A 53,949-nucleotide genomic window follows, 5' to 3' on the forward strand; every position below is an offset into this window, starting at 1 on the left:
GGTCAGCGCCAACGGAAGTCTCCCTCCCCCTTGTGGGGAGGGGTTAGGGGTGGGGGTCCATCGTAGAGCGAAAGCCTCGGCCTCCACTGCGAAAGCCTCGGGCTAGGGGTACATCACCCGGGCAAACGCGTCTCTGACATGAAATGCCCATCACCCAGCTTGCGCAACCGGCACCGAGCGGGTTTGCTGGCGCCGGCAGAATCAGCAGGTGCGCCATGGATACGCTCACGATCACGGCAAAGGGCATTTCGGTAACGGTCGATCTCACCGTCGGCCATCTCGCCGACATGACGGTCGATATCGACGGGCGCCGGCTAAAACCGCTGCATCGCGCGCCGTGGATCGACGAGCCGCGCGAGACGCTGCCACAAGACCTGCCCGAGGGCACCGTTCGCCTGTCCGGCGATTTTTTATGCGCGCCGTTTTCGCGCAGCGATGTCGAGGAAGCGCCCTTGCATGGCTGGCCGGCCAACAGCCGCTGGGATGTCGCCGCCTCCGCGGCGACTGCCGATGGCTGGCGGGCCGTTTTCAGGCTGCAGCACAAGGTCATGGGCGCCACGGTCGACAAGATCATCACCTTGCGCGACGACCATCCGTTTCTCTACCAGGAACATGTCTTTTCCGGTGGATCGGGCGGCATTTCCGTCGCCCATCATCCGATGACGGTGATGACGGACGGCGGCAGGCTGGCTTTTTCGCCGAAGCGGTTTGCGGCAACGCCCGACGACCCGCTCGAGCCCGATCCGGCCCGCGGCCGCTTTCTTTTCGCCTATCCCGCGCGGTCCGCCGACCTGACGCGCTTTCCCGCCGCCGATGGCGGCACGCTCGACTTGACCGACTATCGCATGGACCAGAGCCGAGAGGATTTCGTCACGCTGGTCGAGGCCGATCATGGCGGGCCGGGCTGGACCGCACTGGCGCGAAAGGCGGAAGCCGATCTCGTTGTTGTGCTGAAAAACCCGGCCGAGCTGCCGGTCACCATGCTGTGGATCAGCAATGGCGGGCGCGACTACGCGCCGTGGAGCGGCCGCCATCGCGGCGTACTCGGCATCGAGGACGGCCGCACCGCGCTTGGCCACGCCGCGTCGCTGGGTGACAACTGGCTGAAGCGGGAAGGGGTGGCGACCGCCTTTGACCTTGGCGGCAATGTCTCGTTCCGCCACGTCATCGGCGCACTGCCCTTAATGGACGGCGAGCCGCCGCGCGACATCACCACCACGCAGGGGCGCATGCGCCTCATGGCGGCCGACGGTTCGACGCGGGCTGTCGCCTTCGACGGCGCTTTCCTGCGGATTGGCCGATCCGTGCCCGCCTGATTGGGCTGTGTCGTGGGCGGCGCTTCCGGTTGGAGGTAGCCCTCCTATTGCGAGCGTTGGCGCTGCCCCCTCACCCGGATTGCCAACCTAATTGCAAAGGGTAATTCGGGGCAATCCGACCTCTCCCCGAGGGGAGAGGAGATCGCCAGCGCCGCCGCTTCTCTCTTCTCCCCAACGGGGAGAAGGTGGCCGCGAAGCGGCCGGATGAGGGGGCAGCGGCGCCGACCTCGACAATTGGTCGATCTTCAATAATCCCGCGTTTGAAAATCCCGCCAACTATAGCCAAGATGCGATCCAAAACACCCAGCCAGAAAGGCTCCGATGTCCGAGATTGCCCACCTCGCCGCCACCATCTTCAAGCGCGCCGGCAGGGCGCGGCGCTTTGTCGTTGCCATCGCCGGCCCTCCGGGGGCCGGCAAGTCGACGCTGTCGGCCCGACTGCATGAGCTGCTGCCGGAAGGCACGGCCGAAATCGTGCCGATGGACGGCTTCCATTACGACGATATCGTGCTCGAGCAGCGCGGCCTGCGCGCGCGAAAGGGCGCTCCGGAAACCTTTGACTTTGCCGGCTTCGAAACCTTGCTGAAGCGCATCCGCGCCGCCGAGCCCGACATCGCCATTCCGGTGTTCGACCGCAGCATGGAACTGTCGCGCGCGGCCGCTTCGATCATCGCCGCCGACACCAAGTTCATCCTGGTCGAAGGCAATTATTTGCTGCTTGACGAGGAACCGTGGTCGCGGCTGGCGCCGCTGTTCGATTTCTCGATCTTTGTCGACGTGCCGCGCGCCGAACTCGAGCGCCGGCTGCTCGAGCGATGGCACGAGCATGGCCGCTCCGACGATGACGCCCGCGCCTGGATCGCTTCCAACGACATGCCCAACATCGACCGCGTGCTTGCCCGCCGCCGCCCCGCCGATCTGGTGCTTGGCGATCAACCCTGATTCGCAAGGACTGCCCACGCCGGAACCTTAGGACTTTCCGGCCGTTATCTCGAATACGGCAATAATGCTGACATGAGGAAGACTGTCCGATGGCTACTCCGATGGCAAACAAGGCAAGAAAGCCTGCGCCCGGCAAGGGCAGGGCAACTCGATCCAGGGCAACTGGATCAAAGGCAACTGAATCGAAGACCGGCGCTGGCCCGGCCGTTGCCGCCCGCTCCAAGGATGCAAAGCCCAGTTTTGGCAAGGCAGCACCGAAGAAAGTGACACCGACCGCCGCCAAAACCACGGCAAAACCGGCCAGGTCGAGGAAGTCGGCAAGCGGCGGCTCGATGGCCGACAGCGCCATGCGCACCGTCAAGACGACGGCCAATGTCGCGGCCGGCGCAGTTGTCGCCACCGCCAAGACCGCTGCGTCCCTCGCCGCTTCCGTCATGGGCAAGGGCGGCTCGAAACCCAAAACCAAGGCAAAATAGCCGGTTTTCGGCGCCTGCGCCGATGCGCTAGCCCCGGGCGGGGATAGCAAGACCCCTTTGCACCGCCGGCCGGGCCAAGCCGCGCTCCAGCCATGTCGCGACATGGGAAAAATCGTCGAAGCCGACAAGCTCCCTTGCTTCGTAAAAACCGATCAGATTGCGCACCCAGCCCAGCATCGAGATATCGGCGATGGTGTAGTCGTCGTCCATGATCCAGCTGCGGCCCTTCAGCCTCGTCTCGAGCACACCGATCAGCCGCCGCGATTCGTCGCGATAGCGCGCCAGCGGCCGCTTGTCGGCGATCTCGCGTCCGGCGAATTTGTGGAAAAAACCGACCTGCCCGAACATCGGCCCGATCGAGGCCATCTGAAAAAACACCCACTGAATCGTTTCGTAACGCCGCGCCGGGTCGGCCGGGATCAGCCGGCCGGTCTTGTCGGTGAGGTAGAGCAGCATGGCGCCGGATTCGAACAGCCCGATCGGCTTGCCGCCCGGGCCGTCCGGATCGATCATTGCCGGGATCTTGCCGTTCGGGTTCAGCGACAGGAATTCCGGCGTCCAGCTCTCGTCCTTGCCGATGTTCACCGCATGCGCCTCGTAGGGCAGGCCGAGTTCCTCCAGCGCGATCGACACTTTTACCCCGTTCGGCGTCGGGAACGAATAGAGCTGGATGCGGTCGGGATGGCTGGCCGGCCAGCGCGTGGCGATCGGAAAGGCGGACAGGTCGGTCATCGAAACTCCTGGGATTTTTTTCGCGCAAGCGCGCCGTCGTGGCGCGTGGCAAGACGCGTCTCGCCGTAGCTGGGATCCGGTTGCGGTCAGACCGCCTTGAACGCCAGCACCGCATTGGTGCCGCCGAAGGCGAAGCCGTTGCTGATCGCCGCGCGCACCTTGCGCTCGCGCGCCACATTCGGCGTGATGTCGAGATCGCAATCGGCGTCGGTTTCGCGAAAATTGGCGGTTGGCGGCACGATGCCTTCGCGGATCGCCATCACGCAGGCGATCAGCTCCAGCGCGCCCGACGCGCCGAGGCAGTGGGCATGCATCGATTTGGTCGAGGAGATCGAAAGTTTTTGGGCATGGTCGCCGAAAACGCGCTTGATCGCCGCCGTCTCGATCTGGTCGTTGGCCTTGGTGCCGGTGCCATGCGCATTGACGTAGTCGATGTCCTCCGGGTTGAGCCTGGCATCGACGAGGCAGAAGCGCATCGCCGCCTCCGGCCCTTCGATGGTCGGCGCGACGATGTCGGAGGCATCGCCGGAAAGGCCGGCGCCGGCAATTTCGGCGAGTATAGTGGCGCCGCGCGCCATGGCATGCTCAAAAGTTTCCAGCACGACCATGCCGGCGCCTTCGCCGAGCACCAGGCCCTGGCGATCGGCCGAAAACGGCCGGCAGGTGTCGGGCGCCAGCACCCGCAACGCCTCCCAGCCTTTCAGGATGCCCCAGACCAGCGGCGCATCGGTGCCGCCGGCGAGCATGACATCGGCGCGGCCAAGCCTGATCTGGTCGACCGCCGAGGCAATGGCGTGATTGGACGAGGAGCAGGCCGAGGTGATGCCGAAGACCGGCCCGCGCAGGCCGAGATTCATGCTGACATGGCCGGCCGCAGCGCCCGGCATCACTTTCGGCACGGTGAAGATGCCGGTGCGGTTCTTGCCCTCGAGCAGGATGGCGCGATAGCTCTCTTCGATCGCCTCCCAGCCGCAAACGCCGACGCCGACGATGGAGCCCATCCGGTAGGTGTTGGCCGCGTGCAAGCTTAGCCCGGCTTGTTGCGCGGCCTCGCGCGCGGCGATCGTCGCCAACAGGCTGAAACGGTCCATCGACACGGCCTGCTTGCGGTCGATGCCGTGCTCGGGAAGGGTCCTGATTTCGCAGCCGACCCTGATTTTCAGGTCATGCAGCTCCGAATTGACGATCGGGCCGATGGCCGAACGGCCGGCGCGCATCTCGCCCCAGATCGTCGGCACGTCGGTGCCGAGCCCGCACAGGCCGCCGATGCCGGTAATGACAACGCGCTTGTGCATTCGGTCAGGCTTTTTTCGCGATCAGCGCGCGAACCGCCTCGACCATGTCGCCGACGTTCTTCAGATTGCTCCAGGCGTCGACCGTGTTCATCTCGATCTCGATGCCATACTGTTCCTCGAGGTCGAAGATGATCTCCGTCAGTTCCAGCGAATGGATGCCAAGCGAGGTCAGTTCGGTGCTGGTGGTGATCTCTTCGCCACCCGGCTCGGCATGAGCCTTGATCTTCTCGATGATGTCCGTTGCCAGCTGGTCAGCCATTCGGTTCCTTCCCCAACCCTCGTCGTTTCCCGGCGCCAACGGATCGGCGCCCGTTCTTCCCCAGGTTCAGACCGTCACCGTCGCCTTTTATCCGGCCAGGCGTTGTGTGACCGTACCAAGACGGCTCCTCTATAGAAACCGAAACGTTGTCAAGCAACAAGCTATATGTCGACAAAGCCGGCGCTGTGCTTAAGTTGGCGCCGTGGATATGATCGGACAGGACCTGACCTTTGTGCCGCCGGCCCAGCGCGTCGCCGGCACGGCGCGGCTTGCCTGTGAGAAGGATGGCGGCCGCACGCGGCTTCGGCGGCTTTATCAGGATGGATCCGCCAAGATCCGCATGCCGGCCGTCTCGGCCGATCCGCTCGAAGCCGTGCTGATCAACACCGCCGGCGGGCTGACCGGCGGCGACCGCCTCGGCTGGCAGGTCGATGTCGGCGCCGGCGCCTGCGCCAGCATAACCACCCAGGCCTGCGAGAAAATCTACCGCGCTGCGTCCGATCGTGCCGAGGTGCGGGTCAAGCTGACCGTCGGCGCCGGCGGCCGCATCGCCTGGCTGCCACAGGAAACCATCGTCTTTGATCGATCTGCCTTTGCCCGCAGGCTCGACCTGGAGCTTGCCGCAGGCGCCGAGGCGCTGGTGCTCGAGGCGACCGTTTTTGGCCGCCTCGCCATGGGCGAACGCGCGGCGCACGGCGCTTTCCACGACCGCTGGCGGGTCAGCCAGGACGGAGCGCTGGTTCATGCCGAGGATTTCCGCATCGGGCCGGACATTGCCGCGATTCTGGGCCGTTCGGCCGTGGCCGGCGGCGCCATCGCCATGGCGACGGTGCTGATGATCTCGCCGCGGGTCGAGGCTTTGCTCGATCCGGCCCGGGACATTATCGGCGGCCAGGGCGATGCCAGCGTCTGGAGCGTGAAAAAATATGGCAAGCTTCTTGCGAGGCTGTTTGCCGAGGACGGCTACCAGCTCCGCAAGCGGCTGGTTCCGCTTGTCGAATTGCTCAACGGACGGGCGGGTCTGCCCAAATTATGGTCACTCTGATTCCGATTACACCGCTCCTGTCTACGCCATCCTGGGAAAACGCATGAACCTGACGCCAAGGGAAAAGGACAAGCTGCTCATCGCCATGGCGGCGATTGTGGCGCGCAAGCGGCTCGAGCGCGGCGTCAAGCTCAATCACCCGGAGGCGATCGCGCTGATCACCGACTTCGTTGTCGAGGGCGCCCGCGACGGCCGCCAGGTCGCCGAGCTGATGGAGGCCGGCGCCCACGTCGTCACCCGCGCGCAGGTGATGGAGGGCATCGCCGAGATGATCCACGACGTCCAGGTCGAGGCGACGTTTCCCGACGGCACCAAGCTGGTGACCGTGCATGAACCGATAAGATGAGGGCCGACAAGGTGAGGGCCGATAGGAGAAAAAATGCTTGAGCTGCGCCCCAACTGCGAATGCTGCGACAAGGACCTGCCGCCTGAGGCGACCGATGCGCTGATCTGCACCTTCGAGTGCACCTTCTGTGCTGATTGTGCGGTAAATGTGCTGGGCGGCGTCTGCCCGAACTGCGGCGGCAATTTTTCAGCGCGCCCTATCCGTCCGGCGGCGACGCTGAACAAATATCCCGCCTCGACAAAGCGCGTCCTCAAGGCCGAAGGCTGCGGCCCGGCCAGCAACGCCGCGTGACGGCACGATCCTGACAGCGAAAGGCATATCGATGGCGATGATACCGGGCGAAATCATCACGGCAGGCGGCGAGATCGAACTCAACAAGGGCCAGCCGACCATCACCATGAAAGTGGCCAACAGCGGCGACCGGCCGATCCAGGTCGGCAGCCACTATCATTTCTTCGAGACCAATGAGGGGCTGAAATTCGATCGTGACAAGGCGCGCGGCATGCGCCTCGACATTGCCGCCGGCACGGCGATGCGCTTCGAGCCCGGCCAGGAGCGCGACGTCACCTTGGTGCCGCTCGGCGGCAAGCGCGAGGTCTACGGGCTTCAGCAGAAGATCATGGGCGCGCTGTGAGATCCCCTGGTCGCGTTGTGCGATCCCCTGGTCGCGTTGTGCGATCCCCTGGTCGCGTTGTGCGATCCAGAGCGTCGCGCAGTTTCGGCTCAGCTGGGCGGCTTGGCCGCCGCGTAGATGACGACCTTGCCGGGATCGTCGAATTCGACGGCGAGAACGTCTTCGGTCTGCACACGTCGAGAGTCGATGGCGTTGAACAGCAATGCGTTCGCCTCGATCTCGTCGCGCAGTTCCGCAATGTCGTCCTGATGCTGCTCGACCTTGCTTTCGATCGCCGGCGGCAGCCCGCCTTCCGTGCGCGCGGCGTCGGTAAGGAACACGATGTCGACCTTGTCGAGCTTGGATGTCTTGCGCACCGCGCCGATGTTTTCACGCGTCCGGTCGATCGCGGTAGTGACTTTGCCGGCCTCGACAGCCGTGTTGGTCTCTTCCTGGCCGACCTCCGAGCCGATGATCTTGTTCTGGGTCTCAGGGCCTTCAAGGCCCTGCGCATTCAGCCCGGCCTGGGGAGCGCTCGCCGCAAGAAACGCAGTTGCGGCCAGCATATGCAGCCATTTGCTGTCGGGAAAGGTGGTGATCGCCATCGCTCGCTCTCAAAGCCGCTTTCGAGACTCGGTTCTAGGCCAAAAAGTCGAAACGTATTCCGCCCTGCGAAGGTTCCCTCCCCGATGCGGCAGGCCGGCCTCGTGCCGGCCCGCCACAGCGCATCGTCAGCTCGCCTTCTTGGTGATCAAGGTCAGCGAGCCGTTGGCGTCCATGCTGGCGGCGATCACTTGCGCCGAGGTGAGCCCCTTGGCTTCGAGCGCGGATTTGACCTGCGGGGTCGCGTCGATCGAGCTGCGCAATTTCTGCAGGCCGTCCTCGCCGCGCTTGGCGATCACTTCGTTGACCTTGGTCTGCGTTTCCTTGGGCAGTTCCTCGATGTCGACGACGTTGACGGTCTGGATCGCCGGCGCTTGCGGCTGAGCGCCGGGCGCTGCGGGAGCGGGCGAAGCCGGCGGCTCGGCAGGCTGCGGCGCCGGCTGTTGCTGGGCGCTGGCAGCGGTCGCGAGCAGCAGGGTGGCGGCGGCTGCGAGAGAGATCGTTTTGCGCATAAAACTTCCTTTCCATCGATTGGCAAACGGTCGTTTTGGGGTGACCCTGCCACCTCAAACGTTAAATGGGATCGGAAGGTGTCGCCCAGCAGGTCATTGCGTGACCATAGGATGGCGACAATGTGGGGCCGGGCTTCGACCGGCTGTATCTTGGGGCTGTATTTGGGGCCGTATTTCGGGAGCAATTGCTGATGGCTAGAATCACCCGCGCCGCCTATGCGCAGATGTACGGCCCGACCGTCGGCGACAAGGTGCGGCTTGCCGATACCGAGCTGTTCATCGAGGTCGAGAAGGATTTTACGCTGCATGGCGAAGAGGTGAAATTCGGCGGCGGCAAGGTTATTCGCGACGGCATGGGCCAGAGCCAGGTTTCTCGCGCGCAAGGCGCGGTCGACACCGTCATCACCAATGCGCTGGTCGTCGACGCGTCAGGCGGCATCTTCAAGGCCGATATCGGCCTGAGCGACGGCCGCATTGCCGCGATCGGCAAGGCCGGCAATCCGGACATGCAAGATGGTGTCACCATCATCGTCGGTCCCGGCACCGAGATCATCGCCGGCGAGGGCAAGATCCTCACCGCCGGCGGCTTCGACGCGCATATCCATTTCATCTGTCCGCAGCAGATCGAGGAAGCGCTGATGTCAGGCATCACCACCATGCTCGGCGGCGGCACCGGACCGGCGCATGGCACGCTGGCGACGACCTGCACGCCGGGGCCGTGGCATCTGGCGCGCATGATCCAGTCCTTCGACGCCTTCCCGATGAACATCGGCCTGTCGGGCAAGGGCAACGCGTCGTTGCCGGCCGCGCTTGAAGAAATGGTGCTGGGTGGTGCCTGCTCGCTTAAGTTGCATGAGGACTGGGGCACGACGCCAGCGGCAATCGACTGCTGCCTGTCGGTCGCCGACAACTATGACGTGCAGGTGATGATCCACACCGACACGCTGAACGAATCCGGCTTTGTCGAGAATACGGTGGCGGCGATCAAGGGCCGCACCATCCACGCCTTCCACACCGAAGGCGCCGGCGGCGGCCATGCGCCCGACATCATCAAGGTTTGCGGCCTGCCCAACGTCATCCCGTCGTCGACCAATCCGACCCGGCCCTACACCGTCAACACGCTGGCCGAGCATCTCGACATGCTGATGGTCTGCCATCATCTGTCGCCGTCGATCCCCGAAGACATCGCCTTTGCCGAAAGCCGCATCCGCAAGGAAACCATCGCCGCCGAAGACATCTTGCACGACATCGGCGCCTTCTCGATCATCTCGTCGGACAGTCAGGCGATGGGCCGCGTCGGCGAAGTGGCGATCCGCACCTGGCAGACCGCCGACAAGATGAAGCGCCAGCGCGGCTCGCTGCCGCAGGAGACCGGCGACAACGACAATTTCCGCGTCCGCCGCTACATCGCCAAATACACGATCAACCCGGCCATCGCGCACGGCCTGTCGAACGAGATCGGCTCGGTGGCGGTCGGCAAGCGCGCCGACCTGGTGCTGTGGAACCCGGCCTTCTTCGGTGTCAAGCCGGACATGGTGCTGGTCGGCGGCATGATCGCCGCCGCGCCGATGGGCGATCCCAACGCCTCGATCCCGACACCGCAGCCGATGCACTACCGGCCGATGTTCGGAGCCTATGGCAAGGCGATGACCAACTCGTCGGTGACCTTTGTCTCGAAAGCCGCGCTCGATGCCGGCCTGCGCGGCAGGCTCGGCGTCGACAAGCAGATGGTCGCCGTCGACAACACCCGCGGCGGCATCGGCAAGCATTCGATGGTGCTCAACGACGCCACCCCACATGTCGAGGTCGATCCCGAAACCTACGAAGTCCGCGCCGACGGCGAATTGCTCACCTGCGAACCGGCCACGGTGCTGCCGATGGCGCAGAGGTACTTTTTGTTCTGATCCCTACCAACGCCCTGTTGGCGGGGCGTCAAATTCGGTGCTCAGTTGTCCAAGCTCTGACGTGCCGTTTTGCGATTGTCTCGAAATTGCGGCATGATGGCCTCATGAACAGGATTGATCGTCTCAGGGCCCTCACTCCCTACGAAGCGGACTACGTCCAGTGGTGCGCCGAGCAAGGCGCATTGTTGCGCGAAGCTCGTTTCTCCGACCTCGATCGTGAGAATCTTGCCGAGGAGATCGAGAGCTTGGGGAGACGTGACAAACGAGAGATTCGCAGTCGGATGGAGGTGCTGCTTGCACATCTCCTGAAATGGGAATTCCAACCCGGCCATCGAAGTCATAGTTGGCAGTCGTCAATTTCCGAACAGCGCATCTGGATCGGAAACATCATCAAGGACAGCCCGAGTCTTCGCCGATATCCCGCCCAGATTTTCGACGATGCATATAAGGACGCTTTGCTTGTCGCGGTCAGGGAAACGGGTCTCAGGAAATCTCACTTTCCAGGCGAACCTCCATTCACATGCAAGCAGGCGCTCGATGAACGATTTTGGCCGGGCAATCCACTCTCGATGGGCGATTTCCTGCGGGATTAGCTGGCTTCTTCAGCGACCGTCGCTTTCACATCGCCTTTGTCGCCGCCGCCCTGGTCTACCAGATATCGTTCATCCTGCGGCTCTTCGACACGATCGTCTGAGCACCATTGGGGCGACGAATGCGATAGGCTACGCTTGTTGGGAGAGGCAGTTTTACATGAAGCTCGACATCCGCACCGATTTCACCAAATTCCCGCGTGCCGTCTCGGTTCTGAGCGCCGGCGAGGCAGGAGCGGTCGCGGCCTACGATCGTGCGGTGCTTGCCCATGACGAGCGGCATCTGCGCCGCCGCGCCATAGAAACGGCCCGTAGCGATAGAGTGCTGGTCGACCTGCCCGAACCGGTGGCCTTGAACGATGGCGACCGCCTGGTGTTGGAGGATGGCCGTCATATCGAGATCGTCGCGGCCGAGGAACCGCTCTACGATATCCGTGCCAGCGGCCCTGTCCATCTCGCCGAGCTTGCCTGGCATATCGGCAACCGCCATCTTGCCGCCGCCATCGAAGCGGAACGCATCCTCATCCTGCGCGACCATGTCATCAAGGCGATGCTGGAAGGGCTGGGTGCGACGGTGCGCGACGTTTCCGAGCCGTTCAAGCCGCTGCGCGGCGCCTATTCCGGGCACAGTCACGGTCATGCCCATGCCGAGGCGCATGCGCACAGCGGTGCGCATTCCCATACCCATAGCGAATCGCATTCCCACAGCCATTCGCACGACCATGACTGACCAGCCTTCCAACGTCGCTTTGCTGCGGCTGATGGCGTGGCTGTCGCCTGCCTTCCCGGTCGGCGGTTTTTCCTACAGCCATGGTCTCGAACAAGCCGTGCATGCAGGGCTGATCGCCGACAGCAAAGACCTCGCCGCGTGGCTGGAGACGCTGGTCGAGATGGGCTCGGGCTGGAACGATGCCGTGCTGTTTGCCGAAAGCTGGCGGCGCGCCCGCCAAGCCGGCGATCTCGCCGAAATCGCAGCCCTCGCCGAGGCCTTGGCCGGCTCGCGCGAGCGCCACAGCGAGACCATGCTGCAGGGCGCCGCCTTCCTGAAGGCGGCATCGGCCTGGCCGTGTCAGGTGCTCGACCGTCTGCCGGCCGAGTGCGCCTATTGCGTCGCCGTCGGTGCAACTGCCGGTGGCAACGCCATTGCCCTGCGCGATGCACTGTCGGCCTTCCTACAGAGCTTCTTCTCCAACCTCGTCCAGGCCGCGATCAGGCTCGGCGTCGTCGGCCAGACCGGCGCCACGGCGCTGCTCGCCGGCTTCGAGCCGCTGGCCTTGGAAACTGCCGCTCGCGCCGCCGGCTCGACGCTGAATGATCTCGGCGGCTGCGCGTTTGTCTCGGATGTCATGGCGATGAAGCACGAAACGCAATATTCGCGGCTGTTCCGCTCATGATCGTCCTCGCTTTCGCCCTCTCGTTCATCCTGCTGCTGATCACCACCCTGCATGTCTATTGGGGCATAGGCGGCATCTGGCCGGGCAGGGACGCTGCCTCCTGCGCCCGCGCGGTGGTCGGCTTTCGCGGTGTCGACGAAATGCCGGCGCCCTTCGCCAGCTTCGCCGTCGCCGCCTGCCTCGGCCTGGCGACACTGTGGCCGCTGGCGCTCGAAGGCGTGTTTGCCACGCCCTTTCCCAAGGCCGGGCTTGCCGCGACAGCGCTGCTCATCGCGCTGGTCTTCCTGGGGCGCGGCATTGCCGGCTTCACGCCGTGGTGGCGCCGGCTGGCGCCCGAACAGCCTTTCGCGCGGCTCGATGTCAGCTATTATTCGCCGCTCTGCCTGGTTGTAGGGCTCGGCTTTGCAGTGCTAGCCATCATGGAGTTCCCTGGATGACACAAGCCAATGGTCCCCTTCGCGTCGGCATCGGCGGTCCCGTCGGCTCCGGCAAGACGACGCTCACCGAAAAGCTCTGCAAGGCGCTGCGCGACGAGTTCTCCATCGCCGTGGTCACCAATGACATCTATACCAAGGAAGACGCCATGATGCTGGCCCGGCTTCAGGCGCTGCCCGAGGATCGCATCATCGGCGTCGAGACCGGCGGCTGCCCGCACACCGCCATCCGCGAGGACGCCTCGATCAATCTGCAGGCGATCGCCGAGATGACCAGGAAATTCCCGGATCTCGACATCGTCTTCATCGAATCGGGCGGCGACAACCTCGCCGCCACGTTTTCCCCCGACCTCGCCGATCTGACGCTCTACGTCATCTCGGTCTGCCAGGGCGAAGAAATCCCGCGCAAGGGCGGCCCGGCGATCACCCGGTCGGATTTCCTGGTCATCAACAAGAGCGATCTCGCCCCCTATGTGAACGTCAATCTCGATGTCATGGAGAGCGATGCCGCCCGCATGCGCGGCAAGCGGCCGTTCGGATTTACCGATCTGTCGCGCGGCAAGGGCCTGCAGGAGGTGATCGACTTTATCGTCGAGCATGGCGGGCTGCGCATCGACGCCGCCAGAAGCACTGCGGCGTAGGCCGAAGCCCTCGCCTGCACCAAACGAAACCGGTTGCGCGCATCTGCGGCGCGCGGCATCCTTGCTTCTTTCACGGAGGTTTTCGATGAGCATCGCCCGCCTGCAGAAGGAAATGCTGACCAACCTGCCCTTTTACGAGGAACGCGTCGATCTGGCTTGCGCCTTCCGCTGGACGGCGCGGCTCAACATGCATGAAGCGGTGGCCAATCATTTCTCGCTGGCCGTCAACGATGACGGCTCGCAATTCCTGATGAATCCCAACCAGGTGCATTTCTCGCGCATCAAGGCGAGCGACCTGCTGCTGATCGACGCCAAAGATCCCGATACGCTCTCCGGCCCGGATGCGCCCGACCCGACGGCATGGGGGCTGCACGGCGCCATCCATCGCAATGTCCGTCATGCGCGCTGCGTCATGCATGTGCACTCGATCCACGCCACGGTGCTCGCTTCGCTCGCCGACTCGACGTTGCCGCCGATCGATCAGAACGCGGCGATCTTCTTCAACCGCCACGTCGTCGACGGCCATTATGGTGGGCTCGCCTTCGAGGAAGAGGGCGAACGCTGCTCGCAGCTGCTCACCGATCCGAAGGTCAAGGTGATGGTCATGGGCAACCATGGCGTGCTGGTCATCGGCGATACCGTCGCCGACACCTTCAACCGCATGTTCTATTTCGAACGCGCCGCCGAGACCTACATCAAGGCGCTGTGGACCGGCCGCCCGCTGCGGGTCCTGTCGAATGAAATCGCCGAGAAGGCAGCAGCGGAGCAGGAAGATTATCCCGGTCAGGCCGAACGGCACCTGTCCGAATTGAAGGCGATCCTCGACGAGCAGGAGCCGGTTTACAGAAATTGAGCCCCTTCCTGCCTGTAAAGTGACCAGCACAATCGCATTTGGATTCTTGCGAAGGTGGACCCCCACCCTAACCCTCCCCACAAGGGGGAGGGAACGCTGCCGCGCGCATTTATTCCTCCCCCTTTGGCGCCGAAGGCAAGCAAGTTGCCGAGGTCAGCGCCAGCGGAAGTCTCCCTCCCCCTTGCGGGGAGGGGTTAGGGGTGGGGGTAAATCGTAGAGCGAAAGCCTCGGCTTTCCACCTGCGATAGCCCTGCCATAGGGGCGGGGAGAAGGGCGCTCTGATCGCCGGTTTCGCCAATCTTAAACTTAAAGCCCGAGTTCAGCCCGCAATTCGTCGGCGCTGTTGATGACGATCGCGCCGGGCGGCCCTGCCATGGGCGCTTCCGGCCAGAAGATCGTCCTGATCCCCGCCGCCAGCCCTGCCGTGGCGCCGGTCACGCTGTCCTCGACGGCCATGGCATCGGCTGGATCGACACCGGCCAGCCATGCGGCGCGCAGAAACGGTTCGGCGTGCGGCTTGCCTTCGCGCACGTCGTTGCGGCTGATCGTCTTCATGCCGGGATAGAAAAGACCGACCATGCGCAGATTGGCGTCGACGACCAGCCGGTCGGAATTGGACACCACCGCTTGCGCCACGCCAAGCGCACGCAGCTCGTTGTAGACCTCGATGGCGCCGGGGCGCGGCTTCAGCGTCTCGGCCATCGGCAGATAGTGGTCGTATTTGCGCACGATCCAGTCGTCGAAGGCCAGGTCGAGGCCGAACTCGTCGCGCAGCATCTCGTAGACCGGCCATGCGGCGATGCCGAGCACCCGCTCATGCAGGTTGGCCGGCGCCGCGATGCCGACGCTGTGCAGCGCCGCTATCAGCGCCGCCTCGTGCAACGGCTCGCTGTCGACCAGCGTGCCGTCCATGTCCCAGAAAACCGCTTTCGGCGTCATGCAAGGCTCCTTTGCCCGAACCCCTTAAAGGGTTTGCCTCGGGAGATAAACCGCCGCGCTTGGCTGCACGACATTGCGGGCTATAATCATCCACTCGAAACACTGCAGGCATCTCGGGAGCTTACCTAAGCAATTGCTCTGGTTGCAGGCAATTGCTTACAAACGCATTCCCGGGTAAAACCAAGGCGCTCCCGCTCGGTGCTAGTGCTCGGTGTTTGGGGCAGGGAGGCAGCAAGTTGAATTCCCGGCAGGACAGCGGCAGCAACAGGCTGGACGACGCGGCGCGCGCCGGCTGGCTCTATTATGTCGCCGGCAACACGCAGGACCAGATCGCCTCAACGCTCGGCATCTCACGGCAGACGGCGCAGCGGCTGGTGTCGCTGGCGGTGTCGGAAGGGCTGATCAAGGTGCGTGTCGACCACCCGATCGCCAATTGCCTCGACCTCGCCGCCCGGCTGAAATCGCGCTTCGCCCTCGATCTGGTCGAGGTGGTTCCAAGCGATCCCGCTTCCTCCTCGACTATTGGTGTCGCCGTGGCGGCGGCCGCCGAGATCGAGAGGCGGCTGCGCTCGCCGACGCCGATCGTCATGGCGATCGGCACCGGCCGCACGCTGAAGGCGGCAATCGAGCAGCTGCCGCCGATGGAATGCCCGCAGCACAAGGTGGTGTCGCTGACCGGCAACATCTCGCCCGACGGTTCGGCCGCCTTCTACAACGTCATCTTCACCATGGCCGACAGGGTCAAGGCTCGCTCCTTCCCGATGCCGCTGCCGGTCATCGCCTCCTCGCCGCAGGAGCGAGAAATGCTGCTCAGCCAGCCGATGATCCAACCGACGCTGGCGCTTGCCGCGGAAGCCGACGTCACCTTCGTCGGCATCGGCGATCTCGGCCCCAAGGCGCCGCTTTACGAGGACGGCTTCATTTCGGAGAGTGAATTGAAAGCGCTGCAAAAGGCAGGCGGCGTCGCCGAGATCGTCGGCTGGGTGTTCGATCGCGAAGGCCGGATGATCGAGGGCATCACCAATGACAGGGTGTCGTCCGCATCGTTGCCGTCGCGCGAAAAATCGCTGGTGATCGCACTCGCCATGGGCGAGCGCAAACTGCCGGGCATCCTTGCGGCTGTCAATCGGCGGCTGGTCAACGGCCTCATCACCGACGAGCGGACCGCCGCCGCCTTGCTGGCCGCCAGCTGATTTGCGATAAGTCCAGCAAGGCTATTTGCGCCGGCCACAAGGATCGTTGCCGTCGAGAAAACCCATGTCGCGCTGCAGATGCGGCGGCAATTCCCTGATGTCGAGATAAACCCTTTTCCTGGCTCCGTGCCGCGCCAATCCCCGCGCCAGTCGCAAAAACCAGCCTTGGCCTGGCGTCAAAGATAGCTTTTCCTGTATCGTGGTCATGATCGTCAGCCTTCGTTATGTCTGGACGAGAGTGATCGTCGACCACAAATATCGGCCGGATCGGGCCTTGCTGCCAATCAAACGTCAATCACGGCCCATAAGGAGGACTTATGCCTGAACTCAAGTCACGGCAGGTCTCCCAGCTCCCTCCGCTTCAGGCGATCCGGGTGTTCGAGGCGGTGGCGCGGCATCTTTCCTTCACCAAGGCAGCCGGCGAGCTTGGCATGACGCAGGCGGCGGCGAGCTATCAGATCAAGCTTCTGGAAGAGCGCGTCGGGGCACCGTTGTTCCTGCGCCGGCCAAGGCAGATCGTGCTGACCGAGGCGGGACTACGCCTGGCGCCTGCGGTCAGCGAGGCGTTCGCCTTGTTGGGTGGAGCCTATGCCGCGGCGCGCAGCGGCGCCGACGGCGTACTTTGTGTCTCGACGCTGCTGACCTTTGCCTCGAACTGGCTGGCGCAGCATCTCGGTTCGTTCCAGGTCGCGCATCCGTCGCTGGCGGTGCGTCTCGATACATCGAACCGCCTCGTCGACTTCGCCCGCGAGGACATCGACATCGCCATCCGTTCGGGCGGCGGAAACTGGCCGGGCGTGGAGGTGCACAAGCTTTTCAATGCGGACTTCACGCCGATGCTGAGCCCGAAACTCGCGGCGACCATCGGCGGGGTGAAGGAGCCGGCCGATCTGTTGCGCCTGCCGATCCTCGACCCCGGCGACATCTGGTGGCGGGACTGGTTTATCGCCGCCGGCCTGCCGGTCGAGGAACTGGCCAAGCGCCCCGGCTCCAGCATGGGGGCGCAAGCCTATGAGGCCAACGCCGCAATCGCCGGGCAGGGCGTGGCGATCGTGACGGCCGCTTTCTTCAAGGCCGAGCTTGCCGATGGCCGCCTGATCCAGCCTTTCGATCTGGTCGGCGACGACGGCCACGCCTATTGGCTGGTCTATCCCCAGGCGCGGCGCAACGTGCCGAAGATCCGCGCTTTTCGCGAATGGATACTGGCCGAGATTGCCGGCGGATAGTCGATAATCCATCCGATCAAGCGGGCACCGACATCCGGCCTGTTCGCGCGCAAAAATCCTCCGGAGCAAGATCCGCACGAGGCTGCGTGCTGCGCTGCAGCAACGAATCCGGCTTGACATCAATCACGCGAGGTGAGTAATTGCTCACAGCCAAAGCAAATGCTCAGCTTGGTCCATGGGAGGAATTTTGATGAAACTTCGCACGCTCACCCTGGGTCTGTTGTCGGCCAGCACCCTCGCGTTCGCCGCGCATGCCGAATCCATCACCATCGCCACCGTCAACAATGGCGATATGGTCCGCATGCAGACGCTGACCGACGATTTCACCGCCAAGAACCCCGATATCCAGCTCCAGTGGGTCACGCTCGAGGAGAACGTGCTGCGCGAGCGCGTCACCACCGACATCGCCACCAAGGGTGGCCAGTACGACGTGATGACCATCGGCACTTACGAAGTTCCGATCTGGGCCAAGCAGAGCTGGCTGCTGCCGCTCGACAAGCTCGGCGACGACTATGACGTCAAGGACATCATCCCGGCCATCGCCGGTGGCCTGTCGGTCGATGGCACGCTTTATGCAGCACCGTTCTATGGCGAAAGCTCGTTCGTCATGTATCGCAAGGACCTGATGGAGAAGGCCGGGCTGACGATGCCGGACGCGCCGACCTGGGACTTCGTCAAGCAAGCCGCCGAGAAGATGACCGATCGCGCCAATGGCGTGAACGGCGTCTGCCTGCGCGGCAAGGCCGGCTGGGGCGAGAACATGGCCTTCCTGACCGCCATGTCGAACTCCTTCGGCGCACGCTGGTTCGATGAGAACTGGAAGCCGCAGTTCGACCAGCCCGAATGGAAGAACACGCTGCAGTTCTATGTCGACCTGATGAAGGCCAATGGCCCGGAGGGCGCGTCTTCGAACGGCTTCAACGAAAACCTGGCGCTGTTCCAGCAGGGCAAGTGCGGCATGTGGATCGACGCCACCGTCGCTGCCTCCTTCGTCTCAGACCCGAAGAACTCAACGGTCGCCGACAAGGTCGGTTATGCGCTGGCGCCCGACAATGGCCTGGGCAAGCGCGGCAACTGGCTGTGGGCGTGGTCGCTGGCCATTCCCGCCGGCACGCAAAAGGCTGACGCCGCCCAAAAATTCGTATCGTGGGCAACCAGCAAGGCCTATCTCGAGCTCGTCGCGTCGAAGGAAGGCTGGGCCAATGTTCCGCCGGGAACGCGCACCTCGCTCTACGCTAACCCCGAGTACCAGAAGGCGGCGCCGTTCGCCAAGATGACGCTGGACTCGATCAACGCCGCCGATCCGACGCATCCGACCGTCAAGCCGGTGCCCTATGTCGGTGTCCAGTTCGTTGCCATCCCCGAGTTCCAGGGCCTTGGCACCACCGTCGGCCAGCTGTTCTCGGCCGCACTCGCCGGCCAGACCAGCGTCGACGACGCTCTGAAGCAGGCCCAGGACGCCGCCACCGCAACGATGACCGAGGGCGGTTATATCCAGTAGGCTCCTCCCGGTGCCGAAAGCCGGTTGCCCATCTTAACCGGCGGGGGCCGCCCGAATCCCAGTTCGGGCGGCCACCTTCACAACACTGAAAATTTGGCTGAACTTTGAAGGGTGACCGTCATGGCTACTCAGCAGACCCGTTCGCTTGCCCGCTTCATGATGGCGCCATCCGTGGTGCTGCTGTTCGTCTGGATGATCGTGCCGCTGGCATTCACCCTGTGGTTCTCCTTCCAGCAGTACAATCCGCTCAACCCGATCCGCGACGGCTTCGTCGGCTTCTCGAACTACGCGCTTTTTTATTCCAATCCGGCATTCCTGCAGTCGATCCTCAACACGCTTATACTGGTTGGTAGCGTACTTCTGATTACGGTGATCGGCGGGATCCTGCTGGCGCTGCTGATCGATCAGCCGATGTGGGGACAGGGCATCGTCCGCATCCTCGTCATCTCGCCGTTCTTCGTCATGCCGCCGGTCGCCGCGCTGGTCTGGAAGAACATGATCATGCATCCGCAATACGGCGTCTTTGCCGACATTGCGCGTTTCTTCGGCGGGCAGCCGATCGACTGGTTTGGCCAATATCCGATGCTGGCGATCATCATCATCGTCGCCTGGCAATGGCTGCCGTTTGCGACATTGATCCTGCTGACGTCCCTGCAGTCACTCGACGGCGAGCAGAAGGAAGCCGCCGAGATGGACGGCGCCGGTTTTGTCAGCCGCTTCATCTATCTGACGCTGCCGCATATGTCGCGCGCCATCACCGTCGTCCTCCTGATCCAGACGATCTTCCTTCTGTCGGTCTATGCCGAGATCCTCGTCACCACCAATGGCGGCCCGGGTTACGCCTCCACCAACCTGCCCTTCCTCGTCTACCAGAAGGCGTTGCTGGAGTTCAAAATCGGCCAGGCATCCGCCGGCGGAATCATTGCCGTCATTTTAGCCAACATCGTCGCCTTCTTCGCCATGCGCGCGGTCGGCAAGAACCTGGACAGATAAGGGAGGAAACGATGCTACAGGCGCTGAACCACCCCCACTCCGTCCCGATGCGCGGGACACCTCTCCCCCTGCCCGGGGGGGAGGAAACGCCTGCATCGAAGCCGCGCCCTTCCTTTACCCCGTCGATCGGGGGAGAGGTGGTTTGCGCAGCAAACCGGAGTGGGGGTCGACCCTGCCGCCAATATCGCCGATACGGGAGGACCTGACCATGGCACGTGCAGTCAGCACCCAGCACAAGACGATCGCGACCGCGGCCGCCTGGATCGTCGCCCTGCTGATCTTCTTCCCGATCCTCTATACGATCATCACCTCGTTCAAGTCGGAGCAGGAGGCCATCCAGGGCTTCAACCTGTTTCCGTCGGGAACCACGGAAAGCTACACCGCGGTCGAGGCGCAGAGCGGCTACTTCAAGTTCTTCCTCAACTCGGTGTTCCTGTCGGTCGGCTCGACCATCCTGGCCTTGCTCGTCGCCATACCGGCGGCCTGGTCGATGGCGTTCTCGCCGGGCAAGTGGACCAAGGACATCCTGATGTGGATGCTTTCCACCAAGATGATGCCGGCGGTTGCCGTGCTGTTCCCGATCTACCTGATCTTCCGCGATACCGGATTGCTCGACAGCCGCGTCGGCCTGATGGTCATGCTGATGCTGATCAACCTGCCGATCGTGGTGTGGATGCTCTACACCTATTTTCGCGAGATCCCCGGCGAGATCCTGGAAGCGGCGCGCATGGACGGCGCATCGCTCTGGAACGAGATCGTCTATGTGCTGACGCCGATGGCGGTGCCGGGCATCGCCTCGACGATGCTGCTCAACATCATCCTGGCATGGAACGAGGCGTTCTGGACGATCCGGCTGACCACCACCGAGGCCGCGCCGCTCACCGCCTTCATCAGTTCCTTCTCAAGCCCGCAAGGGCTGTTCTGGGCCAAGCTTTCGGCGGCCTCGACGCTGGCGATCGCGCCGATCCTGATCATGGGCTGGTTCAGCCAGAAGCAGCTGGTGCGCGGCCTGACGTTTGGCGCCGTGAAGTAACACCGCCGCAAGCGATGAACGACGGACAATAACCCCTCGGGGAGGAAACCATGGGAAACATCACGCTCAAGCACGTCTCCAAGTCGTTCGGGTCGACGATCATCATTCCGGGCATCGACCTGGTCATCGAGAACGGCGAGTTCGTCGTCTTCGTCGGCCCGTCGGGCTGCGGCAAGTCCACGCTGCTGCGACTGATCGCCGGGCTGGAGGACACCACCGCCGGCACCATCAACATCGACGGCCGCGACGTCACCGGCGAGGCGCCGGCCAAGCGCAAGCTGGCCATGGTGTTCCAGTCCTATGCGCTCTACCCGCACATGACCGTGGCCAAGAATATCGCCTTCCCGCTGAAGATGGCGGGCGAGGACCAGGCGACCATCGATCGGAAGGTCAAGGACGCGGCACGCATCCTGAACCTCACCAACTATCTCGATCGCCGCCCCGGCCAGCTCTCCGGCGGTCAGCGCCAGCGCGTCGCCATTGGCCGCGCCATCGTGCGCCAGCCATCGGCTTTCCTGTTCGACGAACCTCTGTCCAATCTCGACGCAGCACTGCGCGGCACCATGCGGCTGGAGATCAGCGAGCTGCATCATCAGCTCAAGACGACGATGATCTACGTCACCCACGACCAGGTCGAGGCGATGACCATGGCCGACAAGATCGTCGTGCTCAACGCCGGCAACATCGAACAGGTCGGCTCGCCGATGGAGCTCTACAAGACGCCGAAGAACCTGTTCGTCGCCGGCTTCATCGGTTCGCCCAGGATGAACCTGATCGAAGGCGCGCCGGCGGCCAAACATGGCGCCAAGACCGTCGGCATCCGTCCCGAGCATATGAACATCTCGACGACTTCAGGCGAATGGAAAGCCACGGTCGGTGTTGCCGAGCATCTCGGCTCCGACACGTTTCTGCACGTTCAGGCCGACGGTGTCGGGCCGCTGACGGTGCGCGCCGACGGCGAACTGGCCGCCCATCACGGCGACACGATCTATCTGACGCCGGACCAGACCAAGCTGCACCGCTTCGGCGCCGACGGAAAGGCGATGTTGCAATGAGGCTCAAGGGTAAATCGGCGCTGATCACCGGATCGGCGCGCGGCATCGGCCGGGCGTTCGCCGAAGCCTATGTCCGCGAGGGCGCCACGGTCGCCATCGGCGACATCAATCTCGAAGCTGCGGAAAAGACCGCTTCGGAGATCGGCGGCAATGCTTACGCCGTGAAACTGGACGTCACCGACCTCGCTTCGATCGAGGCGGCGGTGAAAGCAGTCGAGACAAGGGCCGGCGGACTGGACATCCTGGTCAACAACGCCGCTCTGTTCGACTTGGCGCCGATCGTCGAGATATCGAAGGCTAGCTACGACCGGCTGTTTTCGGTCAATGTCGCCGGCACGCTGTTCATGCTGCAGGCAGCCGCCCGCTCGATGATCGCGGCTGGCCGGGGCGGCAAGATCATCAACATGGCGAGCCAGGCCGGGCGCCGCGGCGAGGCGCTGGTTGCCGTCTACTGCGCTAGCAAGGCAGCCGTCATCTCACTCACCCAGTCGGCCGGCCTCGACCTGATCAAGCACCGCATCAACGTCAACGCCATCGCGCCCGGCGTCGTCGACGGCGAGCACTGGGATCATGTCGATGCCCTGTTCGCCAAATACGAAAACCGGCCGAAGGGCGAAAAGAAGCGGCTGGTCGGCGAGGCCGTGCCCTATGGCCGCATGGGCACGGCGCAAGACCTCACCGGCATGGCGGTGTTCCTGGCCAGCGACGACGCCAAATACATCGTCGCCCAGACCTACAATGTCGATGGCGGCCAGTGGATGAGTTGAACTTTCCTTCTCCCCTTGGGGGAGAAGGTGCCGAGTGAAACGAGGGTGGACGGGGGGTTCTGATGCAGCACTTCGTCCAGCACCCCTCAACCGTCTCGGCGCTGCGCGCCGATCCACCTTCTCCCACAAGAGGAGAAGGTCAGGCAGGCGCAGGCGCCGCAATGAGAAGGCGTTTGTTAAAATGACCGTAAAACTCTCATCGGCGGCACTGTCCCGCCTGCCGGAAAAAGTCGTCGGCCCGAAATACGATCGCGCCGCGCTCAGGGCCGGCATCGTGCATTTCGGCGTCGGCAATTTCCATCGCTCGCACCAGGCCGTCTATCTCGACGACCTGTTCAATGCGGGCGTCGGCCACGATTGGGCACTGGTCGGCGCCGGCGTCTTCGAGGGCGAAAAGGTCGGCCGCGGCAAGTTGCAGGAACAGGACTGGCTGACCACCGTGGTCGAGCAGGATTCTGGCCACATGAGCGCCCGCGTCACCGGTGTCATGATCGACTTCCTGATGCCGGGCGACGCGGTCGCGATCATAGCGCGGCTTGCCGACCCGGCGATAAGGATCGTTTCGCTGACCATAACCGAGGGCGGCTATTTCATCGATCCGGCGTCCGGCGTGTTCAATCCGACCCATCCCGATATCGTCGCCGACGCGCAGCCGGGAGCAATGCCGAAGACTGTCTTTGGCATCATTCTTGCCGGGCTGTTGCGGCGCCGCGACGACGGCATAGTACCGTTCACGATCATGTCCTGCGACAACATCCCCCACAACGGCCATGTCACCGCCGATGGCGTCATCGGGCTCGCGCGGCAGATCGACGAGAAACTGGCGACCTGGGTGAGCGAGAACGTCGCCTTTCCCAACGGCATGGTCGACCGCATCACGCCGGCCACCACCGACCGCGAGCGCGGCATTCTGTCGAGCGAGTTGGGGCTTGACGACAATTGGCCGGTATTTTGCGAGCCGTTCAGGCAATGGGTCCTGGAGGACCATTTCACCGACGGCCGCCCGCCGCTGGAAAAGGTCGGCGTGCAGTTCGTCAGCGATGTCGCACCCTACGAGCTGATGAAGATCCGCATCCTCAATGGCGGCCATGCGACCATCGCCTATCCGGCCGGGCTGATGGACATCCATTTCGTCGACGAGGCGATGCAGGAGCCGCTGGTGCGCGGTTTTCTCGAAAAACTGGAGCACGACGAGATCATCCCGACGGTGCCGCCGGTGCCGGGTACCGTGCTGGAGGACTACTACCAGCTCATCGAGCACCGCTTCTCCAATCCGAAGATCGGCGACACCATTCGCAGGCTTTGCCTCGACGGCTCCAACCGGCAGCCGAAATTCATCATCCCGACCATCGCCGACCGGCTGAAGGCCGGCAAGGGCGTCGCCGGCCTGGCGCTGGAATCGGCGCTCTGGTGCCGCTATTGCTTCGGCACCACGGATTCAGGCGCGGTCATCGAGCCCAATGATCCAAGCTGGGACCGGCTGCAGACGACCGCCAGGGCGGCAAAGGCTGCGCCTGCCGCCTGGCTGGCCATGGAGGACATCTATGGCGAGGTCGGCCGCTCGACGCCGTTTGTCGAGGCCTTTGCCAAGGCGCTCGAGGCGCTCTGGGCCGATGGCGCGCGTGCGACGCTGACGCGCTATCTCGCCGGCAATCTCTAAGATCGGCTCAATGCCGATGAAGCCCTGCCGATGAAGGCCCTTCAATGACGCCTGACCTGGTCATTTTCGACTGCGACGGCGTGCTGGTCGACAGCGAGGGGCTGTCCGTTTCGGCGCTGCTTGGCATGATCACGCTTGCCGGCGGCAGTGTCAGCGAGGATGCCGCCTATGAGCTTTTCCTCGGCAAGAGCATGAAAAGCGTTCGCGAAATCCTCGGTCGCGACTTCGGACTTGATATCACTGACCAGCACCTGAGCGCGATGCGCGTCGGGCTGATGCGCAAGTTTCGCGACGAGCTGAAGCCGATCCCCGGCATCGGCCAGATTCTGCCGAGGCTCGCCATGCCATGCTGCGTTGCTTCCTCCGGCACGCTGGATCGCATCCGCTATGCGCTCGACGTCACCGGGCTGCTCGGGCTGCTCGAGCCGCATCTGTTCAGCGCCGCCATGGTGGCGCGGGGCAAGCCGGCGCCGGACCTTTTTCTCCACGCAGCCGCCAAAATGGGAGCGATCCCGCAAAATTGCGTCGTCGTCGAGGACAGCCCCGTCGGCGTCGCGGCGGCACGGGCGGCGGGAATGCATGTCCTCGCCTTCACCGGCGGCTCGCATGCCTGCAACCCGGCACTGAAAGCGCGGCTTGCGTCGAGTGAACCGGACTTTATATTCGCTGACATGCTGCAACTGCCCGATCTGATTGCAGGCCTGGGAGCGAGAGTAAGAACATCTTGACGAACAGTTTCGTTTGCGCGGTCGATGTCGGCACCGGGAGCGCCCGTGCGGGCATTCTCGACACCGGAGGCACCTTGCTCGGCCGCGCCGAGCATCCGATCGTCATGAACCGGCCGAAGGCCGATCACGCCGAGCACGATTCGCAGGATATCTGGTCGGCGGTCTGCATTGCGGTGCGCGCGGCCAATGAAAAAGCCGGCGTGGCAGCGCAGGATATCGTCGGCATCTCCTTCGACGCCACCTGCTCGCTGGTGGTGCGGGGCAAGGATGGTGGCCAGCTCAGCGTCTCGGTATCGGGCGAAAGGCGCTGGGACACCATCGTCTGGCTCGATCACCGCGCCATTGCCGAGGCCGATGAATGCACCGAAAGCGGCCACGCCGTGCTCGACTATATCGGCGGCGTCATGTCGCCGGAAATGGAGACGCCGAAGCTGATGTGGCTGAAGCGCAACCTGCCCGGAACATGGAACGAAGCCGGCTATCTATTCGACCTCGCCGACTTTCTCAGTTGGAAGGCAACCGGTTCGCTCGCCCGCTCGCAATGCACGCTGACCGCCAAATGGACCTATCTGGCGCATGAAGAGACCGGCTGGCGGCACGACTTCTTCAAAGCCGTCGGGCTCGGCGATCTTTTCGAGCACGGCAATCTGCCTGACAGGGCCAGCCCGGTGGGCGCCGATATCGGCCGGCTGAGCAAGCAAGCCGCGGCCGAGCTTGGCCTGAGCGAACAATGCCGGGTCGGCGCTGGCGTCATCGATGCCTATGCCGGCGCGCTCGGCGTGCTCGGCGGCTTCGCCGGCGATGAAACCAACATCGGCCGGCATCTGGCGCTGATCGCCGGCACTTCGAGCTGCGTCATGGCGATGTCGCCCGACCCGCAACCCTTTGCCGGGGTCTGGGGCCCGTATTATGGCGCGGCCCTTCCCCGGCTTTGGCTGTCGGAAGGCGGCCAATCGGCCACCGGCGCGCTGCTCGATCACATCATCCGCTGGCACGGCGCCGGCGGCGAGCCGGACGCCGCCATGCACGCCAGGATTGCCCGACGCGTTGTCGAGTTGCGCGCCATAGAGGGCGAAAATCTGGCCGGAAGGCTGCATGTGCTGCCGGATTTCCATGGCAACCGCTCGCCGCTCGCCGACCCGCATGCCGTCGGCGTCATCAGCGGTCTGACGCTGGATTCCTCCTTCGACAGCCTGTGCAAGCTGTATTGGCGCACCGCCGTCAGCATTGCGCTGGGCGTGCGCCATGTGCTGGAAGCGCTGAACGAGAACGGCTATCTGATCGACACGCTGCATGTCACCGGCGGTCACACCAAGAACCCGCTGCTGATGGAGCTTTATGCCGACGCCACCGGCTGCACGGTGGTCGAGCCGCTGGCCGATGAGGCGGTGCTGCTCGGCACCGGCATGATCGCCGCCACCGCCGCCGGACTTTTTCCCGATTTGAACGCCGCCTGCGTCGCCATGCAGCAAGGCGGCAAGACGCGAGAGCCCAATTCGACGGCCGCCGGCCGGTTCGACCGCGACTACCGGGTGTTTTTGGAGATGCACCGGCAGCGGCAGGCGCTGGATGCGATCAGGTAGTCTCGAATGGCCTGCAATGCGTCTGCTATCTCTGATTCCATCGCCGGATAATTGGCTCGCCAAGGTCGTGCTCATAACCGAGCACGCTTGTGCTGGCGGTGTCCAGCACGAACAAGGCGCCATCTTGCGGCGGCAGGCCGAGCCAGCGCGCCGCCAGCACCCGCAGGAAATGCGAGCTTGAAAACACCAGGACATTGCCGTTGACGGCGCGCAATTCATTGACGATCCGATCGGCCCTCGCGCCGACATCCTCTGCCGCCTCGCCGTCAGGGCAGCCGTCGCGAAACAGACGCCAGCCGGGGCGCTCGATGAGGATCTGCTTCGTGGTCAGTCCCTCGTAGGCGCCGTAATCCCATTCCGCCAGATCGGCCTTCTTCACGCCGGCCGAACCGAAGCCGGCCAGCGCGCAGGTCTTGAAGGCGCGCTGCGACGGGCTCGACCAGACAGCCTGGAACGAAAACCCCTGCAACCGCTCGGCGACCCGCCCGGCGGCCGCCTCGCCGGCTGGCGTCAACGGTATGTCGGTCAGGCCGGTGTGCTTTCCCGACGCGCTCCATTCCGTCTCGCCATGCCGAACCAGGTAAATTTCGGGAAACGCGCTCATCCGCATGCCTTTCGATGGAATCCGATGTGATGCCCGCTCGTGAGATCGGGCAACGACGCGATCATAGCGGCTTCTGCGCTCTCTGGCTCAACTCTTCCCCTGAGCCAGCCCCCTTGCCATAGCTGCCCATTTCGTGGACAAGCCGTGCGGATAATGCGGAATCCGGGCCGATCACGGCCATTTTCCGCGCTGAGACGCGGCTTCCGGCCCTTTTTGCCGACGCGCCGCAATCGGATAGGCGAAATAATGTCTGCGATCGAAGCCGGCGCGCGCGCGCCGGAAAATCTTTGGCGTCGGGAAATCAAGGCGACGCTGGCGCTCGCCTGGCCGATGGTGCTCACCAATCTCGGCCAGACCGCGATGACCGCCACCGACGTCATGATGATGGGGCGGCTGGGTCCGGACACGCTGGCCAGCGGCGCGCTCGGCGCCAACCTCTATTTCATGCCGCTGATCTTCGGGCTCGGCATGATGTTGGCGACCTCGCCGATGATCGCCACGGAACTCGGCCGCCGTCGCCACTCGGTGCGCGATCTGCGCCGCACCGTGCGGCAGGGCCTGTGGCTGGCAATCCTGATCTCAATCCCGATCTGGATATTTCTCTGGTACGGCGAGGCCGTGTTGCTGGCCATGGGCCAGGAACCGGCGCTGGCGCATCAGGCCGGCATCTACCTGCGCTGGCTCGAATGGGCGGTGCTGCCATTCTATGGCTATATCGTCCTGCGCTCGTTCATCTCGGCGCTGGAGCGGCCGGGTTGGGCGCTGGTCATCGTCTTCGTTGCCGTCGCCTGCAATGTGTTCTTCAACTGGGTGTTCATGTTCGGCAATCTCGGCGCTTCTTCGATGGGCATTGCCGGCTCCGGCCTCGCCACCACGCTGTCCAGCATGCTGATGTTTGCCGGCATGGCGGCGGTGGTGATGCTTGAGCCGAAGTTTCGCCGCTACCAGCTGTTCGGGCGCTTCTGGCGGGCCGATTGGCCGCGCTTCAAGGGCCTGCTGCGGCTCGGCCTGCCGATCGCCGGCCTGCTCGCCTTCGAGGTGACGATCTTCAACGCGGCGGCCCTTCTCATGGGCCTGATCGACGCCGCCTCGCTCGCGGCGCATGCCATCGCCATCCAGATCGCCTCGATCAGCTTCATGGTGCCGCTCGGCCTCAACCAGGCGGCGACGGTGCGCGTCGGGCTCGCCCATGGCGCCGGCAATCCGGAAGGTGTTTCCCGCGCCGGCTGGACCGCTTTTGTCATCGGCGTCTCGTTCATGGCGCTGATGGGGCTGGTGATGATCCTGTGGCCGCAACTGCTGATCAGCGCCTTCATCGATCTCGGCGACCCGGCCAATGCCACTGTGATCGGGCTTGCCGTGTCGTTCCTGGCCTTTGCCGCGCTGTTCCAGATTTTCGATGGCGCCCAGGCCGTGGCCGCCGGCATGCTGCGCGGCCTGCACGACACCCAGGTGCCGATGATCTATGCCGCGATCGGCTATTGGGGCATCGGCCTGCCGCTCGGCGTGCTGCTCGCCTTCCATTCCGGGCTCGACGGCGTCGGCATCTGGATCGGCCTCTCGTTGGGGCTGGCGGTGGTGGCGGTGCTGCTCCTGGCGCGCTGGCTGCGGCGCGACAGGATCGCGCCGCCGCTCTCCTTTGGGCATTGATGAAAGCGGCTTCGTCACGAAGCAGGGCGGCGTCGTGACGGCTATGGATATTTCGTCTGATTTGCAGTTGCGGCCTGTGGGCTTAAGTCGCTGTGCAACTCCTTTGGCAGTGGAAGGCTTGAGCACCGCAAGTGCACCGCGCGGGCGAACAATTTTCGTTGCTTCTGCTGGTGCTCCTTGATGGCTGCTGCGAGCCCTAATCCGTACGGGCCAAGAAAGACGCCGGTTCCCCAGCCCGGCTGCTTTTTTTCGCGAGCGTCGTAGTCCGAAGCCTCCATGCGGGCTTGCTGGCATTCCGGCGACGCCCATTTCCGGTCTTGCTTCGAAAGCGACGCTCCATAGTCGACCGGAGAGGTCGCGCACCCGGCTACTGTCGCGGCCAACGCGACGAACATTGCAATTCTCATCCCCAAGCCCTTGATAAGCATTGTGAGAGTACACAGAACTCTTCTTCCAACAAGGAGATAGCTCCGAAGAAGCGAAGAAGGTGTTGGAACGCCAAGCGCAGAGGCGGCTTGCTAGCTAGAGCGGGATGAATTGAGGCTGAATCGAAAGGGGATTCCCGAAGGCGAGCAAATCAGATTCAACCTGCTGGCTGGGTCAGGAGGCCAGCATGGATGGGCAAGCCTTATTCGATGGATCTTCGCACGCGGGTGGTAGCGTCGGTTGAGCAGGAGGGCCTGTCGCGACGTCAGGCGGCAGAGCGCTACGGGGTTGGAATCAGCACGGTCATCCGATGGGTACGCCGCTTGCGCGAAACGAGCAGCCTTGCGCCCGGCAAGATGGGTGGGCAAAGGCCGAAGAAGATTGCTGGAGAGCATCGGGAGTGGCTGTTGGTGCGCTGCCGGGCGGCGGAGTTCACACTGCGCGGTCTTGTGGCCGAGCTTGGCGAGCGCGCCCTGAAGGTCGATTACCGCTCGGTGTGGGAGTTCGTCCATGCCGAGAAGCTCAGTCACAAAAAAAGGCGCTGATCGCGGCTGAGCAGGATCGCCCCGATGTGGCGCGCAGGCGAGCACAGTGGGCAAAGTATCAGGACCGCATCGATCCTTCCCGCCTGGTCTTCATCGATGAGACCTGGACCAAGACCAATATGGCGCCAGGCTGTTCTTGCTGCCCAAATACTCCCCCGACCTCAACCCTATTGAGAAATTCTTCGCCAAGCTCAAGCACTGGCTGCGCAAGGCTGCCAAGCGAACAGTCGAGACCGTCTGTGACGCTATCGGCCAAATCCTCGGCACTGTCACCTCAACCGAATGCACAAACTACTTCATCGAGGCCGGTTATGCGCCAACCTAAATTCATCCCGCTCTAGTTTGAAGTCGCCCGCCGTTCAAGCGAACGTGCATATTGCGTCAGCGGGAAGCACATGACGAAGAAGATCAAGGCGACCAGCCCATAGACGGTGAACGGCTCGAAGGTCGCATTGTTGATGGCGTTGGATGTCCTGACCAGTTCCTCGAAACCGATGATCGAGGTCAGCGCGGTCGACTTGATCAGCTGCACCAGGAAACCGACGGTCGGGGCGCGGGTGATCGAAAACGCCTGCGGCAGGATGATCAGCCTGAGTTCCTGCAGATAGTGAAGGCCGAGGCTGGCGCCGGCGTCCCACTGGCCGCGCGGCAGCGCATCGACGCCGCCGCGCCAGATCTCGGCGAGATAGGCGCTGGCGAAGAAGGTCAGGCCAAGCGCTGCAGCGGTCCACGGCTCGATGCGCAAGCCCAGCATCGGCAGGCCGAAGAACATCAGGAAAAGCTGCATGAGCAGCGGCGTGCCCTGGAAAAGCGCAATGTAGCCCGAGGCCAGCCGCCGCGCCCATTTATTCTTGGCGATCCGGAAGAACAGCACGAGCATCCCGACCACACCGCCGCCGACGAAGGCCGCCAGTGACAGAAGCACCGTCCAGCGCGCGGCGAGCAGGAGGTTGCGGACGATATCCCAGAAGGTGAATTCGATCATGACACGCCGGCTCCCAGAGCGCGGCGGCCGCCGCTGACCAGCAGCCGGCGCAGCCCCATCGACAGGACGAGATAGACCATCGTCACCACGAAATAGGTCTCGAAAGCACGGAAGGTGCGCGCCTGCAGCATGTCGGCCTCGTAGGTCAGTTCGCGCACCGCGATCTGCGACACCACGGCGGACTCCAGCATCATAATGATGATCTGGCTGGTCAGCGCCGGAAAGATCACCTTGAGCGCTTGCGGCAGCACGATCTTGACGAAGACCTGACGCAGCCTGAGCCCAAGCGCAAGGGCTGCTTCCGTCTGCCCGCGCGGCACCGCGTCGAGCCCGGCGCCGACGATCTCGATCGTGTAGGCCGCCATGTTGAGCGTCATTGCCAGCATGGCGGCCAGCAGCGGATCGAGCCTCACGCCGATGCTGGGCAACCCGAAGAAGATGAAGAACAGCTGCACAAGGAACGGCGTGTTCCTGATTATTTCGACATAGACGCCGATTGCCCGCTTGAGCAGCAAGGGGCCGTTTCGCCGCCCTGCTGCGCCGAGGATGCTGAGGAACGTTCCCGCCAGCGTGGTCACGGCGATCAAAAGGATCGTCATGGCCGCCCCGCGCGCGATCGCACCTGTCGCATCGGCAAGCCAGCCGAAGTCGAGGCTGTAGCCCATGATAGGTCCTTACCCCGGAGATCAATCCTTGAGGTTGTCGGGATTGAGCGGTGTTTTGAGCCAGGCTTTCGAGCTTTCGTCCAGCTTGCCGTCGGCCAGCATCTTGGCGACTGCGTCGTTGACCGCCTGCTTCAGGCGGTCCTCGTTCTTGTTGAGGCCGATATGCGAGGGCGAGGTGAGAAGCTGGAACTTCTGCTCCGGCTTCAGTGCCTCCTGGCGGGCGAGCACCTGGGCGCCGACATCGTTGCCGACGACCATCAGTTGGGTCTGACCCGAGATGAAGGCCTGGATGACGGAATTATAGTTGTCGAAACGGCGGATGTCGGCCGAGGCGGGTGCTGCCTCGGTCAGCGACGTATCTTCCAGCGTGCCGCGGTTGACGGCGATCGACTTGTCGGCGAGATCGTCCTTGCCTTCGACCTTGAGCGCGGCCGGGCCGATGACGGCGATATAATAGGGCGCGTAGGCGGCGGCGAAATCGATCACCTGCTCGCGCTCCTTGGAGTAGCCGACGCTCATCAGGATATCGACGCGCTTGTCGGTAAGATACGGGATGCGATTCTGCCCGGTCACGCTGACCAAGTTGAGCTTGACCTTGAGCTGGTCGGCGATGAACTGCGCCACGTCGACGTCATAGCCCTTGATGCTCATATCGGCACTGGCCGAGGAGAAGGGCGGAAAGTCGGAGAAAATGCCGACATTGATCGCGCCGGCCTTAGTAATGTCGTCGAGCGCGTCGGCATTGGCGGCCTGGGTGGCAAGACCGAGGCCGGCGAGCAGCAGCACGGCGGCGATGGATGATTTCATCTGAAATGTCATTGTCGTTCCCCTGCTGGAAGCTTGTTTTGTTTGAATGCGGCCGCCGGCTCCAGCGCGGCGGTCGCCTTGGATGTGCGTCAGGCTCTCTTGCCTGAGATCGCCGGGCTGAACACCATCAGGCTGAGGATCTCGAACAGCACCTGCGCGCCGGCATGGGCCGTGTTGGTGGTTGCGTCATATTGCGGCGCCACCTCGACGACGTCGCCGCCGACGATGTTGAGCCCTTTGAGGCCGCGCAGAAGTTCAAGCACTTCCCGCGTCGTCAGCCCGCCTACTTCCGGCGTGCCGGTGCCCGGCGCAAAGGCCGGGTCGATGCTGTCGATGTCGAAGGACACATAGGTCGGGCCATCGCCGACTATTCTGCGCGCCTTCGCGATGATGGCTGGGATGCCGAGGCCGGTCACCTCTTCGGCATGCACGACGGTCATCCCGGATTCGTAGGTGAACTCCCACAGATATTCGGCCGATCCGCGGATGCCGATCTGGATGGTGCGCGACGGGTCGAGCACGCCGTCGAGCACCGCGTTGCGGAACGGGCCGCCATGGTGGAACTTGGTCATGTCGAACAGGCCGCTGGTGTCGCAGTGGGCGTCGATATGGATCATGCCGACCGGCGCTTTTTTGCCGACAGCCTTCAGGATCGGATGGCTGATCGAATGATCGCCGCCGACCGAAAGCGGAATGACGCCGGCGTCGACGATCTGGTTCGTCCGGCGCTCGATGTCGTCATGGCTGGTTTCCAGCCGGTAGCGGCTCTGGAACGGCACGTCGCCGATGTCGGCCACCTTCAGTTCGTGTGTCGGCGCGCATTCCAGCACATGGTTGTAGGGGCCGATGCGCTCGATGGCGCGCAGTGCCCTTGGCCCGAAGCGGGCGCCCGGCCGGTTGGTCACGCCAAGGTCCATCGGCACGCCGATCATCGCCACCTGCAGATCGCCGAAATCAGGATTGTCGGCGGCTATTTCCCGGTAAGGCGCGCTGAGGAAGGTCGGGATGCCGGAATAGGGTGCCAGCCGCGTGCCGCTCTTGGAAAAAATCTTGTCGGCGACGCGCCGGAATTTTGGGTCGAACATCTCGCCGCCATGGCTTTCGCCATATTTGCGGCGCAACGCTTCGAGCTTGCCGCTGTTATAACCCATGTCGGTCCTCCATGGCTGGTGCAGAGCGGCCATCAATGACGGTCGCGCCGGCTGCCTGCGGATTTTCACGTCTTGATGCTGTACGACCAAAGTGTCTTGCAGCTGCATTGAAAAATCAATTGATATTGTTAGGGTCTTTGCTGTGAGAAAATCTCACATTAATGTCGAGCACGGTCTTATCCAAAACCTGGTCCCAAGTCCGGGGGTTGTGCTCCTTTGAGGCTCCGATGGCCAAGCGTCTGCCTCCCCTGAATCCATTGCGGGCCTTCGAGGCGACGGCGCGCCATGCCTCGCTGACCAAGGCGGCGGCTGAGCTCAACGTCACCCACGGCGCCGTCAGCCATCAGATCAAGGCGCTCGAACAGTCGCTGGGCGTCAAGCTGTTCCAGCGCGCCGGTCAGCGGGTGAAGCTGACGCCGCACGGCGCCGAATTGCTGCCGGCGGTGTCGACTGCCTTCGACGGCATCGCCGCCGCCACGCAGCGCATGACAAGGCCGGCGAGCACCGGCGCCCTGTCGGTGTCCTGCGTGCCGGCACTGCTGCTGCTGTGGATGATCCCGCGGCTCGGCAGCTTCACCTCGCAGTATCCCGATATCAGGCTGACGCTGATCCCGTCGAATGATGCCAAGGACGTCCGCGCGCCACATATCGATATCTGCGTGCATTATGGCGATGGCAGCTGGACCGATTGCTGGATGCGCAAATGGTCGGGCCTCGAACTGTTCCCGGTGGTCAGCCCGACGCTGATCAACAACCGTCCGATCCGCACCGTGCGCGATCTCGCCGATCACGTCTTCCTGCACGGGGACGACGGCCGCGAATGGCACACCTGGCTGGCCGCCGCCGATGCGCTGGATCTGGAGCGCGGCCGCCGCCATCATCTCGGCGACGCGCGCATGGCGAGCGAGGCGGCGGTCCACGGCCATGGCGTGGCGCTGGGCGATACGGTGACAGCAAGCGGACTGCTTGCCAGGGGACTGCTGGTCGCGCCGTTCAGCCTGTCGGTGCCGGCGGTCGACGATTTCTATGTCGTCTGCCGCAACGAGATGAGGTCGGCGCCGATCGTGCAGCTGTTCATCGACTGGCTGTTTGCCGAAAAGGAGCAGGCCGACGGCCGCGCCGATGCGCCGGTGGCGGGCCGCATCGGCATCCGCAGGAAGCGTCCGGCGCTGAGGGTGATCGGCGCCAAGACCGCGCCCTGAAGTTGCTGCAGTCGACGCAGCGCGCTTCCCGCAGCCTTTTCTTTTTGTCGGGCCAGCCGGCAAAGCGGGAGGCGCATTCAAAAATTCAATGCTAAGAGGCATTTGAAGCAATTCCCGGAATAGTGCGCAGCGGCTTCCCGGGAAAAGCGCTAAACAAAAGCTAGGGCGAGCAGCGAAGGCGGCATCGAGACATGACCAAGACCGATATAGCGCGGCGCGTCTACAACCACACCTGGAAGCTCGACCCGATTGTCCGCAGCCTGCTCGACACCGATTTCTACAAGCTGCTGATGCTGCAGATGATCTGGGGCATGTATCCCAAGATCGACACCACCTTCTCGCTGATCAACCGCACCACCTCGGTTCGCCTTGCCGAGGAGATCGACGAGGCGGAACTGCGCGATCAGCTCGACCATGCCCGCACCTTGCGCTTCTCCAAGAAAGAAATGATCTGGCTTGGCGGCAACACCTTCTATGGCCGCAAGCAGATATTTGAACCGGAATTCCTCGCCTGGCTCGAGAATTTCCAGTTGCCGGAATACGCGCTTTCCAAGCGCGATGGCCAGTACGAGCTCACTTTCAGCGGTCCGTGGATGTACACGACGCTGTGGGAGATCCCGGCGCTGGCAATTATCAATGAACTTCGATCTCGCGCCGCCATGCGGGCGTTCGGGCCGTTTGCGCTCGACGTGCTCTATGCCCGCGCCAAGGCCAAGATGTGGGCCAAAACCGAGCGGCTGAAAGCGCTGCCGGATATCCGCATTTCGGATTTCGGCACCCGCCGCCGCCATTCCTTCCTGTGGCAGCGCTGGTGCGTCGAAGCGCTGAAGGAAGGCATCGGCGAGGCTTTCACCGGCACCTCCAACGTGCTTTTGGCCATGGACAACGACCTCGAGGCGCTCGGCACCAACGCGCATGAACTGCCGATGGTGTTCGCCGCGCTCGCCAATTCGGAAAAGGAAATGGAGCAGTCGCCCTACAAGGTGCTGCAGGACTGGCAGCGCTACTATGGCGGCAATCTGCTGATCGTGCTGCCGGACACCTTCGGCACCGCGGCGTTCCTGCGTGACGCGCCGGACTGGATCGCCGACTGGACCGGTTTTCGCCCCGACAGCGCGCCGCCGATCGAAGGCGGCGAAAAGATCCTTTCCTGGTGGCGCGGAAAGGGCAAGGACCCCAGACAGAAGCTGCTGATTTTCTCCGACGGGCTCGAGGTCGAGACCATCGAGGAAACCTACCGCCATTTCCACGGCAAGGTGCGCATGTCCTTCGGCTGGGGCACCAACCTGACCAATGATTTCGAGGGCTCCGCGCCGACCAAAACCAACCGGCTCGACGCCATCTCGCTTGTCTGCAAGGTCACCGAGGCCAATGGCCACCCGGCGGTCAAGCTCTCCGACAATCCCGCCAAGGCCACCGGCGACGAAAAAGAGATCGAGCGCTATTTGCGCATATTTGGCGAGAAGGACCGCGTGGAGCAGCTGGTCAAAGTGTGAGGGGCTGCGGATGGTTTCGCCTCGCCAAAAGGGAAATCTCGGATAGCGTGAGTTCCCGCCCACCCCCCTCTGTCCTGCCGGACATCTCCCCCGCAAGGGGGGAGATCGGCAGTTCGTTCGAACGGCGCCCTTCCTGCAACGTTGAAGATTGGCGAAAGCCGGCATGCCAGCCAATCTCCCCCCTTGCGGGGGAGATGTCCGGCAGGACAGAGGGGGGTGCGAACGATCACTGCGGGCGAGCATATTCTTTCTGGACGGGAGCTTTCATCTGTTCGGCTTTCATCGCATCACCTACCCCAGCCTTCGCCCATGCCTCCGATCGCGGCCACGTCCTGCTTCTGCCCACCGGTTACTACGTCGCCGGCGGCGCGCTTGCCGTTGCCGCCAGCTTCCTTGTCCTGGCGCTGCTGCCCTCAGACTTTCCTGCCCGCTTCTGGCGGCGGCGCCTGCCGCTGTTCGCATTCGGCGACGGCGCGCGGGCGGTCGTCAGCTTGATATCCTTTGCCGGCTTTGCAATTCTGATTGCGGCCGGCCTGTTCGGCAGCCGTGATCCGCTCTCCAACCCGCTGCCGCTGGCGATCTGGACGCTGCTCTGGGTTGGCCTGGTTTTGCTGCAGGGGCTGTTCGGCAATCTCTGGTCATGGCTCAACCCCTGGTACGGGCCCTGGCGTGTCATTTCCCGCCTGTTCGGCAATCGCAAGGTCGTCAATCGCAAGACATGGCGACCGCCTGCGTGGCTCGGCTGCTGGCCGGCTTTCGCGCTGTTCTTCGCCTTCGCCTGGTTCGAGTTGATCGACCCGGCGCCCGACGACCCGGCGCGGCTCGCCTGGGCCGCCGGCCTTTATTGGCTGCTGAGTTTTGCCGCCATGCTGGTGTTCGGCTACCGCGACTGGACCCGGCGCGGTGAGTTCCTGACCGTCTTCCTCGCCATGGTTGCGCGCTTCGCCCTGCTTGAGCGCGACGAAGGCAAGCGCAATGAAGGCAAGCGCAATGAAGGCGGGCGCAATGAAGTCGAGCGCAATGTAGTCGAGAGCAAGGAAGGCTGTCGGCTCAGTCTGTGCTGGCCGGGCGCCAAGCTCAGCAATGCCGCGCCGCTGTCGCTCAGCGGCATTGCTTTCCTGCTGCTGGCGCTGTCGTCGGTGTCGTTCGACGGCCTGTCCAAAACCTTCTTCTGGCTCGGCCTGTTCGGCATCAATCCGCTGGAAGTCCCGGGCCGCACGGCGGTGATCGGCATCGGCAGCTTCGGGCTCGTTTTGACGTTCGTCTTGCTTGCAGCCGCGTTCATCATTGCCATTGTCCTTGGCCAGCATCTTGCCGGCAGCCCGCATTCCCTCAGTCAGGCCGCAGGGCTGCTGGTCTGGTCGATCGTGCCGATCGCGCTCGCCTATCATGTTGCGCACTATCTGACGGCGCTGCTTGTCGATGGCCAATATGCGCTGGCCGCGCTTTCCGACCCGTTCACGCTGGGCTGGAACCTGTTCGGTACCGCCGACATGCCGATCGAAGCCGGCGTTGCTGCCGGCGCCGGCTCGGCATGGTGGCTGTGGAATTTCCAGGCCGGCGTCATCATCATTGGCCACATGCTCGCCGTGGTCGTCGCGCATGGCCTCGCCTGGCGATTGCATCCGCGTCCCGCCGGCGCCGCGCTCAGCCAGTTTCCGCTCACCGTGCTGATGATCGCCTATACGGTCTTCGGCCTGTGGTTGCTTGCCACGCCTTCGGTCGGGTGAGACAAAACCCGGCTTCGATGACGTCGATCAGTCCCGGGGGAAAGCTCGCTTGCCACGTCAGGGCTTTGATGATTTAGTTTGTACACATGCAATTTCGGCGCTCTTACCAAGAGTGGCCCGTCTCGCTACAGCCATTGGTCAAAACTCAAAAACAAGGGGAACTGCCGTGACTGACAAGAATGGGTTTTTCGATCTCTCCAAAACCGGTCTCACCCGCCGCACCGCGCTCAAGGGGTTGGCCGCGGGCGCCGGTCTTGCCGTCGCGCCTGGGTTCGTGCGCTACAGCCAGGCGCAAAGCTCGGCGCCGATAAAGATCGGCTTCCAGTGCCACCGCACCGGCATCGGCGCCGCCTATGGCCGCTGGTACGAGCGGACCACCGCAGCCGCGGTCAAGGCGATCAACGAAGCCGGCGGCATCAACGGCCGGCCGGTCGAGGTGATCATCGAGGATGACGGCACCGATCCCGGCCGCGGCGCTGAAGTGGTCGGCAAGTTCGCCACCCAGCACAAGACCGACATCGTCTACGGCACGCTGTTTTCGCATGTCGTCATCGGCTCGGCGCCGGCCGCCGGCGAGGCCAAGATGCCCTATTTTGTCGTCAGCGAAGGCCACCACGTCGCCTCGACCAAGCTCAACCGCTACGTCTTCCAGCCCGGCATCACCGACGTGAAGAGCCAGATCCAGGCGATGGCGCCGTGGATCGCGGCGAATGCCGGCAAGAAGGTGACGCAGATTTTCCCCGATTTCGCCTTCGGCTACGACCATCGCGACTACCTGCCGCCGGCGCTGAAGGCGCAGGGCGCCGAGGTCATCGCCCAGATCGCCATCCCGCCGACGGAATCGTCCTTCACCAAATATTTTCCGCAGATCCCGGCCGAGACCGAGGTGATCTACCACGTCATGGTCGGGCCGGCGGTGCTTACCTTCGTCAAGGAACTCGGCGAATTCTACGGCTCCAGCCGGCCGCAGCTGTTCGGCTTCATCGATTCGCTCGAAGCCACCGACATCAACAGCCCCGGCCTCGAATTCCTCGACGGCAGCCATTTCTGGGAAGGCTCGCCGCGCTACGCGCAGCCCGATGATTCTGCCGCGCAGAAGGCCTATCGCGCCGCCGTCGGCATCGACGACAATGGCGCTGCCGTCGGCGATCCGAAGGACGTCTCCACCGCCGCGCACATGTTCGGCTGCTGGGAAACGCTCTATGTCGTGAAAAAGGCGATGGAGGATGCCGGCTACAAGGGCCCGGAAGACCGTGCCAAGCTGGTCGAGGCGACCGAGGCCTTGACCGAGTTCGCCGAGGGCCCCGAGCATCCGCAAGGGCCGAAGACCTTCAACGGCAAGATCCACCAGTGTTTTGGCATCCAGAACATCTCCAAGGTCGAAGGCGGCCGGCTGAACGTCGTCCACAAGACCAAGATCGAGGACGGCCTCTACGAACCGGAAGGGGATTACACGACGCAGCCGCTCTAGGCTGCTCCCGCAAACGTGAGCGTCAAGCTGCCCCCCTCTGTCCTGCCGGACATCTCCCCCTCAAGGGGGGAGATTGGCTGTCATGACTTCTTTCGCCAATCACCAAGGACGGTGAGTGGCCGCCTTCGTACGAACTGCCAATCTCCCCCCTTGAGGGGGAGATGGCCGGCAGGCCAGAGGGGGGTGCACCTGGCACCTGCCAGCGTATAGCCGATGCACTTTGGACCTCATCTTCTCCTCGCTGCCCTCGAAGGCCTCGTCACCTCCGCCGTGCTGGCGCTGACGGCGCTTGGCCTGTCGCTGGTGTTCGGCGTCATGCGCGTCGTAAATGTCGCCCATGGCGAGTTCTTCATGCTCGGCGCGGTGCTTGCCTGGGCGATCTCCACGGCGATATCAGGCCATCCGGCGCTCGGCTTCCTCGCAGCCCTGGTGCTGGCGCCGCTGATCGTCGGCCTGATCGCGCTGGTCTCCGAACGGCTGGTGCTGCGCCGGCTGAATTACAATCCGGAAGCCACCATCGTCGCCACCATCGGCATGCTCTACATCATCCAGCAACTGGCGCTGACCTTTTATGGTCCGGAGGCACGGCCAGTGGAGCCGCCCTTCAGCTACCGCATCCTTTTGCCGTGGTTCGGCTACTCCGGCTACAAGCTGTCGATCATCGCCGCATCCGCGCTTCTGCTGGTGGCGACCTGGTTCGTGCTGACGCGTACGAGAATCGGCCTCGTCATGCGCGCCACGCAATATGACAGCGAAACGGCGCAGGCCTTTGGCATTCCGGTCGACCGCGTCTATGCCGGCGTCTTCGCGCTCGGCGCCATGCTGGCGGCGGTGGCCGCGGTGCTGATCGTGCCGATCAGCCAGGCGCATTACCTGATGGGACAGGACCCGCTGCTGCTGTCCTTCATCGTCGTCATCATCGGCGGCCTCGGCTCGCTGCGCGGAACCGTCGTCGCCGCCGTGCTCATCGGCCTGTCGGACGGCATCATATCGGTGTTCTTCTCGCCGACGCTGGCCAAGATCATCGCCACGCTGCTGGTGGCCATGGTGCTGGTGTTCCGGCCGCAAGGCCTGTTCGGGACGGCATCGCGATGAAGGAGGCTTCACCGTCAAAAGCCTATGCTTTGCATCTGGGCGTCATCGTCCTGCTGTTCGCCCTAAGCTTCGTCCTGCCGGAATATCACCACGGGCTGCTCGCCCGCATCATGGTGCTGGCGGTTTTCGCCATGGGCTACAACCTGCTGTTCGGCTATGTCGGGTTGCTCAGCCTCGGCCACGCCATGTTCTTTTCGGCCGGGCTCTATGGCGCAGGCCTTGCCGTCATCCATCTCGGCTGGAGCGTGCCGGCCGCCTTCGCTGCGGGCCTTGCCTGCGGCGCGTTTCTCGCGCTGGTGATCGGGCTGCTGGCGCTGCGCACTTCCGGTGTCGCCTTCATGATCGTCACCATGATGTTCGCGCAGGTGTTCTATCTCATAATCCTTTATCTCGCGGCCTGGACCGGCGGCGATCAGGGCCTGGTGGTGCCGCAGTCGGCGCGTGTGCTTGTTTTGGGCGACACCTCGCTCGGCCTCACCAATCCGACCGTGCGCTACATGAGCGCGCTGGTCCTGTTCTCGATCGTGCTGCTGGTGACGCTCGGCATAGTCCGCTCCAGGTATGGCCGTGTGCTGGTCGCCATCCGCGAAAACGAGGAGCGGACCAAAATGCTCGGCTACGACATTTTTTCCAACAAGCTTGCCGCGGTCGTCGTCTCCGGCACCATCTGCGCGGCTTCGGGCGCCGCCTACGCGCTGCTGTTCGGTTATGTCGGCTCGACCTTCGCCTCGGTGCAATATTCCATCCTGCCGCTGCTCTGGGTGCTGCTCGGCGGTGCTGCCACCACGCTCGGTCCGCTGATTGGCACTCTGTTCATGTACTATGTCGTCGACGTCACCAGCGGCTACACCTCGGCCTATCTGCTGATCGTCGGCATCGCCCTCATCGCGCTGGTGCTGTTCTTTCCCAGGGGCATTCTCGGCACCATCCGCCAGCGCTGGCTCGGATGGCTGCCATGATGCCGCTGCTGACGACCAAAGGCCTGTCCCGCAATTTCGGCGGCCTGCGCGCCGTCGATGGTGTCGATTTCGCCCTCATGCCGGGCGAGATCCGCGCCGTCATCGGCCCCAATGGCGCCGGCAAGACCACCTTCGTCAGTCTGGTCAGCGGCCGCATCCAGCCGTCATCGGGCATGATCGTCTTCGACGGCGCCGACATTACCAACCTGCCGGCCTACGCCAGGGTCCGCCTTGGCATCGCCTACACCTTCCAGATCACCAGCGTCTTCGCCAACCTCACCGCCTACGACAATGTCGCGCTGCCGGTGCAGCGCACGCTGACCGACGGCCGCTCGAAAGGTGCTGTGCATGCCGGCGTCATGGCGGCGCTGGAGCGCACCGGCCTTGCCGACCGCGCCCACATGCCGGCCGGGCAATTGTCCTATGGCCATCAGCGCCTGCTCGAAGTGGCGATGGGGCTGGCGCTGAAACCGCGCCTGCTGATCCTCGACGAGCCGACGCAGGGGCTGGCCGACAGCGAGATCGACAATTTCATCGGGCTGGTGCGCGAGATCGCCAAAAGCGCCACCGTGCTGCTGATCGAGCACAACATGCCGGTGGTCATGCAGCTTGCCGACCGCATCACCGTCTTCAATGCCGGCAAGATCCTGGCCGAAGGCACGCCCGAGCAGGTCCGCGCCAATACGCAAGTGCAGGACGCCTATTTGGGGACGACCCCATGACGCAACCGCGGGCAGAAGCACTGACCATCTCCGGGCTCGACTGCTTCTATGGCGAGGTCCAGGTGCTCTACGGCCTCGGCCTCGTGCTGAGCAAGGGCGAGGTGCTTTGCCTGTTCGGCCGCAACGGCGCCGGCAAGACGACGACGCTGAAGGCGATCATGGGCCTCGTTCCTTCACGCGCCGGCTCGATCAGGCTCGACGGCAGGGAATTGACCGGCCTGCCGGCGCACGACGTGCCGAAGGCCGGCGTCGCCTATGTGCCGCAGGGCCGGCGGCTGTTCGCCGAGATGACGGTGGCCGAAAACATCGAGATCGGCCTGATGGCCCGCGGCAAGGGCAAGGCGACGCGCGAAAACGTGCTCGAGCTCTTCCCGCTGCTGCGCCAGCGGCTGAGACAACGCTCCGGCACGCTGTCGGGCGGCGAGCAGCAGATGCTGGCCATGGCTCGGGCCCTGTGTCTCGAGCCGCAGGTGCTTCTGCTCGACGAGCCGACCGAAGGGCTGATGCCGTCGATGATCGCAAAAATCCGCGAGACGGTAGCCAAGCTGCGTGTATCAGGCGTCTCGACGATCCTGGTCGAGCAGCGCGTCGATGCCGTGCTGTCCGTCGCCGACCGGGTCTCGTTCATCGAAAACGGCCGCAACCGCGAGACCGTCGATGTCGAGGAGCTTCGCGCCGATCCGTCGGCGGTCCGCCGCTATGTCGGCGTCGGCTGATCAGCCAAAGAACAGAAAACCCGCGATCAGGAATATCGGGACCAGCACCGCGCCTGACCATGCCATGTAGCCGAAGAAGCCCGGCATTTTTACGCCGCGATGCCTGGCAATGGCGTAAACCATGAAATTCGGTGCATTGCCGATATAGGTGTTGGCGCCCATGAACACCGCGCCGGCCGAGATCGCCGCCAGCGTCGAGGCGAAGGTGGTCATCAGATGCTGCGGATCGCCGCCGGCGAGCTCGAAGAACACCAGATAGGTCGGCGCATTGTCGAGGAAGGAAGACAGCGCTCCGGTCATCCAGAAATACGCCAGGTCGTTGGGTTCACCCGTTGGCGAACTGACCAGCGAGACCAGCGGCGCCAGCGCGCCGTCGGGGCCGGCTCTGAGAATGGCGATGACCGGCACGATGCAGATGAAGATGCCGGCGAACAGTTTCGCCACCTCTGATATCGGCTCCCAATGGAAGTTGTTCGCCTGCCTGTGGCTCTTGGACGAGACGCCGAGCGAAAGGAAGGCGAGCGCCAGGATGATCGCGTCGCGCACCAGGTTCTGCAATTCAAGGCTCACGCCCTGGACGGAGAAAGCCACGCCCGGCTTCCAGGTCGCGGAAAGCAGGATCGCGCCGATCACCCCGGCCAGCAGCGGGAAGTTGGCCAGGCCTCGAATGCGCACCTTGGTGTCCGGTGTCGGATCCTTGATCTTCGGCGCACCGGCCTCGCGGTGATGCAGGATGATGTCCATGGCAAGGAAGACGGCCAGCACCAGGCCGCCGACGAACAGTGTCTCCTGATAGAGATTGGCAGCGGTCCAGAAGAAATCGACGCCGCGCAGGAAGCCGACGAACAGCGGCGGATCGCCCAGCGGCGTCAGCGAGCCGCCGATGTTCGACACCAGGAAAATGAAGAAGATGACGACATGGACGTTGAACGGCCGGTTGTCGTTTGCGCGCAGGATCGGCCGGATCAGGATCATCGAGGCGCCGGTCGTGCCGATGACCGAGGCGAGCATCGCCCCGATCAGCAGCAGTCCGGCATTCACCAGCGGCGTGCCGTGGATGTTGCCGGCGACGAGGATGCCGCCCGAAATGGTGAACAGCGCAAACAGAAGAATGATGAACGACATGTATTCGGTGAGCAGCGCATGCAGCACCGCCTCTGCAGCCGAAGCCATGCCGAACGCCAGCGCCAGCGGCACGACCGCAAGCGCCGCCCAGAACAAGGTGATCTTGCCGTAGTGATGCTCCCAGACATGGTGGAAGAGCAATGGCCCGGTGGCGATCGACAGAAGCAGGCCGGCAAAGGGCAGCGCCCACCACAGCGACATTGTTTCGCCGGGCAATCCGTGGGCCTCGGCTGCAAGCACTGTTCCCGGAAACAGGGTTGCGACTGCCACCACAGCGCCCGCCGTCAAAGCCGCCGCAAACCGCATAATGCCCCCTCTGGAATTGTGTCGAATGCGATTGGTGATGTTCAAGCCAGCGTCACGCCGGCATCGCGCATTCGGTTCAGCATCGTCTCGAGTGAGCCATTGAGATCGATACCGCGGCAGGCGTCGAGCCGCACTGTCGTGTGAAAGCCGTGCTTGACCGCATCGAGCGCCGAGAAGGCGACGCAATAATCGGTCGCCAGGCCGACCAGGGTCAGCGTGTCGATGCCGCGCTCCTTGAGATAGCCGGCAAGGCCGGTCGGCGTCGCATGGTCGTTCTCGAAGAAAGCCGAGTAGCTGTCGATCTCCGGGCGGAAACCCTTGCGGATCACCAATTCGGCCCTGGTCCAGGCAAGGCCCGAATGGAAATCCGAACCCAGGCTGCCCTGGATGCAGTGGTCGGGCCACAGCGTCTGCGGGCCATAGGGCATCTCGATCGTTTCGAACGGCTGCTTGCCGGGATGATTGGAGGCAAAACTCGAATGGCCGGCGGGATGCCAGTCCTGCGTCAGCACGACATGTTCGGTCCGCCGGATCAGGTCGTTGACCAGCGGCACGATCTCGTCGCCGCCGGCCACCGCCAGCGCGCCGCCCGGACAGAAATCGTTCTGCAGGTCGATGATGACAAGCGCTTCGTCGGCCATGGAGCCTCCCTCTTGTTTGTCCCGGAGGCATGAAGTCTGCCGAAACGTGGAATCCGGTGTTCGAACCCGCCGAAAATGCCGCTGACGCAACGGATGCAGAAACTTGACCAGATGGCCGGCTGCGTCAACTCCAACGGCATAACAAATGCATGCCGTCGCGCCGATGCGGGCGCCGGCGCAAAACTCTGGCTTTGACAATTCCTGCCGGCTTGATATCATTTGCATACGAATGAATTTGACCGGCTCGGAGGCCGGTAGGTCCGTCGGCAACCCTTATTTTAGGGAAGGCAAGCGTGATCCGTTACGCGAAACCCACCACGGTCGACGAGGCGCTCGCTTTGCTTGGCGAGGTTCCGTGGCGCATCCTTGCCGGCGGCACCGATTTCTATCCGGCACAAGGAGCTAAGCCTTTCCGCGACAATGTCCTCGATATCAACGGCCTGGTGACGCTGCGCGGTATTGCTGAGACCGACAGCCATTGGCTCATCGGCGCGCGCACGACCTGGACCGATCTTGTCCGTCATCCGCTGCCGGCGGCCTTCGACGCGCTGAAGCAGGCGGCGCGGGAAGTCGGCTCCGTCCAGATCCAGAACGTCGCCTCCATCGCCGGCAATCTCTGCAACGCCTCCCCGGCGGCCGACGGCGTGCCGGCGCTGCTCGTCCTCGACGCCGAGGTCGAACTGCGCGCGGTGGCGATGGTCCGCCATCTGCCGCTGGAAAAATTCATCCTGGGGAACCGCCGCACGGAACTGCAGCCGGGCGAAATGGTCACCGCCATCCGCGTGCCGAAGAACGCGGCCACCGGCACGTCGGTTTTCGAAAAACTCGGCGCGCGCCGCTATCTCGTCATTTCTATAGCCATGGCGGCGGCTCGCTTGACCATTGAGGATGGCATCGTCGCCAACGCCGCCGTCGCCGTCGGCTCCTGTTCGGCGGTCGCCAGGCGTCTTGCAAGTGTCGAAGCAGCTTTGCGCGGCCTCCCGGTCAACGACGCTCTCATCGCTGCGATCCAGTCCGCACCGATGGATGAGCTTTCGCCGATCGACGACGTGCGCGGCAGCGCCGAATACCGGCTGGACGCCGCTCGCGAGATCGTCGCCCGCGCCGTTCTCGGTGCCGCGGGTCACGCGTCGGTCGAGAAGGTAGCGGCGGCATGAGCCAAGCTCAACCTGGCATGACCAAAACTCAGCCTGGCATGAGCGGAGCTCAGCCTGGCATGAGCATGGAGCGCGCCGACATCGCCTTCGAGGTCAACGGCGCCGCCGTCTCTGTCTGCGTGCCGCCGGTTCGCCGTCTCTCTTCGGTGCTGCGTGACGAATTGCGGCTGACCGGCACCAAGGTCGGCTGCGACGCCGGCGACTGTGGCGCCTGCACGGTGCTTGTCGACGGCGAACCTGTCTGCGCCTGCCTGATGTCTGCGGCTTCTGCCGCTGGCACCGTGGTGACCACGGTCGAGGGTCTCGCCAACGGCAGATTGTCGGCGCTGCAGGCCTCGTTTCTCGACCATGGCGCGGCGCAATGCGGCATCTGCACACCCGGCCTGCTCATCGCGGCGACAGCGCTTCTGGACAGCAACCCCAATCCAACCGAGGCCGAAACCCTGGATGCCCTGGGCGGCGTCCTCTGCCGCTGCACCGGCTATCGCAAGATCGTCGCGGCGGTGATGGATGCGTCGCGCCATGCAGATGACCTCGACCATCGCATGCCGCAGTCCGGCCACGCCGTTGGTTCATCCCCGATCAGGCTCGACGGCCTGCCGAAAGTCACCGGCGGCGAAAAATTCGGCGGCGATTCCTTCCCGGCCGATGCGCTGGCGGTGCTGGTGTTCCGCTCGCCGCATCATCACGCCCGCTTCGCCTTCGGCGATCTCGACGCCTGGGTGAAAGTCCATCCCGGCATCGTTGGCGTCTTCACCGCTGCCGACATCCCGGGAAAGAACTGCTTCGGCGTCATTGCGCCTTTTGCCGACCAGCCGGCGCTGGCCGAAGATTTTTCGCGCTTTCGCGGCGAGGCGGTGGCGCTGGTTGCCGGCGAGCGCGAGGCCATCCTCGATCTCGACCTTGCGGATTTTCCTGTTCGTTGGACCGAGTTGCCGCCTGTCATGCAGCCATGCGAGGCGCAAGCCGGCGGTGTGCAGTTGATCCACGAGAACCGGCCGGCAAACCTGCTCACATCAGGCTTTGTCGAGCGTGGTGACCCCGACGCCGCCCTTGCCGGCGCTACGTTCACTGTTTCCGGCGCCATCGACACGTCCTATGTCGAGCACGCCTATATCGAGCCGGAAGCCGGCTATGCCTATATGGACGGCGACACGCTGGTCGTCGTTGCCTGCACGCAGGCGCCCTATATGGATCGCGACGACGTCGCAAAAGTGCTTGGCCTTGCCGTCGACAAGGTGCGGATCGTGCCGACCGCCACCGGCGGCGGCTTCGGCTCCAAGCTCGACGTTTCGTTGCAGCCGCTGATCGGTCTGGTCGCGATGAAGACGGGGCGGCCGGCGGCACTCGCCTATACCCGTCATGAATCGATGATCTCGACCACCAAGCGTCATCCCGCCGAGATGAAGGCGACGATCGGCGCCGATGCCGATGGCCGCGTCACCGGCATGGTCTTCGCAGGCGATTTCAACACCGGCGCCTATGCGAGTTGGGGACCGACCGTCGCCAACCGCGTGCCGGTGCACGCCTCCGGTCCCTATGCGACGCCGAACTATCGGGCCGAGGGCCGCGCCATCCACACGAATGGGCCGATCTCCGGCGCCTTCCGCGGTTTCGGCGTGCCGCAGGCGACGATCATGCAGGAGACGCTCTATGACGAGCTTGCCGAAAAGCTTGGGCTGGACCGGCTCGATTTTCGCCTGAAAAACTGCCTTCGTAACGGCTCCGAAACGGTCACCGGCCAGAGGCTGGAATCGGGCGTCGGCATCGCCGACTGCCTTGAAGCGCTGCGGCCGCATTGGATGCGTGCGCTTGTCGATGCCGTTGCGTTCAACAGTGCCAATGACAGCAGGAAACGCGGCGTCGGTGTCGCCTCCTGCTGGTATGGCTGCGGCAACACCTCGCTGCCCAATCCGTCGACCATCAGGGTCGGCATCTCGGCTGAAGGCGATGTCATCCTGCATCAGGGCGCGGTCGATATCGGGCAAGGTTCGAACACGGTCATTGCCCAGATCTGTGCCGACGCGGTCGGCCTGCCGCTCGAAAAATTCCGCTTGAAAAGCGCCGACACGGCGATCACGCCGGACGCCGGCAAGACGTCGGCCTCGCGCCAGACCTTCGTGACCGGCAAGGCCGCCGAAAAAGCCGGTCGCGCCTTGCGCGAGACGATGCTGCGCTTCGCCAATGTGTCGGAAAAAGCGGCGATCGCTCTCGATGGCGCAAGCCTGATCATCCGCGAGGGCGAAGCGACACGGCATATCGATTTGTCCACGTTGAAGGCCGATGCCGACGGCTTGGTCTTTCGCGCTGAGGAAAGCTATGACCCGCCGACCCTGCCGCTCGACGCCAGGGGCCAGGGCAAGCCTTACGCCGTCTATGGCTACGGCGCGCAGATCGCCGAACTGGAGGTCGACCTCAAGCTCGGCACGGTCAAGCTGATCAAGATCACCGCCGCGCATGATGTCGGCAAGGCGATCAATCCTCTGCTTGCCGAAGGCCAGATCGAAGGCGGCATCGCGCAAGGCATCGGCATGGCGCTGATGGAGGAATACATCCCCGGCCGCACCGAGAATCTGCACGACTACCTGATCCCGACGATCGGCGACGTGCCGCCGATCGAGACCATCCTGATTGAAGTTCCGGATCCGGAAGGACCCTTTGGCGCCAAGGGCCTGGGCGAGCATGTGCTGATCCCGACGGCACCGGCGATCCTCAATGCCATCCGCCATGCCACCGGTGTCCTGGTCAGCAAAATTCCGGCGACGCCGACCCGAATCCGCGCCGCGATACGCGACAAGGAGGCACGCCGATGAGCGAGCTTGCCGAACGCTTCGAGACGCATGATCCCGGCGAGAAGCAGGTGGCGGAAAAGATCCGCTGCGATGCCTGCCCGGTCATGTGCTACATAGCAGACGGCCGCACCGGCGCCTGCGACCGCTACGGCAATGTCGGCGGCAGGATCGTGCGGATGGATCCGCTGACCATCCTCGACCACGCGACCGAGGCCGGCGGCGCGGTCGTGCCGTTTGTCGCCGAGGGCGAAGAATGGGACGGCGAGCTGTTCAACACCGGCCGCCGCTTCGTCACCGCGATCGGCGCCGGCACCACCTATCCCGACTACAAGCCGGCGCCTTTCATCGTCAGCCAGGAGGTCGAAGGTGTCGATCTCGTCACCGTCGTCACCGAGGGCATCTTCTCCTACTGCGGCGTCAAGGTGAAGATCGACACCGACCGGCATATCGGCCCCGAAACGGCGACGGTCCGCGCGGCGGGCGAGGCGATCGGCCATGTCACGACAGGCGAATACGGCTCGCAGATGCTGTCGCTGGGCGGCGTGCATCATCTGACCGGCGGATCCAAGGCCGAAGGTCGCGCCACCTGCGATGCGCTGCTCAATCTATGCAACCGCAAGCCGGTCGAACTCACCATCGACGGCGGTGCCACGGTCATCGTCGAAGCCGGTAAGCCGCCGGTCATCGACGGTCAGCTTGAACAGCGGATGCGGGTCGGTTGCGGCTCGGCCACCATCGGCATGTTCGCCACCCAGTGGCGCGGCCTGGTCGACGAGGTGGTGGTGGTCGACGACCACATCACCGGCGTCGTTTCCGAGCATCAGGCAGGCAAGGTGCTCGGCTGGCAGGACACGGGGATAAAAATCATCGGCCGCCGTTCGACGCCGGGCCGCTATTTCAAGGTGTCGGAGCCCGGCCTCGGCTGGGGCGGCACCAGCATTTCCGACCCGCTGTCGATCCTTGGCGAATGGAATGCGAAGAAGGGCGCGCGTCCCGGCCTGTCGCTGCTGATGGTCTCGACCACCGGCGAGCAGTTCGCCTACTACGAGCTCGACGACGCCTTGAAGCCGGTGCAGAAACCGTTCCCCGAGCGGCTGCAGAAATCCGTCGGCCTGATCGAGGACAATTGCGAGCCGGCGCTGTGCACCGTGCTGTTCGTCGGCGGCGCCGGCGGCTCGCTGCGTGCCGGCGTCACCGAGAACCCGGTCAATCTGACCCGCTCGGTGCAGGGCCTGACGACCTATGTGACGGTCGGCGGCGCGCCGGTCTATGTCTGGCCGGGCGGCGGCATCACGCTGATGGTCGACGTCACCCGCGTGCCGGAAGGCGCCTTCGGCTATGTGCCGACGCCGGCGCTGGTGGCGCCGATCGAGTTCACCCTGCGCCGCGACGATTATATCAGGCTCGGCGGCTACGAAGCCGAGATCCGCAGCGTTGACGACATTCTCGCCAAAGGCGGCGAGTATCTCAACCCGCGCCGCGGCACGGGCGCGCCGGCCAGCAACCCATGGCCGCCGCTGGCGCAGTTGCGGCGCGCAGCGGCAGACGGGGCAAAGTAGTGATGAACGGCCCGCAGGCGTATTGGCTTGAGGACGGCAGGCGGCTGCATCTCAATCATGGCCCGATCGACCTGATCGTCGAGGCATTTGGCGATGCGGGCGAATGCCGCGCCGCCTATGGCCAGGCGGTGGCGCGGTTTCAAACAATCCTGCAGGAGCTCGTCGACGAACTGCCGGAACTGCGCCGGCCGGCCTCGTCGCGGTCCCGTGCTTTCGCTGGCCCGACGGCGCGACGCATGGAAGCGGCGGTTGTTCCGCTGGCGAAACAATTCATCACGCCGATGGCTGCGGTCGCCGGTTCGGTAGCCGACGAAATGCTTGGCGCGCTGCTGGCCGGCCGCCGGCTCGATCGCGCCTATGTCAACAATGGCGGCGACAGCGCGATCCATCTCGGCAAAGGCCGGTCCATGACGCTTGCCATTGCCGGGACAGGTCATGGACTGGCAGACCGTATCACGATCCGTGCCGAAGACGGGATCCGCGGCATCGCGACAAGCGGCTGGCGCGGCCGTTCCTTTTCGCTCGGCATCGCCGACGCTGTTACCGTACTGGCGCGGACCAGTGCTGAAGCCGATGCCGCCGCGACCCTGATCGCCAACGCCGTCGACCTGCCCGGTCATCGCGCCATCGAGCGCATGCCGGCGCGCGATCTGGCGCCCGACAGCGACCTTGGCGATCGCCTGGTCACCCAGGGCGTCGGCGCGCTTTCATCAGGCGAAATCGCCGTCGCGCTGGACCACGGCCTCGCCGTGGCCGAAGAGTTTCGGCGACTTGGCCTGATTGCCGCTTCAGCCTTGTTCCTTGCCGGTCAGGCACGGATCGCCGGCCCCATGGCGCTCGTTGCGCCCAACGAGAAATCAAGGAAGGAAATTGCCCATGCCTGAGTTTGCGATCCGCAAGATTGCGGTGCTGACCGAGGAGATATTTCATGAGGGCGGGCCGGTGGCGAAGGTGCCGCGCCGCCGCGCCGCCGCCATGGCGGTGGTGAACAACCCATTCGCCGGCCGCTACGTGGAAGACCTGCAGAGCGCCATGGACGATCTGAAGCCGCTCGGGCTGCTGCTCTCGGACAAACTGATCGCCGCATTGGGCGGCGACGTGAAACAGATCGATGGCTACGGCAAGGGCGCCATCGTCGGTATCGCCGGCGAACTGGAGCATGGCGCGCTGTGGCATGTGCCTGGCGGCTATGCCATGCGCGAGCGGCTCGGCGACGCCAAGGCGATCGTGCCGTCGGCAAAGAAGGTCGGCGCCTTCGGCGCGCGGCTCGACGTGCCGCTCGGCCATATCAACGCCGCCTATGTGCGCAGTCATTTCGATGCCATGGAGGTCGGCATCAGCGACGGGCCTCGTGCCGACGAGATCCTGTTCTGCCTCGCCATGACCTGCGGCCCGCGCGTGCACGACCGCATGGGCGGTCTCGCGGCAAAGGACATCAAGGCATGGGACGGACTGCGGTGAGCGCCGAAGACATCAAGCTCAAGCTGGTCGAGGCCGAGGAGCCCGACGAGAACGATTACCGCCTGCAGGAGCAGGTCGGCTTCATCCTGCGCAAGGCGCACCAGCGCCATGTCTCGATCTTCGCCGCGCACATTGCCGACCTGACGCCGCCGCAATTCGCCGCGCTGGCCAAGTTGCACGATGTCGGCGAGACCTCGCAGAACCAGCTTGGCAGCCTGATCGCCATGGACGCGGCGACGGTAAAAGGTGTCATCGACCGGCTCAAGGCGCGCGGCCTGGTCGAGCTTTCCAAGCATGAGGTCGACAAAAGGCGCCTGCTGGTCAATTTGACCGCGGAAGGCCGCAAGGCCGTCGAGCGGCTGATCCCGATCGCCCGCGAGATCACCGAGGAAACGCTGGCGCCGCTTTCATCCAAGGAGGCGGCGATTTTCATGAGGCTGTTGGCCAAGCTGGCGTGAGCGCGGCCTTGGTCAGCCTAGGCCGTAAGAGTCCGCGTTTTCGGATACCTGGCCGAGCCAGCTTGTTCGGTCTGCGCTGCCCCTCATTGCCCTGCCGGGCATTTCTCCCCGTATAGTGACGGGGAGAAAGAAGCCGCCACCGATGGTTTCGCCAATCGCCAGCGTTGAAAAAAGGGTGCAGCGTTTCGGTCAGTCACCTTCTCGCCGTCACTATAGGGGAGAAGGTGCCGGCAGGCGGATGAGGGGCAGCGCCATGCCGCGTCCCTCAAGCGCCCTCACCGGCGACACGCCTCAGAGCCCGTGCTCCTTCAGGATTTGGGCGGCATTTTCCTTGGTGATCTTCTGCGTCGGCAGCGTTATGGTCCTTTCGACCTTCTCGCCGTTCAGGAACTTGATCGCCTGCCGCAGCCCTTCGGCGCCCGGCGTCACATAGGTGAACGTCGCCGTCAGCTCGCCATTGGCAACAAGCTGCACGCCTTCATTGGGCAGGCCGTCGATGCCGATGAACTTGATGTCCTTCTCGCGGCCGACATCCTTGGCGGCAAGATAGGCGCCGTAGGCCATCGGATCGTTGTGACCATAGACGAGGTCGATCTTCTCGTTGTTGCGCAGTGCCGTGGCCATGATGTTGTAGGCCTGGTCCTGCTTCCAGTCGCCCGACTGTTGGTCGAGCAAATATTTTATGCCCGGCTCCTTGTCGGTGAATTCATGGAAGCCGTCATGGCGGTCATGTGCCGGCTGGGTGCCCATGCCGCCCCAGATCTCGACGACATTGCCTGATGCCTTGCCCTTGCCGCCGAGCAATTCGACCGCGTATTCACCGGCAGCCCGGCCGATCAGCTTGTTGTCGCCGCCGACGAACTGCGTGTAGTCTTTGGTTTCGACATTGCGGTCGAGGACGAAGACCGGGATCTTGGCGTCGATCGCCTGCTGCACGACACCGGTCAACCCGGCGGATTCCTTCGGTGACACCAGCAGCGCATCGACTTCCTGGCGGATCAGGTTTTCGACATCGGCGACCTGCTTTTCCGTCTTGTCCTCGCCGTCGGTGACGATCAGCTCGACTTCCGGATGCTTGGCGGCCTCAGCCAGGATGTCCTTGTTGAACTGGGCGCGCCACGGCTCGATGGTCGTCACCTGCGAGAAGCCGATCTTCCACTTCTTGTCCTGTGCGTAGGCGTTGCCGCTGGCCAAAAGCGCGGTCGTGGTCAGCAGTGCCGCGGTGACAGCTGCAAGCTTCAACAATTCACGTCGTTTCATTTCTTGTTTCCTCCAAGATTTAGAGACGGGGTCTCTTTTGACGGCCGCTTTGCTGCGGTCGTTTCCTTGTGCGCCGCTTTTCCGCCAGGCAGGCGCAGATAGTAGAGAAGATCAACGGCATTGCGCTCCTGGACGAGCACGGTGCCGATGATGATCATCCCCTTCAGCACGAGCTGAAGGTTCGAATTGATGTTGTGCAATTGCAGGATGTTCGAGAGCAGCCCGAAGATCAGCACGCCGCAGAATGTGCCGATCAGGCTGCCGCGCCCGCCCATCAGGCTGGTGCCGCCGATGACCACGGCGGCGATGGCATCGAGCTCCAGCCCGGCGCCG

At 63.8% G+C, this 53,949-nt stretch carries 56 protein-coding genes and 1 pseudogene; 40 read left to right on the plus strand and 17 right to left on the minus strand.

What is annotated here, in order from left to right; genetic code table 11:
• Window positions 1-215: 215 nt before the first annotated feature.
• The 3 genes from AC0L18_RS27720 (at window position 216) to AC0L18_RS27730 (ending at window position 2,734) form a co-directional block, all read left to right on the plus strand.
• Window positions 216-1,316: a hypothetical protein gene (locus tag AC0L18_RS27720; RefSeq protein WP_473495046.1), complete on the plus strand. Its 1,101-nt coding sequence runs from the start codon at window positions 216-218 to the stop codon at window positions 1,314-1,316.
• A gap of 321 nt (window positions 1,317-1,637) precedes the next feature.
• On the plus strand, window positions 1,638-2,258 hold the full coding sequence (locus tag AC0L18_RS27725) for a nucleoside triphosphate hydrolase (RefSeq protein ID WP_473495047.1): 621 nt from the start codon (window positions 1,638-1,640) through the stop codon (window positions 2,256-2,258).
• A gap of 89 nt (window positions 2,259-2,347) precedes the next feature.
• On the plus strand, window positions 2,348-2,734 hold the full coding sequence (locus tag AC0L18_RS27730) for a hypothetical protein (RefSeq protein ID WP_473495048.1): 387 nt from the start codon (window positions 2,348-2,350) through the stop codon (window positions 2,732-2,734).
• 27 nt (window positions 2,735-2,761) lie between these two features.
• Here AC0L18_RS27730 and AC0L18_RS27735 read toward each other — a convergent pair whose 3' ends face one another.
• From AC0L18_RS27735 to AC0L18_RS27745, 3 genes are all read right to left on the minus strand, one after another.
• Entirely contained in the window at window positions 2,762-3,466 is a 705-nt protein-coding gene (locus AC0L18_RS27735) for a glutathione S-transferase family protein (protein ID WP_473495049.1), read from the minus strand.
• Between the two features lie 86 nt (window positions 3,467-3,552).
• Window positions 3,553-4,761 (minus strand): beta-ketoacyl-[acyl-carrier-protein] synthase family protein, encoded by a 1,209-nt coding sequence (locus tag AC0L18_RS27740; RefSeq protein WP_473495050.1) that lies wholly within the window; start codon window positions 4,759-4,761, stop codon window positions 3,553-3,555.
• Between the two features lie 4 nt (window positions 4,762-4,765).
• Window positions 4,766-5,020: an acyl carrier protein gene (locus AC0L18_RS27745; RefSeq protein ID WP_010912831.1), complete on the minus strand. Its 255-nt coding sequence runs from the start codon at window positions 5,018-5,020 to the stop codon at window positions 4,766-4,768.
• A gap of 208 nt (window positions 5,021-5,228) precedes the next feature.
• Here AC0L18_RS27745 and AC0L18_RS27750 point away from each other — a divergent pair, with 208 nt between their 5' ends.
• The 4 genes from AC0L18_RS27750 to AC0L18_RS27765 are packed head-to-tail and all read left to right on the plus strand — an operon-like array spanning window position 5,229 to window position 7,045.
• Window positions 5,229-6,065, plus strand: coding sequence for an urease accessory protein UreD (locus AC0L18_RS27750; protein ID WP_473495051.1), 837 nt, complete (start codon window positions 5,229-5,231; stop codon window positions 6,063-6,065).
• A gap of 43 nt (window positions 6,066-6,108) precedes the next feature.
• Entirely contained in the window at window positions 6,109-6,411 is a 303-nt protein-coding gene (locus tag AC0L18_RS27755) for an urease subunit gamma (protein WP_023801505.1), read from the plus strand.
• A 33-nt stretch (window positions 6,412-6,444) separates the two neighbouring features.
• Entirely contained in the window at window positions 6,445-6,702 is a 258-nt protein-coding gene (locus tag AC0L18_RS27760) for a DUF1272 domain-containing protein (RefSeq protein WP_473495052.1), read from the plus strand.
• A gap of 37 nt (window positions 6,703-6,739) precedes the next feature.
• On the plus strand, window positions 6,740-7,045 hold the full coding sequence (locus AC0L18_RS27765) for an urease subunit beta (RefSeq protein ID WP_473495087.1): 306 nt from the start codon (window positions 6,740-6,742) through the stop codon (window positions 7,043-7,045).
• 89 nt (window positions 7,046-7,134) lie between these two features.
• Here the strand turns inward: AC0L18_RS27765 and AC0L18_RS27770 are convergent, their stop codons facing one another.
• On the minus strand, window positions 7,135-7,629 hold the full coding sequence (locus AC0L18_RS27770; RefSeq protein WP_473495053.1) for a hypothetical protein: 495 nt from the start codon (window positions 7,627-7,629) through the stop codon (window positions 7,135-7,137).
• 126 nt (window positions 7,630-7,755) lie between these two features.
• The gene (locus AC0L18_RS27775) at window positions 7,756-8,139 is read right to left on the minus strand and encodes a hypothetical protein (protein WP_023801509.1); all 384 of its coding nucleotides are present in this window, start codon (window positions 8,137-8,139) and stop codon (window positions 7,756-7,758) included.
• Between the two features lie 191 nt (window positions 8,140-8,330).
• Between AC0L18_RS27775 and ureC the strand changes: the two genes are divergently transcribed.
• The 7 genes from ureC to AC0L18_RS27810 all read left to right on the plus strand — a co-directional run bounded on the left by ureC (window position 8,331) and on the right by AC0L18_RS27810 (window position 13,955).
• Window positions 8,331-10,043, plus strand: a complete 1,713-nt coding sequence (gene ureC / locus AC0L18_RS27780; protein WP_473495054.1) for an urease subunit alpha — start codon at window positions 8,331-8,333, stop codon at window positions 10,041-10,043.
• A gap of 104 nt (window positions 10,044-10,147) precedes the next feature.
• The gene (locus tag AC0L18_RS27785) at window positions 10,148-10,636 is read left to right on the plus strand and encodes a DUF29 domain-containing protein (RefSeq protein ID WP_473495055.1); all 489 of its coding nucleotides are present in this window, start codon (window positions 10,148-10,150) and stop codon (window positions 10,634-10,636) included.
• A 157-nt stretch (window positions 10,637-10,793) separates the two neighbouring features.
• Window positions 10,794-11,363 (plus strand): urease accessory protein UreE, encoded by a 570-nt coding sequence (locus tag AC0L18_RS27790; protein WP_473495056.1) that lies wholly within the window; start codon window positions 10,794-10,796, stop codon window positions 11,361-11,363.
• Window positions 11,356-12,027 (plus strand): urease accessory protein UreF, encoded by a 672-nt coding sequence (locus tag AC0L18_RS27795; RefSeq protein WP_473495057.1) that lies wholly within the window; start codon window positions 11,356-11,358, stop codon window positions 12,025-12,027. The genes AC0L18_RS27790 and AC0L18_RS27795 overlap by 8 nt, the downstream gene beginning before the upstream one ends.
• Window positions 12,024-12,464 carry a DUF3995 domain-containing protein gene (locus AC0L18_RS27800; RefSeq protein WP_473495058.1) on the plus strand — a complete coding sequence of 147 codons (441 nt, stop codon included), beginning with the start codon at window positions 12,024-12,026 and terminating at the stop codon, window positions 12,462-12,464. Before AC0L18_RS27795 ends, AC0L18_RS27800 begins: the two co-directional genes overlap by 4 nt.
• Complete coding sequence (gene ureG, locus AC0L18_RS27805) at window positions 12,461-13,102, plus strand: urease accessory protein UreG (RefSeq protein WP_287307763.1); 642 nt, start codon at window positions 12,461-12,463, stop codon at window positions 13,100-13,102. The genes AC0L18_RS27800 and ureG overlap by 4 nt, the downstream gene beginning before the upstream one ends.
• A gap of 85 nt (window positions 13,103-13,187) precedes the next feature.
• The gene (locus AC0L18_RS27810) at window positions 13,188-13,955 is read left to right on the plus strand and encodes a class II aldolase and adducin N-terminal domain-containing protein (protein ID WP_473495059.1); all 768 of its coding nucleotides are present in this window, start codon (window positions 13,188-13,190) and stop codon (window positions 13,953-13,955) included.
• 306 nt (window positions 13,956-14,261) lie between these two features.
• Here AC0L18_RS27810 and AC0L18_RS27815 read toward each other — a convergent pair whose 3' ends face one another.
• Complete coding sequence (locus AC0L18_RS27815) at window positions 14,262-14,894, minus strand: HAD family hydrolase (protein ID WP_473495060.1); 633 nt, start codon at window positions 14,892-14,894, stop codon at window positions 14,262-14,264.
• 236 nt (window positions 14,895-15,130) lie between these two features.
• On the opposite strand from AC0L18_RS27815, the gene AC0L18_RS27820 reads away from it, so the two are divergent.
• Complete coding sequence (locus AC0L18_RS27820; protein WP_287059388.1) at window positions 15,131-16,087, plus strand: sugar-binding transcriptional regulator; 957 nt, start codon at window positions 15,131-15,133, stop codon at window positions 16,085-16,087.
• A 21-nt stretch (window positions 16,088-16,108) separates the two neighbouring features.
• Here AC0L18_RS27820 and AC0L18_RS27825 read toward each other — a convergent pair whose 3' ends face one another.
• On the minus strand, window positions 16,109-16,294 hold the full coding sequence (locus AC0L18_RS27825; protein ID WP_473495061.1) for a hypothetical protein: 186 nt from the start codon (window positions 16,292-16,294) through the stop codon (window positions 16,109-16,111).
• A 110-nt stretch (window positions 16,295-16,404) separates the two neighbouring features.
• Between AC0L18_RS27825 and gcvA (AC0L18_RS27830) the strand changes: the two genes are divergently transcribed.
• The 9 genes from gcvA (AC0L18_RS27830) to AC0L18_RS27870 all read left to right on the plus strand — a co-directional run bounded on the left by gcvA (AC0L18_RS27830) (window position 16,405) and on the right by AC0L18_RS27870 (window position 26,633).
• Entirely contained in the window at window positions 16,405-17,313 is a 909-nt protein-coding gene (gcvA, locus tag AC0L18_RS27830) for a transcriptional regulator GcvA (RefSeq protein ID WP_473495062.1), read from the plus strand.
• Window positions 17,314-17,503: 190 nt separating this feature from the next.
• On the plus strand, window positions 17,504-18,814 hold the full coding sequence (locus AC0L18_RS27835) for an ABC transporter substrate-binding protein (protein ID WP_027152174.1): 1,311 nt from the start codon (window positions 17,504-17,506) through the stop codon (window positions 18,812-18,814).
• A gap of 120 nt (window positions 18,815-18,934) precedes the next feature.
• Window positions 18,935-19,807 carry a carbohydrate ABC transporter permease gene (locus AC0L18_RS27840; RefSeq protein ID WP_473495063.1) on the plus strand — a complete coding sequence of 291 codons (873 nt, stop codon included), beginning with the start codon at window positions 18,935-18,937 and terminating at the stop codon, window positions 19,805-19,807.
• A gap of 208 nt (window positions 19,808-20,015) precedes the next feature.
• Window positions 20,016-20,840, plus strand: a complete 825-nt coding sequence (locus AC0L18_RS27845) for a carbohydrate ABC transporter permease (protein ID WP_473495064.1) — start codon at window positions 20,016-20,018, stop codon at window positions 20,838-20,840.
• 50 nt (window positions 20,841-20,890) lie between these two features.
• Window positions 20,891-21,895: an ABC transporter ATP-binding protein gene (locus AC0L18_RS27850; protein WP_091596290.1), complete on the plus strand. Its 1,005-nt coding sequence runs from the start codon at window positions 20,891-20,893 to the stop codon at window positions 21,893-21,895.
• Window positions 21,892-22,662 (plus strand): L-iditol 2-dehydrogenase, encoded by a 771-nt coding sequence (locus tag AC0L18_RS27855; protein ID WP_473495065.1) that lies wholly within the window; start codon window positions 21,892-21,894, stop codon window positions 22,660-22,662. Before AC0L18_RS27850 ends, AC0L18_RS27855 begins: the two co-directional genes overlap by 4 nt.
• 181 nt (window positions 22,663-22,843) lie before the next feature.
• Entirely contained in the window at window positions 22,844-24,322 is a 1,479-nt protein-coding gene (locus AC0L18_RS27860) for a mannitol dehydrogenase family protein (RefSeq protein ID WP_473495066.1), read from the plus strand.
• Between the two features lie 44 nt (window positions 24,323-24,366).
• A complete protein-coding gene (locus AC0L18_RS27865) occupies window positions 24,367-25,050 on the plus strand; it encodes an HAD family hydrolase (RefSeq protein ID WP_473495067.1) in 684 nt (227 codons plus the stop codon).
• Window positions 25,047-26,633 carry an FGGY-family carbohydrate kinase gene (locus AC0L18_RS27870; protein WP_473495068.1) on the plus strand — a complete coding sequence of 529 codons (1,587 nt, stop codon included), beginning with the start codon at window positions 25,047-25,049 and terminating at the stop codon, window positions 26,631-26,633. Before AC0L18_RS27865 ends, AC0L18_RS27870 begins: the two co-directional genes overlap by 4 nt.
• A gap of 25 nt (window positions 26,634-26,658) precedes the next feature.
• Here AC0L18_RS27870 and AC0L18_RS27875 read toward each other — a convergent pair whose 3' ends face one another.
• Window positions 26,659-27,237 carry a histidine phosphatase family protein gene (locus AC0L18_RS27875; protein WP_473495069.1) on the minus strand — a complete coding sequence of 193 codons (579 nt, stop codon included), beginning with the start codon at window positions 27,235-27,237 and terminating at the stop codon, window positions 26,659-26,661.
• Between the two features lie 246 nt (window positions 27,238-27,483).
• On the opposite strand from AC0L18_RS27875, the gene AC0L18_RS27880 reads away from it, so the two are divergent.
• Window positions 27,484-28,887 (plus strand): MATE family efflux transporter, encoded by a 1,404-nt coding sequence (locus AC0L18_RS27880; protein ID WP_473495070.1) that lies wholly within the window; start codon window positions 27,484-27,486, stop codon window positions 28,885-28,887.
• Between the two features lie 41 nt (window positions 28,888-28,928).
• Here AC0L18_RS27880 and AC0L18_RS27885 read toward each other — a convergent pair whose 3' ends face one another.
• A complete protein-coding gene (locus tag AC0L18_RS27885) occupies window positions 28,929-29,294 on the minus strand; it encodes a hypothetical protein (protein WP_473495071.1) in 366 nt (121 codons plus the stop codon).
• A gap of 210 nt (window positions 29,295-29,504) precedes the next feature.
• On the opposite strand from AC0L18_RS27885, the pseudogene AC0L18_RS27890 reads away from it, so the two are divergent.
• Window positions 29,505-30,183, plus strand: a pseudogene (locus AC0L18_RS27890) (transposase).
• Window positions 30,184-30,195: 12 nt separating this feature from the next.
• On the opposite strand, the gene AC0L18_RS27895 reads toward AC0L18_RS27890, so the two are convergent.
• The 4 genes from AC0L18_RS27895 to speB form a co-directional block, all read right to left on the minus strand.
• Window positions 30,196-30,843 (minus strand): amino acid ABC transporter permease, encoded by a 648-nt coding sequence (locus AC0L18_RS27895; protein ID WP_027152165.1) that lies wholly within the window; start codon window positions 30,841-30,843, stop codon window positions 30,196-30,198.
• Window positions 30,840-31,508 (minus strand): amino acid ABC transporter permease, encoded by a 669-nt coding sequence (locus AC0L18_RS27900; protein WP_023801531.1) that lies wholly within the window; start codon window positions 31,506-31,508, stop codon window positions 30,840-30,842. The genes AC0L18_RS27895 and AC0L18_RS27900 overlap by 4 nt, the downstream gene beginning before the upstream one ends.
• A 21-nt stretch (window positions 31,509-31,529) precedes the next feature.
• A complete protein-coding gene (locus AC0L18_RS27905) occupies window positions 31,530-32,327 on the minus strand; it encodes a transporter substrate-binding domain-containing protein (RefSeq protein ID WP_473495072.1) in 798 nt (265 codons plus the stop codon).
• 77 nt (window positions 32,328-32,404) lie between these two features.
• Window positions 32,405-33,466, minus strand: a complete 1,062-nt coding sequence (gene speB / locus AC0L18_RS27910) for an agmatinase (RefSeq protein ID WP_473495073.1) — start codon at window positions 33,464-33,466, stop codon at window positions 32,405-32,407.
• 227 nt (window positions 33,467-33,693) lie between these two features.
• Here speB and gcvA (AC0L18_RS27915) point away from each other — a divergent pair, with 227 nt between their 5' ends.
• The 8 genes from gcvA (AC0L18_RS27915) to AC0L18_RS27950 all read left to right on the plus strand — a co-directional run bounded on the left by gcvA (AC0L18_RS27915) (window position 33,694) and on the right by AC0L18_RS27950 (window position 42,857).
• Window positions 33,694-34,668, plus strand: a complete 975-nt coding sequence (gene gcvA, locus AC0L18_RS27915; protein WP_236393237.1) for a transcriptional regulator GcvA — start codon at window positions 33,694-33,696, stop codon at window positions 34,666-34,668.
• A gap of 191 nt (window positions 34,669-34,859) precedes the next feature.
• Window positions 34,860-36,164 carry a nicotinate phosphoribosyltransferase gene (pncB, locus tag AC0L18_RS27920; RefSeq protein ID WP_473495074.1) on the plus strand — a complete coding sequence of 435 codons (1,305 nt, stop codon included), beginning with the start codon at window positions 34,860-34,862 and terminating at the stop codon, window positions 36,162-36,164.
• 194 nt (window positions 36,165-36,358) lie between these two features.
• Window positions 36,359-37,894, plus strand: a complete 1,536-nt coding sequence (locus tag AC0L18_RS27925; RefSeq protein ID WP_473495075.1) for a hypothetical protein — start codon at window positions 36,359-36,361, stop codon at window positions 37,892-37,894.
• Window positions 37,895-38,060: 166 nt separating this feature from the next.
• Entirely contained in the window at window positions 38,061-39,365 is a 1,305-nt protein-coding gene (locus AC0L18_RS27930) for an ABC transporter substrate-binding protein (protein WP_287071127.1), read from the plus strand.
• Between the two features lie 213 nt (window positions 39,366-39,578).
• Window positions 39,579-40,460 carry a branched-chain amino acid ABC transporter permease gene (locus AC0L18_RS27935; RefSeq protein WP_091596321.1) on the plus strand — a complete coding sequence of 294 codons (882 nt, stop codon included), beginning with the start codon at window positions 39,579-39,581 and terminating at the stop codon, window positions 40,458-40,460.
• Window positions 40,457-41,419, plus strand: a complete 963-nt coding sequence (locus tag AC0L18_RS27940; protein ID WP_473495076.1) for a branched-chain amino acid ABC transporter permease — start codon at window positions 40,457-40,459, stop codon at window positions 41,417-41,419. The genes AC0L18_RS27935 and AC0L18_RS27940 overlap by 4 nt, the downstream gene beginning before the upstream one ends.
• Window positions 41,416-42,141 (plus strand): ABC transporter ATP-binding protein, encoded by a 726-nt coding sequence (locus AC0L18_RS27945; protein WP_473495077.1) that lies wholly within the window; start codon window positions 41,416-41,418, stop codon window positions 42,139-42,141. Before AC0L18_RS27940 ends, AC0L18_RS27945 begins: the two co-directional genes overlap by 4 nt.
• Window positions 42,138-42,857, plus strand: a complete 720-nt coding sequence (locus AC0L18_RS27950; RefSeq protein WP_473495078.1) for an ABC transporter ATP-binding protein — start codon at window positions 42,138-42,140, stop codon at window positions 42,855-42,857. Before AC0L18_RS27945 ends, AC0L18_RS27950 begins: the two co-directional genes overlap by 4 nt.
• Here the strand turns inward: AC0L18_RS27950 and AC0L18_RS27955 are convergent, their stop codons facing one another.
• Window positions 42,858-44,288: a sodium:proton antiporter gene (locus AC0L18_RS27955; protein WP_473495079.1), complete on the minus strand. Its 1,431-nt coding sequence runs from the start codon at window positions 44,286-44,288 to the stop codon at window positions 42,858-42,860.
• A gap of 41 nt (window positions 44,289-44,329) precedes the next feature.
• Window positions 44,330-44,929 carry a bifunctional nicotinamidase/pyrazinamidase gene (gene pncA, locus AC0L18_RS27960; RefSeq protein WP_091596328.1) on the minus strand — a complete coding sequence of 200 codons (600 nt, stop codon included), beginning with the start codon at window positions 44,927-44,929 and terminating at the stop codon, window positions 44,330-44,332.
• 293 nt (window positions 44,930-45,222) lie between these two features.
• On the opposite strand from pncA, the gene AC0L18_RS27965 reads away from it, so the two are divergent.
• From AC0L18_RS27965 to AC0L18_RS27990, 6 genes are read left to right on the plus strand one after another with little or no spacing between them, the layout of a single operon-like run.
• Window positions 45,223-46,086: an FAD binding domain-containing protein gene (locus AC0L18_RS27965; RefSeq protein ID WP_473495080.1), complete on the plus strand. Its 864-nt coding sequence runs from the start codon at window positions 45,223-45,225 to the stop codon at window positions 46,084-46,086.
• A 59-nt stretch (window positions 46,087-46,145) separates the two neighbouring features.
• Window positions 46,146-48,899, plus strand: coding sequence for a molybdopterin-dependent oxidoreductase (locus AC0L18_RS27970; protein ID WP_473495081.1), 2,754 nt, complete (start codon window positions 46,146-46,148; stop codon window positions 48,897-48,899).
• On the plus strand, window positions 48,896-50,437 hold the full coding sequence (locus AC0L18_RS27975) for a 6-hydroxynicotinate reductase (RefSeq protein ID WP_473495082.1): 1,542 nt from the start codon (window positions 48,896-48,898) through the stop codon (window positions 50,435-50,437). The genes AC0L18_RS27970 and AC0L18_RS27975 overlap by 4 nt, the downstream gene beginning before the upstream one ends.
• Window positions 50,438-50,439: 2 nt before the next feature.
• A complete protein-coding gene (locus AC0L18_RS27980) occupies window positions 50,440-51,321 on the plus strand; it encodes a UPF0280 family protein (RefSeq protein WP_473495083.1) in 882 nt (293 codons plus the stop codon).
• Window positions 51,314-51,898, plus strand: a complete 585-nt coding sequence (locus tag AC0L18_RS27985) for an amino acid synthesis family protein (RefSeq protein WP_473495084.1) — start codon at window positions 51,314-51,316, stop codon at window positions 51,896-51,898. The genes AC0L18_RS27980 and AC0L18_RS27985 overlap by 8 nt, the downstream gene beginning before the upstream one ends.
• Window positions 51,895-52,356, plus strand: coding sequence for a MarR family winged helix-turn-helix transcriptional regulator (locus AC0L18_RS27990; RefSeq protein WP_091596340.1), 462 nt, complete (start codon window positions 51,895-51,897; stop codon window positions 52,354-52,356). The genes AC0L18_RS27985 and AC0L18_RS27990 overlap by 4 nt, the downstream gene beginning before the upstream one ends.
• A 291-nt stretch (window positions 52,357-52,647) precedes the next feature.
• Here AC0L18_RS27990 and AC0L18_RS27995 read toward each other — a convergent pair whose 3' ends face one another.
• Together AC0L18_RS27995 and AC0L18_RS28000 are read right to left on the minus strand one after the other, a co-directional pair.
• Entirely contained in the window at window positions 52,648-53,616 is a 969-nt protein-coding gene (locus tag AC0L18_RS27995) for a substrate-binding domain-containing protein (protein ID WP_473495085.1), read from the minus strand.
• A partial coding sequence (locus AC0L18_RS28000) for an ABC transporter permease (RefSeq protein ID WP_473495086.1) occupies window positions 53,613-53,949 on the minus strand: 337 nt, incomplete at its 5' end. The genes AC0L18_RS28000 and AC0L18_RS27995, both read right to left, overlap by 4 nt.

Source organism: Mesorhizobium sp. WSM4819 (assembly GCF_055811215.1).

What these genes read in the sequence shown, in the direction of transcription:
- AC0L18_RS27895 (WP_027152165.1), bottom strand. Translation starts at nt 30,843, where the DNA reads ATGATCGAATTCACCTTCTGGGATATCGTCCGCAACCTCCTGCTCGCC.
- gcvA (WP_236393237.1), top strand. Translation starts at nt 33,694, where the DNA reads ATGGCCAAGCGTCTGCCTCCCCTGAATCCATTGCGGGCCTTCGAGGCG.
- AC0L18_RS27775 (WP_023801509.1), bottom strand. Translation starts at nt 8,139, where the DNA reads ATGCGCAAAACGATCTCTCTCGCAGCCGCCGCCACCCTGCTGCTCGCG.
- AC0L18_RS27745 (WP_010912831.1), bottom strand. Translation starts at nt 5,020, where the DNA reads ATGGCTGACCAGCTGGCAACGGACATCATCGAGAAGATCAAGGCTCAT.
- AC0L18_RS27720 (WP_473495046.1), top strand. Translation starts at nt 216, where the DNA reads ATGGATACGCTCACGATCACGGCAAAGGGCATTTCGGTAACGGTCGAT.
- speB (WP_473495073.1), bottom strand. Translation starts at nt 33,466, where the DNA reads ATGGGTTATAACAGCGGCAAGCTCGAAGCGTTGCGCCGCAAATATGGC.
- AC0L18_RS27885 (WP_473495071.1), bottom strand. Translation starts at nt 29,294, where the DNA reads ATGAGAATTGCAATGTTCGTCGCGTTGGCCGCGACAGTAGCCGGGTGC.
- AC0L18_RS27765 (WP_473495087.1), top strand. Translation starts at nt 6,740, where the DNA reads ATGATACCGGGCGAAATCATCACGGCAGGCGGCGAGATCGAACTCAAC.
- gcvA (WP_473495062.1), top strand. Translation starts at nt 16,405, where the DNA reads ATGCCTGAACTCAAGTCACGGCAGGTCTCCCAGCTCCCTCCGCTTCAG.
- AC0L18_RS27970 (WP_473495081.1), top strand. Translation starts at nt 46,146, where the DNA reads ATGAGCATGGAGCGCGCCGACATCGCCTTCGAGGTCAACGGCGCCGCC.
- AC0L18_RS27845 (WP_473495064.1), top strand. Translation starts at nt 20,016, where the DNA reads ATGGCACGTGCAGTCAGCACCCAGCACAAGACGATCGCGACCGCGGCC.
- AC0L18_RS27735 (WP_473495049.1), bottom strand. Translation starts at nt 3,466, where the DNA reads ATGACCGACCTGTCCGCCTTTCCGATCGCCACGCGCTGGCCGGCCAGC.
- AC0L18_RS27985 (WP_473495084.1), top strand. Translation starts at nt 51,314, where the DNA reads ATGCCTGAGTTTGCGATCCGCAAGATTGCGGTGCTGACCGAGGAGATA.
- AC0L18_RS27940 (WP_473495076.1), top strand. Translation starts at nt 40,457, where the DNA reads ATGAAGGAGGCTTCACCGTCAAAAGCCTATGCTTTGCATCTGGGCGTC.
- AC0L18_RS27755 (WP_023801505.1), top strand. Translation starts at nt 6,109, where the DNA reads ATGAACCTGACGCCAAGGGAAAAGGACAAGCTGCTCATCGCCATGGCG.
- AC0L18_RS27900 (WP_023801531.1), bottom strand. Translation starts at nt 31,508, where the DNA reads ATGGGCTACAGCCTCGACTTCGGCTGGCTTGCCGATGCGACAGGTGCG.
- AC0L18_RS27725 (WP_473495047.1), top strand. Translation starts at nt 1,638, where the DNA reads ATGTCCGAGATTGCCCACCTCGCCGCCACCATCTTCAAGCGCGCCGGC.
- AC0L18_RS27770 (WP_473495053.1), bottom strand. Translation starts at nt 7,629, where the DNA reads ATGGCGATCACCACCTTTCCCGACAGCAAATGGCTGCATATGCTGGCC.
- AC0L18_RS27810 (WP_473495059.1), top strand. Translation starts at nt 13,188, where the DNA reads ATGAGCATCGCCCGCCTGCAGAAGGAAATGCTGACCAACCTGCCCTTT.
- AC0L18_RS27860 (WP_473495066.1), top strand. Translation starts at nt 22,844, where the DNA reads ATGACCGTAAAACTCTCATCGGCGGCACTGTCCCGCCTGCCGGAAAAA.
- AC0L18_RS27995 (WP_473495085.1), bottom strand. Translation starts at nt 53,616, where the DNA reads ATGAAACGACGTGAATTGTTGAAGCTTGCAGCTGTCACCGCGGCACTG.
- AC0L18_RS27925 (WP_473495075.1), top strand. Translation starts at nt 36,359, where the DNA reads ATGTCCGGCAGGACAGAGGGGGGTGCGAACGATCACTGCGGGCGAGCA.
- AC0L18_RS27730 (WP_473495048.1), top strand. Translation starts at nt 2,348, where the DNA reads ATGGCTACTCCGATGGCAAACAAGGCAAGAAAGCCTGCGCCCGGCAAG.
- AC0L18_RS27850 (WP_091596290.1), top strand. Translation starts at nt 20,891, where the DNA reads ATGGGAAACATCACGCTCAAGCACGTCTCCAAGTCGTTCGGGTCGACG.
- pncA (WP_091596328.1), bottom strand. Translation starts at nt 44,929, where the DNA reads ATGGCCGACGAAGCGCTTGTCATCATCGACCTGCAGAACGATTTCTGT.
- AC0L18_RS27835 (WP_027152174.1), top strand. Translation starts at nt 17,504, where the DNA reads ATGAAACTTCGCACGCTCACCCTGGGTCTGTTGTCGGCCAGCACCCTC.
- AC0L18_RS27750 (WP_473495051.1), top strand. Translation starts at nt 5,229, where the DNA reads ATGATCGGACAGGACCTGACCTTTGTGCCGCCGGCCCAGCGCGTCGCC.
- pncB (WP_473495074.1), top strand. Translation starts at nt 34,860, where the DNA reads ATGACCAAGACCGATATAGCGCGGCGCGTCTACAACCACACCTGGAAG.
- AC0L18_RS27975 (WP_473495082.1), top strand. Translation starts at nt 48,896, where the DNA reads ATGAGCGAGCTTGCCGAACGCTTCGAGACGCATGATCCCGGCGAGAAG.
- AC0L18_RS27760 (WP_473495052.1), top strand. Translation starts at nt 6,445, where the DNA reads ATGCTTGAGCTGCGCCCCAACTGCGAATGCTGCGACAAGGACCTGCCG.
- AC0L18_RS27865 (WP_473495067.1), top strand. Translation starts at nt 24,367, where the DNA reads ATGACGCCTGACCTGGTCATTTTCGACTGCGACGGCGTGCTGGTCGAC.
- AC0L18_RS27825 (WP_473495061.1), bottom strand. Translation starts at nt 16,294, where the DNA reads ATGACCACGATACAGGAAAAGCTATCTTTGACGCCAGGCCAAGGCTGG.
- AC0L18_RS27855 (WP_473495065.1), top strand. Translation starts at nt 21,892, where the DNA reads ATGAGGCTCAAGGGTAAATCGGCGCTGATCACCGGATCGGCGCGCGGC.
- AC0L18_RS27945 (WP_473495077.1), top strand. Translation starts at nt 41,416, where the DNA reads ATGATGCCGCTGCTGACGACCAAAGGCCTGTCCCGCAATTTCGGCGGC.
- AC0L18_RS27740 (WP_473495050.1), bottom strand. Translation starts at nt 4,761, where the DNA reads ATGCACAAGCGCGTTGTCATTACCGGCATCGGCGGCCTGTGCGGGCTC.
- ureC (WP_473495054.1), top strand. Translation starts at nt 8,331, where the DNA reads ATGGCTAGAATCACCCGCGCCGCCTATGCGCAGATGTACGGCCCGACC.
- AC0L18_RS27950 (WP_473495078.1), top strand. Translation starts at nt 42,138, where the DNA reads ATGACGCAACCGCGGGCAGAAGCACTGACCATCTCCGGGCTCGACTGC.
- AC0L18_RS27840 (WP_473495063.1), top strand. Translation starts at nt 18,935, where the DNA reads ATGGCTACTCAGCAGACCCGTTCGCTTGCCCGCTTCATGATGGCGCCA.
- AC0L18_RS27955 (WP_473495079.1), bottom strand. Translation starts at nt 44,288, where the DNA reads ATGCGGTTTGCGGCGGCTTTGACGGCGGGCGCTGTGGTGGCAGTCGCA.
- AC0L18_RS27790 (WP_473495056.1), top strand. Translation starts at nt 10,794, where the DNA reads ATGAAGCTCGACATCCGCACCGATTTCACCAAATTCCCGCGTGCCGTC.
- AC0L18_RS27800 (WP_473495058.1), top strand. Translation starts at nt 12,024, where the DNA reads ATGATCGTCCTCGCTTTCGCCCTCTCGTTCATCCTGCTGCTGATCACC.
- AC0L18_RS27785 (WP_473495055.1), top strand. Translation starts at nt 10,148, where the DNA reads ATGAACAGGATTGATCGTCTCAGGGCCCTCACTCCCTACGAAGCGGAC.
- ureG (WP_287307763.1), top strand. Translation starts at nt 12,461, where the DNA reads ATGACACAAGCCAATGGTCCCCTTCGCGTCGGCATCGGCGGTCCCGTC.
- AC0L18_RS27935 (WP_091596321.1), top strand. Translation starts at nt 39,579, where the DNA reads ATGCACTTTGGACCTCATCTTCTCCTCGCTGCCCTCGAAGGCCTCGTC.
- AC0L18_RS27980 (WP_473495083.1), top strand. Translation starts at nt 50,440, where the DNA reads ATGAACGGCCCGCAGGCGTATTGGCTTGAGGACGGCAGGCGGCTGCAT.
- AC0L18_RS27795 (WP_473495057.1), top strand. Translation starts at nt 11,356, where the DNA reads ATGACTGACCAGCCTTCCAACGTCGCTTTGCTGCGGCTGATGGCGTGG.
- AC0L18_RS27815 (WP_473495060.1), bottom strand. Translation starts at nt 14,894, where the DNA reads ATGACGCCGAAAGCGGTTTTCTGGGACATGGACGGCACGCTGGTCGAC.
- AC0L18_RS27905 (WP_473495072.1), bottom strand. Translation starts at nt 32,327, where the DNA reads ATGACATTTCAGATGAAATCATCCATCGCCGCCGTGCTGCTGCTCGCC.
- AC0L18_RS27880 (WP_473495070.1), top strand. Translation starts at nt 27,484, where the DNA reads ATGTCTGCGATCGAAGCCGGCGCGCGCGCGCCGGAAAATCTTTGGCGT.
- AC0L18_RS27875 (WP_473495069.1), bottom strand. Translation starts at nt 27,237, where the DNA reads ATGAGCGCGTTTCCCGAAATTTACCTGGTTCGGCATGGCGAGACGGAA.